This is a genomic window from Candidatus Kapaibacterium sp. (assembly GCA_023957315.1).
GTDB lineage: Bacteria > Bacteroidota > Ignavibacteria > Kapaibacteriales > UBA2268 > PGYU01.
In genome coordinates this window covers 1-54,702 of record JAMLHE010000019.1, presented here as the reverse complement: position 1 = coordinate 54,702, position 54,702 = coordinate 1, and the positions used below count along the sequence as shown (strand labels likewise).

The following is a 54,702-nucleotide window of genomic DNA, read 5'->3' as shown; positions in this document are numbered from 1 at the left end:
TTTCATATAAATATCCTATTAAATTTAAAAAAAAAATAAATTTCATAAATCGGGTATTCTACTGCTCGTCACACCCCGGGTACCGAGAGTTTAAAGGACTTTCATACAACACCTCGCACTCTGTTGTGTAAGAGATACTTTGCGTTTGTATATTGAGAGTTGTGTTTGTGATTTGCTCGGTGAGCTTTCCTCACCGTTGATTGTTGGCAAGAAGAAACATAATAATCAGCATTACGAAAGTCATCACACGTTCGTATGACTCCACTTCTGTGTACTTTTAATAAGTTAATATATCCGGTGTCATTTACCATTGTAAAACAATTTTTCAGATTGCATTTATTTACAATACAATATTAAAAAATTGTTTTGAGATAAGCAAATTATTTTTTAATTTTCTCGTTCAGTCAGTTGTTACAATTGACAACCTGAAAAGCAAAAAAAACCTTCGGAAGGTTAAAAATTGCTATAAACATTCAATCCCTTCAGGATTGTTGAATATGTCGCGATTTCTTTTCCCCGCATTTCATACGGGGCTATTCACATTCAATCCCTTGCGGGATAAACACAGATAAACGTTTCCTCGCACCCACGAATAAATTCGTGGGCTATGTTTGCAAACGTATTTTAGATTTAAAATAATACAACATAACCCCTACCCCAACTCAAAAGATGTAACGCCGAAGATTTTGGGTAAGTCTATGAGTGGTTCTTCGCCGGTGTACATGCGGGCTGTCTCGAAGACTTTTTTCATTTCGTATTTGTGGGCTAAGTCAACGGCAAAGAGGTTTGCTTCGGGCGTATCGAAATAAATTAGCTCATCGGCGGCTTTGTTTGCCAATGCTTTGTAAAGCTGCTCGGCAATGTGGATATCATCGGCAAAAAGAGGACCAATTTTGTATCCTTTGCGGCAGGAACGAATCACACCGTAGCCTTTGACTCTGTTTTCTTCGTAAAAAACGTAAGAATGCGAATTTATCATTTCGAGCCAACCCTTCAGGAATTTTTCGCGTCTGACCGGAAAACATCTCGCGTCGTAATCGGCGATTTCCTGAAAATCAATAATTTTTGTATGCACGACTTCCGGTTCAACAATGAATTTATCGCCGATGCCCTCGAAACGAATATTTTTGTACGCTTCTTTGAATCCCAAGCGTTTGTAGTTCTCAACTCTTGCGACTACTCCGTCTATGCCGATATTCAGGTCTTTGAGGTAGTTAAGCGCTGCCATCCCTAATTGGGTGCCGACAACAGTTCCACGATAATCACTATCCACAATGTAAAAGCCGATAAAGCCGAATCCGTCGCCATAATTGACTGATGAAATTGTCCCGACTACTCTGCCTTTGTATTCCGCCAATAAAAACCCATGCGGGTCGGTATTATAAAAAGCAATTCCGTCGTTCAATCCGGGATTCCAGCCTTCCTTATATGCAAGGTGCATGGCTATTTCGATTTCGGGCAATTCCATTTTGCGAACAATGCAATTCATATTGATACCTTTACTTTTTGTTAAAAATTTCAGTTTTCAGGTTGTCATACTCATCAAAAGCAAACTTTTTCGATAAAGCTAAAGTTGTAAATATCGTGATTACCGACCCTGCAAAGATAGTAATAATTATTATAACTTGGTACTTAATTGCTGTCATAGGGTTGCTTCCGCTTAAAATTTGCCCTGTCATCATGCCCGGCAACCAAATCAAACCAATCACCGCCGTCGAAGCAATTACGGGATTGAATGCCTCGCGATAGGCTCGGGTGTTGAATTTCATCAGGGCTTCGTGGAGTGATGCACCGCAAAGCAAATCATATTTTAGCTTTTCATATTCGGAATTGATTTGATTGAAATATGTCCTGATGCCGATTATTGCCGCATTCAAAGTATTTCCGATTATCATACCCATAATTGGAATCAAATATCGTGCTTCGAAAATATATTCTGTGCCGATTACTATAAAACCATATACACAGCCGTTTATGACAACATTAGTTGCAATAGCGGCTAATATCGGGACGAAAATGAATTTTAGCTTCAGGTCACTTCGTTTGCTGACGGAAAGCGATGCAGCCACAATCATCACAAGTACCCAAGTCAAATTGATTAGTGGCGAATCAATCTCAAAAATCAGCTCTAAATATAGCCCAACAAGCATCAGTTGAACTATCATTCTGCCAAAGGCAATCAGTGTATCTTTAACGAGCCCTGTTTTGAAGTAGTAAAAGACGTAAATTGGCACGAGTAGAATGAGCGAGCCGACAAAAAGTGATGTCCAGGAAATGTCGTAGCCGTTCATTTTTGCTCCAACTCGGTCATACTTGTGCAAATTTCTTTCAATACAAGGTCGTGGGTAGAGATAATGATTATTTTGTCTCTCAGATTGCTTATATATGCGGCTACGATTTCTTTCGAGCGGTCGTCCAGCCCCGAACTTGGCTCATCGAATATCATGATTTGTTTGTCGAGCAAAGTTGCAATTGCGATAGCTATTCTCTGTTTTTCGCCGCCCGAAGTGCTTTTGAATTCGGATTCGAGAATGTTTTCATCAAGTCCGAGATGTTTTATCACCGAAAGTATTTGGTCGTTATTAGGTCGCTTTGATTTGTTCGATTTGAATTCAAAGCTGCTTTGGATTGTCTCTCGGACTTTGCCCGAACCGATTATATTTACATTTTGAGGGACATATGCAGTACAAGTACGGAGCGATTTGAAATCTTGTGCTTCGGCAATTTTCCCGTCTATAAGCACTTTACCGCTATTCGGAAAATCGAAGCCGCAAATCATATTGACAATGGTAGATTTGCCACTGCCGGATTTGCCAATCAGCCCGTGAATTTCGCCAACTTTGAAATTAATATCAAGTCCGGCGAAAAGTTCGCGTTCGGTAAAATTTTTATAAACTTGTTGCAATTCGATTGATTTAAACATCAACAAATTTAACGATAAAATCGCTGAGTATTAATTACGTATTTATATAAATTATGCTTATTTTTAAAGTCATTCTATTTGCAAATTTTTGAATTATATGAATTATAGCCGGGAGGAAAAAAATGAAAAAGATTGGAATCGTTTTCGGAAATGAATTGTCGTTCCCTAAGGAATTAGTGGAACGAATCAATTCCAAAACAGATAAGTTCAAAGCAGAGTCGCTATCTATTGATGCGATTAAAAATACGGAGACGACTGACTACAGCGTAATTTTCGACAGAATATCATACAGAGTTCCATTCTATAATTCATTTTTGAAATTGGCTTTACTAAACGGTACAAGGATTGTAAATAATCCTTTTTGGAATTGTGCGGATAATAATATTTTCCAATCTGCATTGGCTGCAAAAATCGGCATACCAACTCCTAAAACTGTTTTATTGCCAAGCAAAGAATTACCGGACGATACAAATGCTGACACTTTTCATAATTTGAAGTATCCTCTGAATTGGGACGAAGTGTTTTCATTCGTCAAATTCCCTGCATATTTGAAACCCAATTTTGGTCATACATCGGCAAATGCTTACAAAGTTTACAATCGCAAAGAATTTTTCTCGGCATACGAACTGACAGGAAAGAACCCGATGGTTGTCCAAGAATCAATCAATTTTGATGCTTATTACAGATGCTTTGTGATTGCAAGCAAACGCATTTTGATTGTAAAATACGAACCCGGCAAGCCATTGCATATGCGCTATGAAAAAAATAGCGAAAATATTGAGGAATCGGTTGTAAAATTGTTGACCAAGATTTGCAACGATGTTTCAAATCTTTTGGGATTTGAATTTAATTCGATTGATATTGGTTTATTGAACGGAACAGCTTACGCAATTGATTTAGTGAATCCAACGCCTCATGCCGACAAGGAATATCTTGGTGAAAGTCATTTCGAGTGGTTGATTGAAAATACTGCCGATTATTTGATTGAAATAGCATCCTCGCATAAGGAAGCGAAAAAAGATTTTACATTCAAAGAGCTGATTTTCGGTGAATCAGATAATTCAATTGCGGCAAAACCTGCAAGAAAAGCTCGTGCGACTAAAGCAGTCGCTCCAAAACCGGAAACGGGCGATGCTCCCAAAAAGAGAGGACGCCCGCGTAAGGAATCGTAATTGATTTTTAATTTATTCTTTCTATCATACGTCTAACAATTTCATTTGCTGAAACGCTTTCGGATTCGGCATTGAAATTTGTTACTATTCTATGACGCAAAACGGGCAATGCCACAGCCTTTACGTCATCAATGTCAGGAGTGAATTTGCCCAAGATTGCAGCACGTGATTTGGCGCCTAATATTAAATATTGCGACGCTCGCGGACCCGCTCCATAGCTAATATAATCCTTGATGAAATCGAGTGCGGTCTCTTCGGGACGAGTTGCAGTAACAAGTTTTACAGCATATTTGATTACATTATCGGCAACGGGGATTTTCCTGACTAAATTTTGGAATTCGAGAATTTGCTCTCCATTCAAAATTTGATTGACAACCGGTTTATGTTCGGTTGTAGTAGCACGAACGATTTCAATTTCTTCTTCGAAACTCGGATAATCAAGCCAAATATTGAACATGAAACGGTCTAATTGTGCTTCGGGCAATGGGTAAGTTCCCTCTTGTTCGATTGGATTTTGTGTAGCCAACACGAAAAATGGTTCATCTAATTTATAAGTAGTTCCGGCAGCAGTTACAGCGTGCTCTTCCATAGCTTCAAGCAATGCAGCTTGAGTTTTTGGAGGTGTTCTGTTGATTTCATCAGCCAAAACGATATTAGCAAAAATAGGACCTTTGACGAAACGAAAATGCTTGTGACCTGTGCTCAAATCATCTTCGATGATTTCCGTACCGCTTATATCACCGGGCATCAAGTCAGGGGTGAATTGAACGCGACTGAAATTCAAATCCATTGCACGTGATAATGTACGGATAAGTAAAGTTTTTGCAAGACCCGGCACACCGATTAAAAGCACGTGCCCCCGTGCAAACATAGCGATAATTAGTTGCTCTACAATTGCATTTTGACCAATGATAACTTTGCCGATTTCACCCTTTACGTCTATTATCGTTTTCGAAAGTCTTTCGAGCAATTCTTTGTCTGAAATATTAGAAGCCATGTTTCCCTTAGTTGATAATATGCAAAAATACTAAGACGAACGAACTTTATGTTAATTTACAACAATAAGATATTAAAGTTTAACCTTATTTTATTTCTAAAAGTGTTAATTTTGTTGTTTATATAAAAGCAAAAAAGAAAATCATGCTTCAGGTAATTCAGTATCAGAAAAGTGGAAAGATTTCAGTCGAGCAAGTTCCGGCTCCGGAATGCCCTCCAAACGGCATCTTGGTGCGTAATCACTATTCCTTGATTAGTGCCGGAACCGAGAAAACGACTGTTACCAAGGCAAAGAGTTCGCTCTTTCAGCGGGCTCGTCGCCAACCCGAAGATTTAAAATTGGTGCTTGATTTCATTAAAAAAGAGGGAATACTCTCTACATTCAAACGAATTAAAAACACACTCGATTCTTACAAGCCCCTGGGATATAGCTCCGCAGGCGAAGTTATCGTCAGCAAATCCGAAAAATTCCAGCCCGGCGATTTAGTTGCATGTGCCGGCGCCGGAATCGCTAATCATGCTGAAATTATCGCAGTTCCGGAAAATCTTGCAGTGAAAATTCCCGCCGGAGTGAGTGCCAAGCAAGCCTCATTCGCAACTTTGGGTGCTATTGCCATGCAAGGAGTCCGCCAAGCTCAGCCTCGAATCGGTGAATCAGTTGCTGTAATCGGACTTGGGCTTATTGGCAATATTACAGTTCAGCTATTGAAAGCATCGGGTTGCAGAGTCGCAGGCTTGGATATTGATTCCTCATTATTTGAAAATGCTAAACAATGCGGATGCGACGAAACGTTTTTATCGGATTCTGCCGCTGTTCCAAAATTAAACGAATTCACTCGTGGTGCAGGTTTTGATTCCGTAATCCTTACTGCCGGAACATCGTCAAATGTGCCTGTTGAATTGGCTATGGAAATAGTTCGCAAAAAAGGAACCGTAGTCGTGGTGGGCGCTGTTGGGATGAATATTCCGCGTACACATTTTTATCTAAAAGAAGTTGATTTCAAAATTTCCTCGAGTTATGGTCCCGGGCGATACGACCCTGATTACGAATCCAAAGGTATAGATTATCCGATTGCATATGTCCGATGGACTGAAAATCGGAATATGCAATCAATTCTGGATTTGATTGCGATGGGCAAGCTCGATACCGACATCATGACTTCTCACACATTTGATTTGAATGATGCCCATAAGGCATATTCGATGATAACGGGCGAAGTAGATGAAAAATATACCGGAATTATTCTCAAGTATGACAATTCGAAAAATGAAATTTTAAAATCAGTTACAATCGCAAAAGTCGAAAAGAATCCAAATCCGGGAATCGGTTTTATCGGGCTTGGCACTTTTGCTCAAAATTATCTGATTCCGCCGCTAAAATCTGCAAATGCAAATTTGGTAGCAGTGGCATCCAATACGCCAATCAATGCGAAAACAGCAGCCGAACGAAATGGATTTGCTGTTTGCACCACTGACGGTTTGGAAGTCATCAATCATGCTGACGTGAGCGTAGTATTTTGTGCTACTCGACATGACAGCCACGCTCAATTTGTAACTGCATCGCTCAAAGCCGGGAAGCCAATATTTGTCGAAAAGCCTCTTGCTATCAATTACAATGAACTTGACCAAATTATCGAAGCTTACGAGCTAACTAAAACACCGTTCATGGTTGGATTTAACCGAAGATTTTCAAGAGCATTTACAGAAATCAAGAAGCAAATTGCCGGCAGAACATATCCGATTGTAATGACTTATCGCGTAAATGCAGGTTTTATTCCCAAAACTCATTGGGTGCAATCGCCCGAACAAGGCGGCAGAATTATCGGCGAAGTATGCCATTTCATAGATTGCATGGTGTATCTGACCGGTTCATTGCCAAAAACTGTTTTTGCAAATAGTGTTTCGGGCGATAATATTGCAGATACCGACAGCGATAATATATCAATTGCACTTACTTTTGCTGATGGAAGTATCGGGAATATTATCTATACAGCAAAGGGTGGCGCGATGATGCCAAAAGAATATTGCGAAGTCTTTGCATCTAATGTAAGTTATATTATGGATAATTTCAATAAAATGACTATATTCGACAAAAGCAATTCGAAAATTATCGAAACAGGTGCTTTGAAAGGAATAAATGAAGAAGTCGGAAAATTTATGAATGCAATTACTACCGGAACATCTATGCCGATAACTCCGCAGGAGATTTTTGCCGTTACTGAAGCAACTTTCGTTGCTGTCGAATCACTCAAAACCGGGTTGCCGGGCGCTCTAAAATATACATGGAATAAAACTACTGAGGTATCATGAAAAGAATAACACTTGTAATTTTGACATTTTTAATTTTAACAGTCGTTCAAATTTTTGGATATACTCCGTTAAGCCAATCAAATATCGAAGAAATTGTTCCTTCGACAACAAGGTTAGTGACTGATTTGTCGGGCAATTGGGAGCATTCTTACAACGAAGTTGATTGGAGTCCGGTTAGATTACCGTATTCCGAAGAATCCAACCGACAAAGTGTTTACAGGCGTGCAGTGGTTCTTCCGGAAAAACTTTCAGAATCATATTCGTGGCAATTATTTTTCCTTGGGATTGACCACCAAATCGAAGTCTATTGGAATGAGCAATTCATCGGTCGTTATTTTGGCGGCTTGGTTCCATTTGAAGTCAAAATCCCCGATAGAGTAATCAAAGGTGGCACAAACTCAGTCAAACTTGTGATTTCGTCTGCCAAAAGCAGTACAAAGATGATTCGAACTCAGCATCTTTTGGCAAGAAAAATTTATACCGGCGTAATTCGCGAGATACTTTTATGCGGAACGCCTCATGTGTGGATTTCCGATATTGGTCTCAAAACCACTTTCAACGAAAATATGAGCATAGCGAGTATCGCTACAAAGGTCAATGTAAGTGCCGGAAACTTGAAATATCTCGCTATTAAAAAACCCGAAAATGATTCGATTGGCATAATTTCCACAAATAAAGAAGAATATACGGTAGATGTAAAAGTCAATTCTGCCGATGGAACTTTGCTATTGAATTCCGAACAAAAATCTTTCACGATTGAAAGCGAAAGAACAGCAATTGTTCCCGTCTCCTTTTCCATTCCAAATCCTAACCTTTGGAGTCCTGATAATCCATATCTATACGTTGCTGAAATTACTGTTTATAAGGGTGGAATCAAAATTGATGATTATACTCTCAACTTCGGTGTCAAAGAGCTTACTATCATAAAAGATGAGAATAAGCCACAAATTTTGCTGAACCGAAAACCGTTTAAAATTAAAGGTGTGGGCTACATTGAGGATATCTCAAATGGTGGACAAACGCTCTATTTCAAGAGCATGGTGGACGACATCGAAATGATAAAAATTTTGGGAGCGAATTTTATACGAACGAAATACTCTCCGCCACACCCGCTTTTTGTGAATTTATGCGACCGCAATGGTATTTTGCTCGGGATAGATTTGCCAATTTACGACACTCCAATTCCGCTTTTGAATATGGATGAAATCCAAATTTATACTCTAAATATTGCCAAGCAATTCATTAGCGTATATGACAATCATGCGAGTGTCTTTTCTTGGATTATTTCCGATGGTGTCCCCGAATCTGATAATGCTAACGGAACTTTCTACGATAAAATTATCGAAGTTTTCCGCAAAAATTCTAACAAATTGTTAGCTAAAATTATCCCTTTCGGATTTTCGAATGTTCATACAGAAGGATTCGATTTGATTGGTTTGCGAGACGCAAGGATGAACAACAATTTGTTCGATGCGGATGAAGAATTTGCAAAGCTCAAAAAATCTGTTCGCGGTTTGCCGGTGTTCATGAGTTATGGTTCTTTGATTCAACCTTTCAATCATAACGGATACAGCGACCCACTTTCGATTGAATCGCAGTCGTATAAAATTTTGAATACATTCAAAATCGTTAACAACAACAACGGTTCAGGTAGTTTAATTTCAAATTTCAACGACTATCTTCAGCATAATCCGATTTTAACAATTAATGGCGACGACCCCTATCTCAATACTGCCGGTTTGGTTGACAGAGAAAGAAACCAAAGATTGACTTATTCTACTGTTCAGGCAATTTTCAATGATGAAAAAGACCCATTGTTGAACGCCGGAAGCCACCGAGAATCTACTCCGATTTCATTCATTGCAGTAGGGCTTGTGCTCGGAATCTTGTTGATTTTGCTCGTTAATCGCTTCCGACGCTTCCGCGAATATTTGCTCCGTTCTTTGCTTCGCCCGTATAATTTTTATTCGGATATTCGAGACCAACGCATCATCTCCTCTTTGCAAACAATTTTGCTTGGAGTTTTGATATCGCTCACAGTAGGTATATATCTGGCTTCGATATTCTATTTTTACAAAGATAGTTTCGTTTTCCAATACATCTTAATGCTCATTATCCCAAGCAAGGCACTGCAAATAGCCTTTTACAAGTTGATATGGATGCCGGAAGTTACTTTTTTGATAATATCGGTCATCAGTTTAGCGTTAGCATTTTTGACTGCACTTATAATCAAGGGATTTTCGTTGATATTTCGTGCGAGAGTCTATTTCAATGATTGCACAGTATTGTCGTTTTGGGCTGCATTGCCGGCGATATTATTATTGCCTATATCTATTATTTTGATTAGAATACTTGCGATGGCGCCATCAACAATATGGATATTCATTTTGTTGTATCTCTTTACAAGTGCATGGACAATAGCAAGGCTTTTACGCTCAACCTCAGTTTTGTTTGATGTGCCGACTCATAGGGTCTATTTTGCAGGCTTGATGTTATTCCTTTTGTCAATTGGTGTTCCACTTGTATTTTATCAAATTAATAATTCGATATTGGCTTATGCTCAGTATTTTATCCAAATATTCTTAAGTTAATTATATGAAAGCACTATACGAGACTGATTTGCAGGGATTCGACCTTGTTCGCAAAGGCAAAGTTCGCGACGTTTATGACCTCGGGGAAAATCTGCTGTTTGTAGCAACTGATAGGATTTCGGCTTTTGATGTGATTATGCGGCAAGCGATTCCACAAAAAGGTGCGATATTGAACCGTATTTCAGCCTTTTGGTTTGCTCAAACCGGGCATCTAATCAAGAACCATTTCCTAACTATGGATGTGGCTGATTACCCCGAGAAATTAGCAGTTTATCGGAAAATACTCAAAGACCGCTCGATGGTCGTCACAAAAGCGACTCCATTCGCAATTGAATGTGTTGTACGCGGATACTTAGCAGGTTCGGGATGGAAGGAATACCAATCAAATCATTCTGTCTGCGGGATTGATTTGCCCGAAGGATTAGAGCAATACGGTCAATTGCCCGAACCGATTTTCACGCCTGCCACAAAAGCCGAAACGGGGCACGACGAAAATATATCCTACGAGCAAGCAGCTGAAATTGTAGGTGAAAATGATGCCTCATTTTTAAGAGATATCTCTTTAAAAATATATAAATTTGCTCATGAATTTATGTTACAACGCGGAATAATTCTTGCCGATACAAAATTTGAATTCGGTAAAAACGCCGACGGCGAAATAATTTTGATTGATGAAGTTCTAACTCCCGATTCTTCTCGTTTTTGGTTAAAAGAATATTACACACCCGGAGTTGAACAATACAATTTCGACAAACAAATTTTACGAGATTACTTAGAGACGATAGATTGGAACAAACAAGCCCCTGCACCCGAACTCCCGGATGAAATTTTATATTTCACATTGGAAAAATACAAAAAAGCATTCGAACTCATAACCGGTGATACTTGGATATCGGAATAATTTTATGAAGCAAAAGCCTTTGTTCATAGATGACCCAAAAGTTGTAGCATTTGATTGGGTGCTCTTTATTCCCGTTTTACTTTTAATTGCCTTTGGCTTGATTTCAATTTATAGCTCAACCGCCGATGCCAATGCTTCATCTTATTTTTACAGACAATTATCGGCGGTCGGTTTGGGGCTTGTCGTCATGACTGTGATTGTTTTACTCCCCAAAAATTTTGTAAGAAATGCTGCTCCTTATATTTATGGCATCAGCGTGTTGCTTCTCGTGGTTGTACTATTGTTCGGCACTGTAATTTATGGTACTAAAGGATGGTTGCGTATAGGTAGTTTTTCATTGCAACCGGCAGAATTAGCTAAATTCGGATTGCTTCTTGGTTTGGCAAAATATATTTCCTCTAAGGGAGTAGATGTCCGAAATATCAGAGGTAGCGGTGTTTCAATATTAATAAGCATCATTCCGGCGCTTTTGATTTATCTGCAACCCGACCATGGAACCGTTACTGTAATTATAGCCATGCTCGGCGGCGTATTATATTGGGCAGGGTTTAACCCATTTATCATCTTTTTCATAGTCGTAATACCGGTCTTGATTTTACTCGCACTCAAAGGCTTTGTTTTTTATGTCGTTGGTGCTGTAGTTTTTTCAGGATTAGCATTATTGTTCAAACGAAAAATAGTGCTGACATTGATTGCAATCGGTATATTCGTATCAATTGGCTTCATTGCCCCTTTGGTATATGGTAATTTGCAAGACCACCAAAAATCAAGAATCGAGACATTCCTCAATCCGGGAAATGACCCACGCGGCACCGGTTATAATGTGATTCAATCAAAGATGGCAGTCGGCAGCGGTGGTGTGACAGGCAAGGGGTTTATGCAGGGCACTCAAACTCAGCTTAGATATATCCCAATGCAACGAACGGATTTCATTTATTCCGTGCCGACCGAAGAATTTGGCTTTTTGGGTGGTGCAACTGTATTGGTTCTGTTTAGTATTTTATTAATCAGATTAGTGACGCTTGCTTCGATGTTTGATAAATTTTCGAGCGTGGTTGCCGCAGGAACAGCTATGATGTTCTTGTATCACTGCACGATAAATATTGGGATGGTAATAGGTTTGATACCTGTTATGGGGATTCCATTGCCATTTATGAGCTACGGCGGCAGTTCGATGTTGGTAAATTTAGCTGTTATCGGGATTATACTTAACAGCTACCGAAATCACAAAATCAAGCGAAATGTCTAATATTATTATCATAAATTAATTGATTATACGTGTTATCTCAAAGATTTTAAATTACTCTTATTATAGGAAAATTTATGGGAAAAATTAATGTCGAATTTTTTGATAAATTCGCAATTATAAGTCCAAGTGGTCATTTTACTGGCGGAGAAGAAACTGATGAATTGGTTGAAGTAATTGATAAGAACGGTATAGCCGCTAATTCCAATTTGATAATCAACCTCAAAGATGTCCAATACTTAAGTTCGATTGTGATTGGTATTATTGTCAGAATGCACGTTAAGTTCAGCGAATCTCCTTACAAAATTGTATTCTGCAATCTGAACAAAACCCTAATGGATGTGTTGAACATGACCAAGGTATCTTCTTACTTGATGATTACCGAAGACATCGAAACTGCTAAAAGCAAGTTCAATTAAGCTTTTTCCATTACTAATGAAAAAAAATCAGCAACCGATAAAATAAATTATCGGTTTTTGTATTTATTATTTTAGTATTTGATGTTTTTTTTATAAATTACTTAAAGTAATTGTACATTTCATAAACAGGAGTTTATATGTCAGCATTAGAATTGAATATCCACCGCAAGAACCCTGAAGCAAACAAGATTCTTAAAGTCGTTGATGCACTAAGAGACGGAGCGGTCATACTTTATCCGACTGATACTCAGTTTACTCTCGGATGTGCATTATCCAACAAAGAAGCTATATCAAGGCTTCGGGCTATCCGTAAGCTCCCCGAATCGCAATCTCTAACTTTCTTGTGCGATTCGCTATCGAACGTTTCTGAATTTGCTAAAGTATCTGACGACGCATATAAATTAATCAAAAGACTTGTGCCTGGACCATTTACATTTATTTTGCCGGCGTCTAAATTAGTGCCAAAGTTTGCACAAAATCCCAAAAGATTAACCGCCGGAATTAGAGTGCCGGAAAATGTTCTATCACAAGCATTACTCAAATCACTCGAATCGCCTATCATCTCAATATCTGCTAAATTGCCGGATAAGGGGGCTATGACAGACCCTCACGAAATAATCGAGGCATTTTCAAAACTCGTTGATATTGCCGTTAGTTCGGATGAATACGAATTTGCGGGCGAATCAACAATTGTTGATTTGACCGGAGACACCTACGAAATAATTCGCGAAGGTGCCGGAATGCCGAAACTCAAAGATTTCTTACTGTAATTTATCTATGATGTTGAACAATTTGAGATAAAGTTGAGCAAAGATAAAATTCCTGTCACACCTGCTATCAGGTTATTGAGAAACTTCAATGTTGATTTTGAGCCTTTCGAGTACGAGTACGAAGAAAAAGGCGGCACAAAGCACACAGCCGATGAATTGAATGTAGAAGAACACTCAGTAGTCAAAACTTTGATACTTGACGCTGACGGCGAGATTATCTGCATGTTGATGCATGGCGATAAGGAAGTCTCACTAAAAGAACTGGCAAGGCTAATGGGCGTAAAAAAGGTCGAGCCATGCGACGCCAAAATCGCAATGAATGCTACCGGTTATATGTTCGGAGGAACAAGCCCCTTTGGCACAAAAAAGCATTTACCTGTCTATGCACAAGTAACCATTTTTGATTTGGAACGTATTTATATTAATGGCGGAAAACGGGGCTTAATTTTGCAATTAAGCCCCGATATTATTAAAACTATTCTCAGCCCTGAACTTGTTGATGTTGCAATTTAATTATCGGAAAAATATGAAATACATCTTTTTGTTAGTTATTCTGACTTTTTGTATCTCCCATTCGGCTGAAGCCGAGCAAAGCCCCTTAGCCGCATTTCGTGTAGATAGCTTGTGGTACGTGATTGACCATGATGGTAATCAACTATTTTCGCCTTTGAATGTCAATTATATCAATGACTATTCCGAAGGCTTTTACACAATATTTCTCAGATACGAAGGTAAATCTCGGTGGGCATTTATGACTGACGAAGGAAATATTGCTATGCCGGATTGCAATGTGATTCGGAATTTTTCCGATGGCAGAGCAATGTTGATTCATATACTCGATACTTCAAATCAACTGAGCATGTACGGGTTTATTGATAAAAACGGAAAAGAAGTGGTTCCATCAATTTATCTTGATGCACTGAATTTCAGCGAAGGTAAAGCATGGGTAATGAATCGAAATGTTCGCGGCTTCATTGATACAAGCGGAACATTTCTGATAAAATTCGATGACGAAACTTTCGGGTACTCTTTCAGCGAGGGTTATGCTGCAGTTGTGAACGAAAATTCATTATTTGGGTATATTGATTCGACAGGTAAAGTTGTAATTGATTATCAATATGATGATGCCGCTGAATTCAAGGAAGGCTTAGCTCGGGTCAATGTGCTCGGTTTGTGGGGTTTTGTTGACAAACAGGGTGTAATGCGAATTCCAACTCATTACGATTTTGCACATGATTTCAGCTATGGTCATGCTTTTATAGGTAGAGCCGTTGATAGTTATGAACAAGCTGTTTGGGGTGTAGTCAACGCTTCTAACATTATGACAGTTGACTTTCAATATGAAGATGTTCGCAATTTTTCCGAAGGTATGGGAGCTGTTAGATTAAACGGCAAATGGAGCTTCGTCAATTATATTGGTCAAAAGCTAATCGAACGTGAATTTGACTCAGCCGAAAGATTCAAAAATGGTTTAGCATGGGCAGTTGACAGCGAAACCAATGAACAAGGCTGGATTACTCCAGAAGGGAAATTCCTGATTCATATCCCCGAAGAAGCAGATACCGTGATTGATTTACGATTCAACAAAAAAGTTAAATAGTTATTTGCGTTTCTTTCCGCCTTGAGTGGGGCGCTTTTTCTGATTTACATTTTGGTCGCGGCTTTGTGTTTTGGCTCCGGGCAATGTTCTTCCTTGTGATTCTGCCAATTCTTGTGCTTCACGCATTTTCTTTTGCAACCACGAATCTTTCTTAGGTGCTTTTTTCAGCATTTCAAGAGTTGGGCGATTCTTAGCGAATTTGTTCAGGTAAACTTGTTGAGCAATACTCAATAAATTGAACATGAAATAATACAAGTTCAAACCTGCAGGGAAATACGAGAACATGAAAGTAAACATTATAGGCATAATATAAATAATGCTTTTTTGGCGTGGGTCAGTAATTGTGAGCTTTTGTTGGAAAAACATGGTTATACCCATCAACAAAGCTAATCCCGAAATATGCGATAAACCAAGTATAGGATAGCCCCAATCAATGATTTTGTCATATACCGACAAATCTGTAATCCACAAAGCAAAATGCGCTTGACGCAAATCTAATGAAGCTCGTAATAATTGCCATAATGCAAACAAAATCGGCATCTGGAGCAACATTGGTAAACATCCGCCTACGGGATTCACTCCATATTCGGAGTAAAGCTTCATTATCTCCTGCTGCTGCTTTGTGTTGTCATCCTTGTATTTTTCACGGATTCTTGTCATTTCCGGAGCCAACAATTGCATCTTTTGTGCTGACTTCATTTGCGTAATTGACAATGGATGCAGAAGCAATTTCATTATGAAAGCAAATATTATAATCGCGATACCGTAATTAGGTACAAATCTATGTATGAATTTGAAAATCGGTAACATGAAATACTCGCTTATTTGGCGGATACCATATTTCCAACCCAAATTTACCATAGCTTGGAGATTGTACTCACGTAGCGCATCGTAATCTAATGGTCCAATGAAATATTTGAAGCTTGTGCTTGAATTTTTACCATCGAAAGGTACTCTGAGCGAGACTGTATAACGCTCAACTACACCTTCGTCTTTAATTCTGTTCATCCTACCGCTCAAATCCGCAGTACCATCAAAACTTTGCCAAGGTTCGGGAACAATTGCGATTCCAAAATATTTAGTCTTCAATCCAATAAAATCAACTATTCCGGTTTCTTTTGATTCTGCCACTTCATTTTCAGTATCTGCATTGACTTCGGCAACATCTCCATTCATTTGAGCAAAAGCATATGCTTCAGTTGACTCATCAACCGAGTTATACTCTTGATATCTGATGCCGTCTTCCCATACGAGGTTGTAACCTCTGTTGGGTGGAATTATATCGTCCATACCGAGCATTTCAATGTCTTGCTCGATTATATATTTATCACCATAAAATTTATATGTTCTGATAATTTTTTTTGTGCTCGAAATAGCCAATTCGAAGCTAAATTCAACAGAATCGCTACCTGTTACCTTCAGATTGTGGTTTCCGGCATTATTAGCGGTAAAATACAAATCTCGGGAGTCAATTCTAATCCCTTCGAAAGTCACGAATGTCATAAACAGTTCGCCGCGTTCATTCCAAATTAGTTGAGTTGGTACGCCGTCCCATTTTTTGAAATCTTTCAACTTCCAATTTCTGATAGCGCCACCCTTGCTTGATATTTGAGCAACCAACAAATCATTTTCGATAGTTATAAACTGCTCTGTACCTTCGGAAAATGATGCAAAAGCATTGCCGTATTTCTTAACGGATGCAAGTGAATCATCAAGAGGGATTTGTTCAAGAGTATCGAGCTTTGCGATTGGAGGTAGAGCGTCATCTACAATATTTTGCTCAACATGAGTGGTATCAGCTTTGGGTTTTTTGGGGACTTCTTCATAATTTGCTTGTTGCCATAATGTCCATCCAACAACAACAATAAACATCATTACAAAGCCTAATATCGTATTCCTATCCATGATTTCTTTGATTTGAATTTACAACAGAATGATTATGATTACATCTTTCGGGTACAGGGTCAAAACCACCCCGATGCAATGGGTGGCATTTAGAAATGCGTTTGATTGATAGCCAGCTACCGCGTAGTATGCCCCAAGTTTCGACCGATTCAATGGTGTATTGTGAGCAAGTTGGGTAGAATCTGCACGAAGGGGGCAACATTGGCGATATAAATTTTTTGTAAAATTTTATCGGCAATATGATGATATATTTTAAATACTCGCCCAATTAAGTTCCCTTCGGTACATTTTGTATAATTTTATTCAGTAGTTGATGAACTCTTGGTTCAAGGTCTTTAAGTCTAATCATCGAACTCGAATCAGCTTTTTGTCGCCAACTAATCGTCAAATATTTCAGTCCTGTGTGACTATGATTCGAGAAAAAGCTTCTGACACTGACTCGTAATAGTCTTTTGACTCTATTTCGCACCACAGCCTTCTTGCAGATTTTTTTTGAGACGCTCACCCCAACATAACAGTATTCGTTGCTGTCGTCCTCGCGAATTTTGAAATCTTCAAACTTAGATAGACTGTAGATTACAACTGCCATTATATCACGTTCAACAAACTTTTTGCCCTTGCCGAAAACTCTATTAAAGGCATTGAAGCCTTTGAGTGGCTTAATTTTGTAGTCGGACATTTTGGCAAACCGAAATTGTAATCAAAAAATAAGGCTCTACTCAAAATCGCAGCCATTAAGCTACAGCTTTAAGAAAAGCCCACTAAAGTCTGTCGGCTTAATGCTATTCATCGCTGACGGTAAGTCTCAAACGTCCTTTTGCACGACGGCGAGCCAATACCTTTCTGCCATTCTTAGTTGCCATACGCGCTCTGAAGCCGTGCTTATTGGCACGTTTACGTCTGCTCGGTTGATAAGTTCTTTTCATCTTAATACCTGGATAAAATAAAAAATTTTTTCGTTTACAAATTTAGAACTACAAAGATAACAAATATTTCAGAAACCAACACTAAGAATTTGAAATGTTTAGAAAATTCATCGTTTTATGACGATTATCTTTGATTATTACAGTATTTTTTTATATTTTGGAAGTCTGAATTAATAACATCTTTTTCATTTTGTGGGAGATTTAGCATGAAAAAAGTAATTTGCACTTTGACTCTATTGGTAGTTATGACTTCTTTTTCGATGGCTCAACGTTACGGTGACGACGGATATAGCTTAATTCGTAATGACCCGATGGGTGCAGGGCTGTATTTGGGGTACAAATTTGGCGTCAACGCTGCCAAAGTACCAAACGGCATAGAAAACGGTATGGGTTTGGCAAAAATGCTGGACATCGGTGCCGAAGCTTATCTTCCCTTCGACCCGACTTCACGGATGGGAATGTTGTTCCAATTAGCTTACGCCAACTACCCCTATGAAACATCTGATGTTGCCGGGGGCGACCCGCGAGAAAACAATTTTACTTATATCGACCTCGGGGCGAATTTTTTTATGAATGGTTTTACCGTTGGATTTATAGCCGGTTTTCCTGCCGGTGGAACACTTGAAGTCGGTGACCAATCTTATGATATTAATACTGATGGTTTGTCAACTATGTTCTCACTTGCGCTTGGCGGACATTTTAACCTTTTAAAAACTGACATGGGACGTATGGTTCTAAAAATTCAGGCTACTTATGCTATTACAGGGCAATTAGCTTCAGGTTATAATGCTGACAACCGAAGTTTCAACTACCATCCTGCATCGTTGATGTTTGGTTTGGGCTGGATATTTGATTTAGAAGGCAAAAGAGGTCCAAGATAAATGAAGAGAGCTTAATTTGGAAAATTTATTCGAAGGTGCACTTAAATTTAGGAGCGAAGACTTTGAATCTCATCGTTCATTGTTCGAGTCCTTAGGGAAACTGCAAAAACCGCACACCTTGTTCATAGGATGTTCGGATTCGCGTTTAGTGCCAAATATGATTACGAAGTCGCAGCCCGGTGAACTCTTCATCGTGCGGAATATTGCCAACATCGTACCGATGTACAGGCAATCTGAAGAGTATTTAGCTACTACATCGGCTATTGAATTTGCTATTCAAGCATTGGAAATCAAAAAAATTGTAGTTTGCGGGCATTCCAATTGTGGTGGGTGCGCTGCACTTTATTATCCTGCCGAAAAATTAGCTAAAACACCGCATACTGCTAAATGGCTCGAACTTGCTCATCCGGTCAAAACCGAGGTCTTGGCTTTGCTGGGAGAAAGCGTTGATGAATCAGCTCGCGAATGGATGACCGAGCAGCTCAATATAGTGCTTCAACTCAAGCACTTAATGACATACCCATTTGTCGAATCGGGTGTCAAATCAGGCGAAATCACAATACACGGATGGCATTATATCATCCAAACAGGCGAGGTTTTTAATTATAACTTCGACCAGAAAGTTTTCGAACTCATTGCTTGAGTAATCTTCTAAGTTTTCACTGCGTATAAATATTACTATGTTTTTGATGTTTTAATATAATTGAGGTGAATAATGGATACTCCGAACTCTATTGCTGAAACTACATTTTTATTCAGACGTGGAATAATCAAGAAGATGAATACCGACATGCGTTTTGTGGGTATGTTTTACATTATTTATGGCGCCATCATGTGTTTAGGCATTATAACTGCTCTAATTGGTGTGCCATATATAATAATGGGAATTAGACTAAGGGAATCTGCTGATAGTTTTGCCCGATACAATGAGTTAGGCGATGACATGGATTTGAATATGGCTTTAGAAAAGCAACAAAGGTTTTATTTCATCAATAAAATAATAATGATTGTTGCCCTTGCTTTCTTTGCGCTGTATATAATATTGATTATCGTTTTTCTCAGCTTTATGGATTTCTCCAGCCTTTTGGCATAAAAAACGAATTTATAAATACGAAAAAGGCTGACTCGATTAATCAAGTCAGCCTTTTGTATGTTTAAGTAAGTATAATTATTTCAAAATCATCAATGGCATACGAGTTACGTTGCCGTTAATTTTTCCAATCACATAATAAACACCTGAAGCAACTTCATCGCCTTCGAATGAAGTATGGAATTCACCTTCATTCACGAAGCCTTGGAATAATTGCTTAACAATCTTACCTTGCGAATCTATCACCATCAAATCAAGCCAACCTGCTTTGCCAACGTTATAAGTCAAGCGAGTGTTTCCTTCTACCGGATTCGGCGATGCTTTGATGGATAGTGCAGAATTGCCCGAAGCGCCCGGCTCGACTGATGATGCATCAAATCCTACGCCCCTAAATGGGATGGTTGCTACACCGTCAACAGGGTCGTTAGATACTATTTTCAAACTCACGCTATAGCTCTTTTCGCTTTTAGGTGAAAATCGGATTTTCATTTCATGTACATTGCCCGGTTCCAATGTAGGAACCTTTTCTGTACCATCAACAAATTTGAATTGAGCTAAGTTTTCGGGGTCACCTTCCCATTTAGTCTGGAAAATATTCAAATTGTTATGACCTGAATTTGTGATGTACAATGATTCATCTGCATCAGAATCTATTGCAACGGGACCGAAATCGAATTCGTTCGTTGAAAATGTAATACCGGAAGTTGCATCTCTTGGGGCGCCCTTTGCTTTGACAATGATAGTTGCCTTTCCTTGGTTATTCAAACCATTTGAAGTGACTTCTATTCTACCTTCGTAAGACCCACCTAACTCTTCTGACGGTGTGAATCTGACCTTTATATAATGAGTAGTGCCGGCTTGCACTGTTATCGGCACTTTTACTGTTTCCGTCCAGGTAAAGTGTCCGTCACCGTCATCCTCTATTTTAAGGGTTTCTATTACCAAAGCGATATTACCGGTATTTGTAATCGCAATATTTCTCGAAAGTGAAGAGCCGAATGGAATTGTGCCATAGTCAACGGGTAAGTCGGAAACTTGAATTTTCGGACCATGAAAGACTTGGTCGCCACCTTCGCCGTATAGGTCTATAGTAATATTGCCATTGATAGCGTTAGAAAATATATCAAGACTTTCACTATAGGCGCGTGGTTCAGTTGGCGAGAACTTTAAATTAATATAGTGCACATCAAAAGGTTCTAATACAACTTGCCCGGCACCTTCTGTTATAAAAAATGCATCAGGGTCAACAAAATTCGCTATTTCAGATTTGGTAATTGTTAGGTTTTTGCGTCCGTAATTCTGGACTGCCGCTGCCAAAAAACCATGTTGATTTGGTTCGATTTTGCCGAAATCATAGGTTGCGTTTTCTGCCACAATTTTTTGCTCAGGATGTGGTTGGTCTTTTACGCACCAATAGATTGCGTTTATCAAGGCAACGTTGAAGTGCCATGTGTGCCATGTATTGGCAATATCAAAGTTGACCGACCAAAGGGCACAACGTGCTTTTCCATTTTCTACTCTTACACCTGTGAACACGGAGTCAGTTACTTCATTGCCCGCTGCTTCGACGACTCTGTCAAATTGTATCGCCTTTGAACCTTCTTTAATATTAAAAACGTCAACACTTGGGTACAATCTCATTGGTTCTTTGAAACCACCATTGTTATGATTATAGCTCATATTACAAACTTTATCATATCCTGCTGACACCGGGTCGCCTTCGTAGCCATTAATTTTAAATCCATAATACGTGCCGCCTTGAAGTAATTGTAGTCTTCCGAGCCAGTCAATCCCCATATAATCTTCTAAGAATTTGCGTGATTGAATATCACCACCGGATTTGAATGCTTCATAAAGCACAGCATTACCGATGATGAGAACACCCTTCTCAGCGTCGAGCATTTGTTTGATTTTGGTCAATACCTTGATTCCGTCAACCGATGCATCAAGCCCTTTATGTACTCCCATCGGGAAAACTGCAACATCGTATTCTGTGATGTCTTTCTCTGCAAAAGTCGATGCACCGAAGGGACGCTTAATAATATACTTACGCAACCCGACATCTTCGGTCAACTTATCCCAATAGCAAAGGTCAAATAGATTTGTAATCTCAACATCTCCTGCCATTTGGTCTTCGAAATTGGTGAAAACAATGTAGTACTTTTCGTCAGCTGATTGTGAATAGCCGACAGAGACAGAAAAAATCAGCGACAAAAAAACGAAAATTCTAAAAAAACGTGTCATTTTAGATAACTCCTTAAATTAGTTATAGTAAATTTCATATTTATAAAACAGCCGAAAGTTCAACACTTCCGGCTGTAAAAATAAGCAAAAAAGAACAAATATTACTTAACTACAACAACGGGCATTTGTGTTGTAACGCCGTTGATTTCAGCCATAATATAATATGTTCCGGAAGTTAAGTTACCTGCATTAATCTCAGCATTGAAAGTGCCGGGTGCGAGGCTTTCTTTTACTATTTGTTGGATTGTTCTGCCGCTTGCATCAATCATTTTGACATTGATGAATTGAGCTGCAGTACCGTTGATTGTATAGTTAAATGTTGAAATTGTATTTACTGGATTTGGTCCTACACTCATCGAGAAAAGCCCGTCAACTGACACGACTTCGTCAACCGAAGCAGGGTCAACACCAATACCTTCCATAGTAATTGTTGCATTTGGATTATTCGGGTCATTTGATTGAATTACCAAATTCGCTGAGTAATTTGTAGTAGTCTCAACATTGTCGGGAGAAAATTTAACTTCGATTGTGCGTGTTCCGCCTTCACCTAAAGATGCTAAACTGCCACCTTCGGTAATAGTGAAAGTTCCTTCCGCGTTGTCTTGCAATTCAATTTTTGTGAAGGTCAATGGTGCATTACCAACATTTCTTAGTATAAATGATTGCACTTCGTATTCACCTTTGTGTACAGTACCAAAATCAAGCTCTTGTGTACTCAAAGTCATAGCAGGAGCAGTAGTTTGTGGTTCTGCAAATAACCAATCCATGATTTCGCTTGCAAGTTTGGATTTAACTTGGTCATCTGCAGCTTCGAAGTTGAAACTGAGATAAACAATACGCGAGTTGCCCACTTGAGACTTAACACCGGCAATTCCGGCAGGAGAGGTGTAATTTAAGAATGCTGTAGCCGCACCGCTTGCTGTTAAATTTTCTGCAAAAAATAATCTTTTATTTGCAGCAGTTCCGGCATTTTTGTTAATCGAGAAAGTCATACCATTGCCGATTGGGTCGCCACTTACACCTTGGATGTCAGCATAGAAATAACCAGTGATTTGACCTTGTTGGTTTGTTTGAACTAATTGTAGAGGACTTGTAGCAGAGCCAATACCAAGTGTATTGCCAAAAAATGCTTTTGCATCTGCAGAACCATCAGTTGTATTAAAAGTAATATGCATATCAAGTTCAGATGAAAGTAAGATTTTCTTCCCTGCATTTACAGCATCTTTCAAATAGTTACGAATCAATGTTGCTTCTGCCCAATTAGTAGAGAAAAGACCACGAGTATTATAAGAAGAAGAAATATAAATAAAATCAAAATTTCCGGCTTGGTATGCATTCAAAGCTGCTTCAACTTTGCTTCTTGGCAATGGCATATAAACCATATTCATTCCATAATCTAAATTCATTGCTAATGCTGATTTGAATAATTCTGCATTTGGATTCAATCCAAACACAAGATGCTTAGTATTATCAGTTAAAACATTGAATTGGGTATTTGTAGAAGCTACTTCTATGTTGTTCTTAGAAACAGGTGTTGCTTTAACAGTAAATGTAGCAAAATTTGGTCTGCCGTCAGGAGCATTAAGATTTAAAATTACCTCAGTTTCTCCCTTTGCCGGAAGAATAACCTTTGTCTTGCTTAAAGTTGGAGCCCAATTGCTTGGGTAATTTGATTCAGCTGCATCTATAGAAAGGTCAACTTCAAGTTCAAAATCTTGTGGATTGCTTACAACAATATTGTGTGAAAAATCCTGACCTAAAGTCATCATTGTGTATTCAAGATCTGTTTCAAGTTTTGCAAAAGCAGGCATTTTTTTACCGACTTCGATTGCATTTACGATTGAACCGTCAGTCAAAGATTGACCACTTACAACAAACGCTTGAACTAAACCAACAACATATAAATCTTGTGGTTTCCAATCAGCAGCTTTTTTCATAGAGAAAGTTTGAGTGTATTCTTCCCCCGCTTTGACACCTTTTTGAAATTTTTGTGTGTCACCATAAGCACCGCCAAAAGCATTACGAACGACAGACATGTGTTCGTAGCCAACTATAACGGAAGGTTGTTTGTAGTATGGATTGTCTTCAAATCCCGGACGGTTAGATAAATAATTTTGTTGATTCCACTGATTGTTGTTAGGACCGGAGACCTTATCTTCCATTACATATACATTGAAAGCAAATTGACGTGGGTCATTAGTTAAAACTTCAGCTCTAATAGTTGCCGTAATCATTTCTGTAGTTGCATTGTAAGAGTAATCTAATTCTAACTTGAATATTGGAGGAGCGTTAAGTCTTGCTATTGCAGCGCCTCTCCAATCACCACGATTTAAAGCCATTCCGCCGTTATAAACTGTACGGTCAACGATACCTTGCGGGTAACCGGTGATTCCGAAAGATTGAGCTATTGTCTGTTGTTCAGGTATTTGCATTGCATCACCATTGTGCCATTTAACACCGATGACTTGGTCAGGGAATTCTTTCAAAACTTCGGAAACTCTGTATGAACCATCCGGACACCAACCGCACCAAGCGCCTGTATGTTGTTCGATTAGGACTCTTTTTTGTGCCTCGAGAGGTGACGTAGCCGCAAACAATACGACAAAACTGAGAATTGTTAGCATTCTCAATACTTTTGTAAAACTTGTACTCATAATATCTCCTATAAATTTATTTTAATATAACACTTTATTGTGTACTTTTTGTATTCACCATTACTATAACAATTTCAAATAATAAAAAGTTACAAAAACCTTGAAGAAAATCTTAAATAATTAACAATTCTTTAAAACTTCCATTCCTAATTTATAAAATTAAAAAAAAAATCATTATCAACAAAACAAATTCCCAAAAAAACATCAACTATTTTGAAATATTTCTTATATAGACTTCTCCTACTTATAAAACTAACACTTAAGTTCGGAAAAAGTTTCAATTAGTTACTCATTTTTTCTCTCAAATTATTTATCTTGCAAGTTAGAAAAAATTTGCGTATTTTTGTAATTCTATGGCGGCTGTAGCTCAGCAGGTAGAGTGCCAGATTGTGGCTCTGGTTGTCGCGGGTTCGAGCCCCGTCAGTCGCCCTTCACACTGCTTTATGTATTCCTATGTCGGATGCCACTGTAGGTATATTACATAGCGAATCCCTATTTCAAACCCCCAACAGCTTAAATCTTCTCGTTTGAATATACTAAAATATCGAATATACTGAAACGACTTTTGATAAGTTAATTTTCAATTATTGATAATTTTATTCTTATCGGGCAATATGGTAAACTTATGAGACAAAGGATATTCAATGTTTTGGGCTTTTTGGGAATTATAATCATAGCATTTATTGCGTTCAAAGCCATGACCACGAAAAAGCCTAAGACACCTGATGTCAAAGCTTTTTCGACCACAAAATACGCCACAGCTATCAAAGCCGAATACGCTGACCACACACCGGTACTCGAAGCATACGGCAGACTTCGCTCGATGAATTCGATTGAAGTTTTCTCGGAAGTTGGCGGCAAAATGACACTCGCATCTTCAAGATTCAAAGTGGGCAACTCATTTCCGAAGGGAACTGTTATGCTCGAAATCGAATCTGACGAAGCCGAAATAAATCTTCTTTCGTTGCGTAGCGAATTCCTGAATTTGCTTGCCGGCATTATGGCGGATATCAAATCAGATTACCCGAACGAGTACGGCAAATGGTCAGGATATCTCGAGCGATACGACCTGAAAAAAAACATCGAGGAACTGCCGCAATACTCAAGCTCCAAAGAAAAATATTTCTTGGCTTCGCGAAAAGTTTTCCAATCATTTTATAATGTCAAAAATGCTGAATTGCGTATGGAAAAGCATATCTTGCGCGCTCCATTTGATGGCATCGTAACCGAAAGCATGGTAGAAGCCGGTTCATTGGTAAGAATCGGGCAAAAACTCGGCAAATTATCCGGCACAGGGCAATTTGAACTTGAACTTACATTTACGTCGGATAATGCAAAATTGCTAATTGATGGTTCTATCGTCGAAATCAGTTCCCCTGATAATGATATGAAGTGGCAGGGCAAAATTGCCCGAATAGCCCGAAACATTGACCCGGGAACTCAATCGGTAAAGGTATTTGTTTATCTTTCGGGACAGGGTTTGAAAGAGGGAATGTATCTGAAAGCCAATACACAAGGCATAAAAATTGCCGAAAGCATCGAAATCCCTCGTGCCGCTCTGATAAACAACCGCTTTGTTTATGTAGCTGATGAGGGCAAATTAGCAAAAATTGAAGTTGAGGTAATCCAAATTGGTGACGATATAGTTTATATCAAAGGTGTCAATCCCGATACTATCATCATAACCGAACCGCTTGCAAATGCTGAAATTGGGATGAGCATCGAACCATTATTCAACAATGGCACAAAAGGTGACCAATGAGAGGGTTGCTAACGTGGTTTATTAAATATCCGGCTTGGGCAAATGTAATCAAAATTCTGATTATGATTTTTGGGCTTTTGGCTTTGCTCAATATGAAAACATCCTTCTTTACCGAACTCGATTCGAACATGATTTCGATTACGGTTGTCTATCCGGGTGCCTCTCCGGAGGAAATCGAGCAAGGCGTTGTCCAGAAAATCGAAGACAATCTGAAGGGGATTCAAGGAATTGACAGATACACATCTACTTCACAGGAAAATTTCGCAAGCATAATGGTCGAAGTATTTCGCAGTTATGACATGGGCGAAGTGCTGATGGATGTCAAAAATGCAGTTGAGCGAATAAATTCATTTCCGCAAGGAATCGAACCGCCCGTAGTTGCCAAAACTCCGGCTTCGGAATTTGCTATAAGTTTCGGTATTACCGGACCCGATGATTTGAACTCACTCAAAGCTACTGCGAAAATGATTGAATACGATTTGAGGTCAATCTCGGGAATTTCGCAAATTGCAATTAGCGGCTACCCTGAAGAGGAAATTGTAGCATATGTCCGAGATAATGATTTGCGAGCATTCGGCATCACAATTGACGATGTGACGCGAGCTTTGAGAATGTCCAATGTAGAACTCACTGCCGGTACAATCAAAACAGAAAACGAAGAAATCATCATCAGGCTCAACCAAAAGCATTATTTTGCAGTAAGTTTGACCGATATTCCTGTGCTTGCAATGCCTGACGGCAGAGTGGTGAGGCTTCGTGATATAGCCGAAATAAAGAACACTTGGGAAGATAACCCCCAGCGAACATACATTAATGGCAAAAGAGCTGTCGTATTTACAATCAACAAAATTGTTGGCGAAAATATATTAGAAATCACGGAAAATGTCAAGCTCTATGTCGAAGAATTCGATGCTAAAAATCCGAATTTCCAAGCAATGATTTTAAATGATTTCACCGAATCTCTCCGCAAAAGAATTGACACTCTGATGAGAAATGGTACACAAGGTGCCATGTTGGTTTTGCTCGCACTTGCATTATTTTTGAATTTCAGATTAGCATTTTGGGTCTCGCTTGCGATTCCATTGTCATTTTTGGGAATGTTTTTGGTAGGATTTCTATTCGGGATGACAATCAATGCGATATCATTATTTGGTTGCATTGTAGTCGTTGGGATTCTGGTAGATGATGGGATTGTAATTGCCGAGCAGATTTATCAATATTACGAACAAGGCAAAAAGCCCTTTGCGGCTGCTATCGAAGGCACACTCGCAGTATTGCCGTCTATAGTTTTTGCTGTACTAACGACAGTCGTGATGTTCATGCCATTTTTGTTTTTGGATGGTCGTTCGGGTGCAGCAATGCGAGATATGGGATTTGTGGTGATTTTTGCTCTGATATTTTCCCTAATCGAAGCTGCTATTATATTGCCTTCACATTTGGCGCACTCAAAAGCATTGCACAGTGCAAAATCTGCAAATAAAATCAGACTATTCCTTGATAATTTATTGGCATATCCGCGTGATGTTTTTTATCGGAAGTCATTAGATTTTTTTCTCCGTTTCAGACTTATTGCTATCGGAATCCTGATATTAATCACAGTTGTGACTTTCGGCGGCATATCGGGCGGTCATATCAAATTTACCTTCTTTCCATACATTGATACCGACGCTTTCGATATAACTTTGGCACTGCCTTCCGGCACACGAGATAATCTGACAGAAGAGGTCATGAACAGAATAGAAAAAGCCGCTTGGGAGGTTAATGATGAGTTTAAATCCGAACGCGAAGACGGCAAAAATGTCATTAAATATGTAATCAAAAAAGTTGCAGCAGGTGCAAGTTTTTCAGGTGGAATGGGACTTGCTTTTTCTTCAGTAGCCACAGGAAGTGACGGCGTAATCCAGATTGTGCTGATGAATGGCGAAGAACGGAATATCGAAAGTTTCAAAATAGCAAATGCTATCCGCGATAAAGTGGGACCTGTTTACGAGGCTGATAAATTGCTTTTCGCTGGTGGCTCAATATTCGGCAAGCCAATTTCATTTTCGCTCGTTTCACCCAATCTCGAATATATCGAAAAAGCTAAAGAAGAGCTCAAAGCAGCCATGCAAAATATGTCCGAAATTGATGACGTTTCCGATAATGACCCGCAAGGACTTCGTGAGGTAAGAGTAACGCTTAAGGAAAAGGCATTTCTACTTGGCTTGACAAATGCCGACATTGCTCGCAGGATTCGACAAGGCTTTTTTGGCGATGAAGTGCAAAGATTGCAACGTGGCGATGACGAAATCAAAGTCTGGGTGAGGTATTCCGAATCAGACAGGTCGAATCTGGGGAAATTTGAAAATATCAGAATTCGATTACCAAACGGCAACGAATACCCGTTAGGCGAATTGATAGATTATGAGATTGTTCGCGGCAAGACTGTGATTAATCATATTGACGGAAAGCGAGAAGTAACGGTTAGTGCAGATATTGTGGACCAAAATGCTGAAGTTCCGCCAATTTTGGAGCGAATCACAAAAGAAGTCTTAGAGCCAATTTTCGAGAAATATCCCGGCGTCACAACCGTAGAATCCGGGCAGCGCCGCGAAGTACTCAAAATGGCAAACACCGGCAGAACAGGGCTGTCGATAGCATTTGTTATCATGTATTTCCTCGTTGTGCTTAGTTTCCGTTCATTTACTCAAGCCGCTGTAGTTTTTGCATTATTACCCTTTGGTCTTATTGGAGCATTTTGGGGACACTTTGCTCAATCTACTCCTGTGAATATTATGTCTGTATATGGATTGATTGCCTTAGTCGGCATTTTGGTCAATAACTCTATTGTTTACACAAACACTTACAACGGCTTCCTCAAAAACGGAATGAGTGTCCACGATGCACTATTATCTGCCGGAGTCAATAGATTCCGCCCGATTTTACTCACGACAACGACGACTGTTTTGGGCTTATTTCCATTACTCGCAGAACGGAGTTTACAGGCTAAATTTCTCATACCAATGGCTATTTCAGTTGCATACGGCTTACTCGTCGGTTCTGTCTTTGTTTTGATTTATCTGCCTGTGTTCTTGAGCCTCTTGAACGATGCTCGCAGAATAGTCCGCCGAATTGTAACAGGCAATAAAGTTAGCCCCGAAGAAGTCGAACCCTCTATTATCGAGGAAAAGAAAATCAAATTGTACATGAACTAAAGAATATGTTGACATGAAAAGAATCATTTTTGCTATAATATTATTGCTCCCTATCATAGTTCATTCGCAGCAAATTTTCACGCTCGAAGATTTGGTTCGTGAATCACTTTTGAACAATTATTCGATAAAAATCGGGAAAGTGAGCGAACAAATTGCCGAGAAAAACGTAAATATCGGCAATGCCGGAATGCTGCCACGGATTGATATTACTCGTTCATTTCAATATTCAATGACTGACCTCGAGATACAATTGGCAACAGGACAGCGAATCGGAAGCGTGGATAACATCACTAAAACCAATAACGCCGGACTTCAAGTCGGATTGACCTTGTTTGACGGGCTTGCCATGTTTGCAAATTTTGATAAGCTGAAAGATTTACGCGAAAGAAGCAAAATCGAACTAAAGATAATGATTGAAACTATGACTCGCGAGCTTGCTTTGAATTACTTCAATGCTTTGAAGCAAGAATCAAATATGAAGATTTTGTCCTCAAGTCTTGAATTGCACGATAAGCGAATTGAAAGAATCAGGAATCGGATGGAATTCGGTGCGGCACTGAATTTGGAATTGCTGCGCGTACAAGTCGATAAAAACACGGACAGTTCTTCATTTATGCAATCCGAATTGGCATTTACTAATTTCTTGCGTGCCTTGAATTATCTAAGCGGAGCAAATATAATCCGCCAAATCCAACCGGATAGTGTCATAAATTTTGCAAATTTGCAAAATATTGATGCACTGCGAGAATCAATGTATGAAAATAATGCTACGCTAATGCGCGCCGTGATTAACAAAGAGATTTCCGAAAAGGACAGAAAGCTCGTTTTGGCGCAGTTCTATCCGCGCATTACTGCAACAGCCGGCTATAACTATTCTCGTTCGGAAGCTGATGCGGGGTTTTTCCTTGTCAACCAATCCGAAGGTTTGGCAGGTGGAATTAATCTGCAATGGAATGTGATGGATGGCTCGAGACATATTATAAATGCACAAAATTCGAAGTTGATGATTGAAATTCAAGAAATCAATATCGAAATGGTCAGAGCAAATTTGGACATGCTACTCCATAACATGTACGAAAATTATTCGCGGCGTTTGGCTATTTATGAACTCGAACAATCGAATATCGCTATTGCCCAAAGCAATTTCGACCGCACGAGTGAGGAATATGATTTGGGACGAGCGACTTACATTGAGTTCCGCGAAGCACAACTTAATCTTATGCGAAGTCAAGAGCGAATCAACAATGCCAAATACGATGCAAAATTTGCCGAAATTGAATTGCAAATCCTAACTGGCACATTTCAAATAGCCGAATAATAAGATGGCGAATTTTTTAAGCCATAGTATAATATTCATCATTCAATTTATATTTTTATAGCTTTTTTTTATACTTTAACAACATTTAAAAAAACTTTTCCACAACGATAGTTTAGAATCAGTCTTACTAACTCAATTTCCGTAGGATAAACCAAAAATCCTTTGGCATTCATTTTGTTACTTCAGAATTGAAATTTAAAAAAAGTGAGTGCTATGATATTACGATTTCACATGTTCAAAAACAGATTGCCCCTTATGAATTCGGCATTAGATGCGTATTCGGAGCGGCAAAAAGTTCATTCGAAGAACATTGCCAATGTGAATTCACCTCATTATCGTCCGCAACAGGTCAAATTTGAGGAGTTTTTTCATGAGCAACAAATCGCATTAGGTGGCAGCGAAACGCAATCTCGACATATTCCATTGGGCGCGTCGAGTGGCGAATTTGCTACAGCTGAACGAGAGAATGCTCCTGTCCCTTCATCGGAAGTCTATTTTTCCGGCGAAACACATGTGAATATTGATAAAGAAATGTCAGAAATGGCTCAAAACCAAATCAAATTCAGATTTGCATCTCAAATGATAAGCAAATATTTCAGGGGTTTAACTCAAGTGATTTCCGGTAATATCAGCAATCAGTAATTTTACTGTTTGAATTTTTTGGGCAAATGCTTAATTTTGTTTAGGGGAAAAAAATGGCAAGTAATATATTTACTTCTTTCGATACAAGTGGTCAAGGGATGACAGTCCAACGAATGAGACTGTCAGCAGTGGCTAATAACATAGCAAATGCAAATACAACCAAAGGTCCCGACGGCAAACCCTACCAAAGGGAAGTCGTGGTGGTCAGAGCTGTAGCCGATAGCCCCTTCGAGAGAGAATTGGAAGCTCAAATTCAGATTGTGAAAACCAATGATGAGCATGGACCAAATATCAAAGACACTCTTGCTCCCGATGAACCAAAGGTTTTGCAGGCAAAAACTGTCAAGGACAACACACCTCCCCGACTTGTATATGACCCGCATCATCCTGAAGCCGATGAGCAGGGATATGTCCATATGCCAAATATCAATATTGTGACTGAAATGGTAGAGATGATTACTGCTCAAAGAGCCTTTGATGCTAACACCCAGGTAGTGGATGCCGCAAAAAATGTGGCACGATATTCACTTGAAATTTGATGGAAATAGGACAGACAAATGAAAATACCCGTACTAAATTCATACAATACATACACGAACAATAACGCAGACAATGGTCTTGGCATAGCGCATAATAAGACCAATGGTGTTAACGGTTCATCAATGCAATCATCTGTTGATAAAGTCAAAGATGAGATTGTATTATCGAATGAAAGTTTGCTCGGGAACAAAATCAATCCCGAAAAAATTATCACAAAACAAGAAAGAAAATTCTTTATAAAAATGTTTCCCGAAAGTTCTGCAGTTATAGAAAATCATGTTCTGTTCAACAGAAACGGGAAAGTCACTAATCCGCAAATCAGCAAGGGCATGATTGTGGACGGGAAAGTTTAGATTTTAGAGAACAAGGGACGTTCATAAATTGAAGGATTCACAATGATTATAAACGAAATCAAAAAAGATGGCGAATTTTTGCCATTGACGTGGCAGAAAGAATCTGCACAGCCAACTCCTGCATCCGGCACCAAATTCAGTGATACCCTGAAAGAGATGATTACAGACGTAAATCATCTGCAGAAAGAATCAGGCGATATGACGGAAAGATTAATCAAAGGCGAACCGGTTGAAATTCACGACGTTATGATTGCCTCTCAAAAAGCAAGAACTGCTTTCCAATTGTTGCTCGAACTTCGCAACAAAGGGCTGGATTTGTATCGTGAAGTTAACCGTATGCAAGTTTAATTAATCCTGAGAAATCATAATGGCTGATGCAAATTTCTTTCAACAAATGAAAAGTTTCTTCTCTGACCTTGTCTTATGGCAAAAAGTGATGATTATAGCATCGCCGATTGTTATTATTGGGGCATTAGTTTTAATTATTGCAGCCGGCTCCGACAAAGAATACAGCGTGCTATACACAAGTTTGGAGCAACAAGACGCTTCAAAAATTATCGAAAGTCTAAAAACGCAACAAATAAAATATAAAATCGCCGACGGCGGTTCAACAATATTAGTAGAAAAGGACAAGATGCTGGAAGCCAGAATTAATCTGGCAGGCGAAGGATTGCCCGAATCCGGCATCGTTGGTTATGAATTATTCGACAAAACAAATCTCGGCATGTCCGAATTTGTTCAGAAATTGAATTATCGCCGAGCTTTAGAAGGCGAGCTTTCAAAAACGATTTCGTCAATTGATGAAGTCCAAAAAGCAAGAGTGCATTTAGTTATTCCCGAAAAAGCCCTATTTCAAAAAGACCAAAAAAAACCTACTGCTTCGGTCACTTTAAGATTGAAATCGGGAAAAAACCTCAATCAACGTACAGTTACCGGCATCCAAACTATGGTTTCGAGTAGTATCGAAGGTATGAACTCTGACGATGTTACTGTTGTTGACCAAAAAGGGAAATTGATTTCCGAGCCACCACACGATTTGACAAGTGTTGCAGGATTGACTTCACAACAGTTGGAGCAACAACGCAAAGTGGAGGAACATTTGACGGCGAAAGTTCAAAGTATGTTGGATATGGCTATAGGAGTTGATAATTCTAATGTCCGAGTGACGGCAGAGCTTGACTTTACTCAAATTGAACAAACAAAAACAGATTACGACCCCGATAGACAAGTTATCCGAAGCGAACAAACTATCGCCGGAACAAACAAATCATCGGATTCGTTGAGCTATCCTGCGGTCAATATGGACCAGGAAAATTCAAACATTATCTCCAATTATGAAATTGCCCAAACCGTCGAACATATTATTCATAGCACAGGTGGAGTCAAAAGATTGTCAGTTGCGGCTATGATTAACGGAACTTACACTATAGCAGATTCGAGCGGCACAAGATATTATGCCTACATCCCCCGAAGCGATGAAGAAATTAACAAAATGACAGAAATCATCAAAAATGCTATCGGATTTGACCCATCAAGAAATGACCAAATATCAGTTCTTGGTGTCCAATTCGATACCATAGCCGATGAATTGGAGCCGTTGACCGTTCATCAAGCAATGTGGTATGATGACCCCGAGAACAGAAAGCTTATTGTATTGGCTATTGCCATGATTATTGCCTTTTTGATTATGTATAGACTGCTCCAATCCAAACAAGTCAAAGAGCGGATGCGTATAGCAATGGAATTGCCACAAAAATTTGACATGGAATTGGAAGATGAAATAGAAGAAGTGCATGACCGATTGGAAGACCTCGACATTGATGAAAACGATATGTTGTTGCTTCCTGCAGATTTGCCGGAGCAATTCCTTTTAGAAGGCGAACGTGAAGAACAACTACTCGAAAGAGGCGAACCTGCTGCTATGTTGGACGACACTACTTTCGACAAAACTTCTTTAGCAGAACGTGCAAGGGTGCAAATCAACGAAGCATTTGCTCCGAAGCTGACCGAAGATGCTATGATGAAAATTGAATTGAAGAATAAAGTTGAAGAATATCTTGACGAGCAAACCGAAGATGCAATCAGATTAATCAGATTGCTTATCTCGCAAGATAGAAATGCTTAAATTTGCAATAATATGATTTTTGCAATTTAATAATCTCAAGAAAATATAAAATCGAATATATGAAAAAGCAAGTAATTCAAGTGAGTGAACTCTCAGGCAGACAAAAAGCTGCCGTCCTACTCATGTCTATGGATATAGATGTGGCAGCAAAAGTATTCCGAGAGCTTGAGATGAAGGAAGTGGAACAAATTGCTGTAGAAATAAGTCATTTGCGAGATTTGCCACCAAATGTCGTAGAAGACGTAATCGAAGAATTCTATGAATTGATGACTGCCCAAAGCTTTATGGTCGAAGGCGGCATCGAATATGCTCAGATATTACTCGAAAAAACTTATGGAGTCGAACGTGCTCGTGAAATAATCGAAAAAATTCGAGTGTTAACCACTGTACGTGGTTTCAATATACTCAAAAAAGCAGACCCGCAGCAATTGGCAAGTTTCCTCTCCAAAGAGCATCCCCAAACAATCGCACTTATATTATCTCACTTGCCTCCAGACCAATCCGCAGAAGTTTTGGCTGAATTTAAAGATGATATTCGCACCGAGACTATCATGAGAATTGCTACTATTGGCAAAGTATCACCACAACTTGTATCCGAAATTGAATTTGTTGTGGATGAAATCGCCGAAGCTACATTGTCCCAAAATTTAGCACAAGCAGGTGGTGCCCAACTTGTAGCCAATATATTGAACAAAAGCGTTACAGGAATTGCCAAATCTATGCTCGAGAATATCGAAGAAAAGCGTCCGGATATGGCTATCGAAATCAAGCGCCTCATGTTCTTGTTCGAAGATATTATTCTTATTGATGATAAGAGTATTCAGAGGATTTTGCGAGATGTGGACAAAAAGGATTTGGCTCTGTCGCTCAAAGTTGCCGACGAAAAAATCAGAACGAAAATCTTCAAGAATATGTCCGAACGTGCTGCCGCAGTTGTCAAAGAAGAACTCGAATTCATGGGTCCTGTCAAACTGAAAGACGTAGAAGGTGCCCAGATGCGCATCGTGGACGTTATCAAAGAATTGGAAGAAAGTGAAGAAATCACTGTCGGTGGCAGAGGTAAAGAGGATGTGTTTGTTTAATCATTGATTAATAATAAGCAAGGCTATGGGCGAAATAATAATAAAAATACCGCGACACAAAAGTCATGTCAAAATCATTCGCTCAGAGAGGGCATTCGAACAACAAATCAAAGAACATAAGTTCAAGGATTTGTCCTACAATAAAGCAAAAGAAGCCGCTAAAGCGATAGTTGAAAACGAAGAGTTAAATCAACCTAAAGTACCCGATAAACCGGTTTTTATCGAAAAATTTGCATTTTCGGAATCAAATCAGCCAATCAGCATTTCGCTAAATAATATCACACGTGGATTAATTTCGCTCGAAGAAGCAAAAGTTGAAGTGCAAAATGCCTACGACAAAGGTTTTCAAGATGGGCAGGAATCATCCGGTGCTGCTTATGAAAAAGAGCTAAATGACCATCGAACTTGGATTAAAAGCGTTCATACGATTCTCGAGCAAATGCGTTCAGATTTTTCCGATGAAATTCTTCTTCTTGAAAAATCTTCTGTCAAAGTCGCAATTATTATTACCGAGCACTTGATTCAACGCGAAATCGAACGAGACAATAATCTCATTTTCCAATTAGTTCGCAAAGCAATTAATTCGATAGATGAAGAATCTATCATGAAATTGTCTGTCAATCCCGAAGATTACGAAATCATAAACAGCCAACGACCAAAGCTATTCAACGACAAAACTTTGGGTAGAACTGTTGAAATTTCGTCCGATGAAGAGGTGGACCGTGGCGGATGTATTTTGCACACAGATGCAGGAATTGTAGATGCACGTATCTCGACTCAATTGGAGAGCATCCGAATGGTAATCGAAGAGGAAACAGACAAAGAGTCCGGAATTGATGAGTTTTTTGAATAAGATTTTGAAAAAAGAAAAATGAAATGCTAATAGCAGAAAAAATAGAAAACGGATTGATAAAGGCTTTAACTCGTCCGCAGAATTACGTTTTGAAAGGCAAAGTCAATAAGGTTGTCGGTTTGGTTTTGGAAAGCGATGGTCCCAAAGCACCAATTGGCGAAATTTGTATTTTAAAAGACAGAAACGGCAAAGAAGTCACAAAAACTGAAATTGTCGGATTCAAAGATGGCAGAAAAATTTTATCAATGGTACTTGGAGATTTGAGTAGCATTTCTCCTGGTATGGAAATTGAAGCTACCGGCAAAACTTTAAGCATTAGCGTAGGTGACGGTTTATTAGGGCGAATTGTGGACGGACTTTGCAATCCGATTGACGGCAAAGGGCTCATCCGAAGCCGCGAATCACGTTCGATATACGCACAACCGCCAAACCCACTCCAAAGAAGTCGAATCACAGAGCCGATTTATACTCGAATTCGCGCTATTGACGGAATGCTTACAATCGGCAAAGGGCAACGTGTAGGCATATTTTCAGGCTCAGGCGTGGGCAAATCTACTCTGCTCGGTATGATTGCACGTAATACTTCCGCCGATATAAATGTGATAGCATTAATTGGCGAACGCGGCAGAGAAGTCAAAGAATTTATCGAAAGAGACCTTGGCGAAGAAGGGCTGAAACGCTCAATTGTAGTAGTTGCCACAAGTGATGCCCCGGCATTAGTCAGGGTGAAAGCTGCACTCGTAGCAACCACAATCGCCGAATCATTTCGCGATAGAGGCTTAGACGTGATGCTAATGATGGATTCGGTCACCAGATTGGCAATGGCACAACGCGAAGTTGGACTTACCATCGGCGAGCCACCTACAACCAAAGGTTACACGCCATCGGTATTCAGTACTCTGCAAAAAACTATGGAACGTGCCGGTACATCACACATCGGCTCTATTACAGGGCTTTATACCGTGCTTGTAGAAGGTGATGACATGAACGAGCCTATTGCCGATGCCGCAAGAGGCATTTTGGACGGGCATATTGTTTTATCCAGGAAATTGGCTTCATTGGGGCATTATCCGGCGATTGACGTTTTGGAAAGCATCAGTCGGGTCAGAAATGATATTATCACACCAAAGCACAAAGATTCCGCTGCACTGTTGGCGGAATTACTCGCTACGTATAAAATTGCGGAAGATTTAATCAGCGTTGGTGCATACCAAAAAGGAATAAATCTCAAAACAGACAAAGCAGTAGCTTTCCATGATATAATCAACATGTTCCTGATGCAAAAGTCTGATGAAGTAAGCGATTTTGAAGAGACTACGGGTTCTATTTTGAGCATTAAAGAAATGATAGACCAAACTACTCTAAAAAAATAATTTTATATTTGTAAGTATATTTTTTTCATGAAAATCAATTGAGTGATAAATAATGGCTAAAAAATTCAATTTCAGACTCGAATCTGTACTAAAATTACGAAGTGAAAAAGTACTTCAGGCACAAGATTCATTGTATCAAGTCCAAAGAGTACGTCTCGAAAAAGAAAAAATCATTGATAACTATCACCAATTGAAAAAAGAGCTCAACTACGAAGACAAAAAATTCTTGAAAGCGGCAAATTTGCAGGCGATTTCTAACCATAAAGAGCATTTGAACCACGAAATTGAAAGATTGGGGAAGGAAAAACAGCAAATTCTCGAAATCGAAGAATTCCGCAGACATAAATTAAGTAAGGCAATGGTGGACGAAAGAGCCTTGGAGAAACTTAAGGAAAGAAAAATGAATGAACACTCAGAAGCACTTAAAAGCGAAGAATCGAAATTTTTCGACGAAGTTGCCCGAAATCTTATCAAGGAATAGCTGATGAACGCAAGACAGTTAGTCATAGGAATAATGGTATTAGCAGCAAGTTTTCTAATCTTGGTGCTTGTGGCTATTTCTGTGATTAGCTACTATCCTGCCTTGGTCGGTTTGGATAATTTATTCCCTAATGATTCAATAAGTGCTGAAAACGAAAAAATCATTCGGAAACAGAAACCTGTGACCATTACTACCGAGGAATTCGAGAATTTTGAGAAATCGGTTGCCGAGAAAGAAAGAATCAAAAGAGAACGCGATTCCTTGGATAAATCAGTTGCTCATATGATGGATTCAATCAGGCTGGTATATGAAAGTACAGAATATATCAGGGATTCGATTAACAAAGTAACAGGCTTATCGAGCTCGTTAATGAATGAAAATCAATCGCTTCGTGATTCATTGAACAAAGTGGCAAGAAATCTTGAAGATTCCCTGCGAAAATTGAGCGTAACTCGCAATCAGTTGAATGTAACAGAGGAATTTCTAACTTCAAAACTTGATTCCTTGGAGGTGAAAAATTTCCAAGAATTTGCAAAAATTTATAATAATTCAAATCCTGCCGATGTGGCACGGATTTTGGAGCAAATAGACCAAAGAGATGCGGCGCGGATTTTGAAGATGATGCAAGCCAGGAAGGCAGGAAAAGTCATCGAACAAATGAAGCCGGAAAATGCCGCAGTGATGTTGCTCCTCGGGGGCAAGTAAATAACTAAGGAATTCATTATTTGCAGGATGCACAATGATTGCCTTTAATGTCGGGATGCCTGAACAATCCGTTGTTTTGGCTGATGGTAAAATATATGCGACTGATAACTTGCTCGGCTCGGATTTTAGTGCCGAATTTGCAAGTGCTTTGGCAACTAATCAACTCAAAGCGGACTCCGACAAATCCGACAATAGCTTAATTGCTATCGAAGGCGATATTGCAATTGCCGAACTTGCATCAATTCCCGAAAAATCGGAATTGAGCGATGTCAATATTAGCCCCGAAGGTCAAATCTCTTCACCAATTCCAAATGTCATTGGCGAATCTGATATTGCACCCCTAAACCCAAACCCTTTAAATCCAACTTTTACATCTGAACATATCGAATCGGAATCCGAATTAATTTTGAATTCCGATAAAGTTGTAAAAAATAGCGATGTTAATATTGGACAAGTGAAAGACGATATTGCATCTCAGAACGGCGAATTAATTACACCAAATTCATCGGCAATGTCCACAAAGGTTGAGTCCAAAGTCTCATTAAAAGCGACTGAACAGACTTTGGTGATGAATCAACAAGCAATTAAAATTGAGAACGTGGAGATTAATCCCCAATCAAATCCAATTAATCAAAGCGAATCTGCAAACACCCAAAATACAGAAATCGGCAGCATTTTAACCAACGGAACAAAATCGGAAAAAAGCACGCAAGAACCTAAAATAATCCCTGAAATAAATGTAAATCCCGTAAGCAAACTCAATACATCTGAAAGCACCGAAAAAAGTGTTATTCAGCCAAATACCGAGCAAAAGCAATCCAACACTGAATCTAAATCCGAGAAAAATGTAGTTGAGATTATTAGCCAAATAATTCCCAATAAAAATCAAAATCAAATATTTCAGCCAACATCGAAATTATTCACAAATAATGTTGTTGAAATTCCTCAAACAAATGATAATGTTCACCTCAAAATTACGATTGACGGCATAATCAATAATTTGGCGAATTCTAATCAATTGGCTCCAAAAACTGAGCAGAACACTCAAGCTCAACAAAGTTTAGAACATTTGACATTATTATCCAAAGGTATTTTCAGTAAAAATCTTGATTTTGCGACTCAAATACCGAACAAAACGCATACTGCCAATGAGCCAACAATAACCAAGTTACCAAATGCGGAAGCTGCGATAGTTGGTTCAAATCAAGTAAAAAATGACCAACAAGTCGGTATTTTGCATAGAATTGTTCAAAATTCGGAATATATTGCTAGAAATATAGAAACTTCAAACGCGAAATCTGATGATAATTCGCCAAAAGAAGAAAAATCAAACCAACAATCTAACGAAAAAAGCCCTGCAACGAAAGAAAATACTTTTGTAAACCAAGTCAAAGGCGAGAGCCATAAGGCAGATTCGGAGTTGAAGCTCAACGAAAATATTGATGTGACGGTGAAATTGCCAAAGCAAAGTGATAATACGGAAATAAGTGAATTATATAACAAAATTTCGCCATTTGTTCAAAAATCCAACAATATATTGGTTAATAATCATATACTTACGGATTCTGAAACACCGACAAAAGAATTTGCACGGGTCAAACTAAGCGATATTCCACGTCGAATCATGCAGTTAGCCACGAATCAGGCTTCAGATGGGATTTCATCTGCCAAATTAGTGATGCATCCTAAATCGCTCGGCACGATAGTTGTGCATCTTGAGATAGTGAAGAACGTAGTCAAATTACATTTGACCGGTGAAAAAAGGGAAGCTCTGTCGGCGGTAGAATCAACTATAGGAATGTTGAAAGAGAGATTACATAGCAAGGGACTGGTACTCGACAATGTGGAATACAACTTGAATGATTCAAATGAGCAAGCCAATTCGGGCAAACACAATCAAACGGAAAAAGAACAAAAGCAGATTAAACGTACTTACAATAATGAAAAATTATCAGAAAGCAGCGACGGAAACGACAAATTGCATGATAACAAGATTTTAAGACACGATAACGGCACAATAGTTGAAAAATATATCTAAAATAGGCATCAGGAGGATGCGATGATTAATGAAATAACGGGGGCAAGCGCCGCCTCAAACTCGGCAAAACAGCCGAATAGTACAGAGAAGTCTGCATTAGGACGCGATGAGTTTCTGAAGTTGCTCACATTTCAATTGCGGGCGCAAAACCCAATGAAACCATATGACAATCAGGAATTTGCAGCGCAATTGGCGCAATTTTCTCAACTCGAACAATTAATAGACATACGCTCATTACTCGAAGAACAAATGTTAAGCAATGCAATTTTAACACAAACGATGTCTAATTCTGCATTGCCCGGTATGCTCGGTAAAACGGCTAAAGCTTTTACAAATCAAGTTCAAGTGAGTGGTGTTGATGACAACATCCTTGGCTTTGAAACACCTTACAATGTTTCTTCCGGCAAGATGACGATTACTGATTCCAACGGTGGCATCGTTAACGTAATCGAATTGAGCGGAAATATGTTGAACAAAGGCTCACACATAATTAATTGGAACGGCACAAATTTGAACGGTGATAAAGTGCCAGATGCAGACTATAAATTTACAGTAGAACTCTTTGAATCCAACGGTAACGGTTTTTCTGCCGATACTTTCACTAAAGGTAAGATTGACGCCGTAAAATTCAAGAGCGATGGCACGAAACTTGTTATCAATGGAATGGAATTGCCTTTGAATGCAATTTCGGATATCACAACAGACAATTAAATTTGTCAGGGAGTGCTAATGACTGAGATAAACGGTATCAATGTTCCTTTTATTCCTGCCGGAGGAGTCGAAAGACTCAAATCCGAAAGGTCAATGCCTTTAAACGGCATTGAAAAGAACGCTTTTAATGAAGTGCTGACTGAGGAAATCAGTAAACTCAAATTTTCCAATCACGCTACAAAGCGTATTAACGGTCGGGATATTGAGCTTAGTGAAGTTGATATGATGCGATTAGAACACGCTGTAGAAAAAGCTGAATCCAAAAACTCGAAGGACTCGCTTGTTATTTTGGATGAAACAGCTTTTATTGTGAATGTTACAAACAGGACGATTGTGACATTGATTAACAAGAATCAGTTGAATGACAATGTAATTACACAAATTGATTCTGCAGTATTTGCATAATGGGTTGGACTGAGCCGAAAGGTTAGAGACCCACGATATCCCGAACGACTGACGGATATCAAGCAGAATTAAGAATATTGAAAACAAAAGGATTGATTAATAACCAAGGAGGGTTTTTTTAATGGGTCTCACCAGGTCACTTTCTAATGGAGCCACATCGCTTAAGGCTCATCAGCAAAAATTCGATGTAATATCGAATAACCTTGCTAATCTTAATACTATCGGATATAAATCCAATAGAGCAAATTTTCAGGAACAATTTAACCAAGTCATAAATCACGGACGCAACCCCGATGTTGCAGGTGTGGTCGGAAACGGCGGAATAAATCCGCTTCAGTTCGGGCTTGGGGTCAAAATGGGTTCCATTACTCAAGATATGAATCAAGGTAATCTACAAATAACGAATCGCCCATTGGATATGGCTATCCAAGGCGGTGGATTTTTCGCCTATCAGATGAATGGCGAAATGCTTTATTCCCGTGCCGGAAACGTTTCTCGCGATAGAGATGGTTTTCTGGTTGACACAGGAACAGGAGCGTATTTGCAAGGTTATAATGTTGAGAATGACACCAATGGCAATCCTATCAGAGATGTCAACGGCGTAAATCAGCTTACCGGAACAAGAGCTAATTTGCTCATTCCGGAAAATATCCAATCAGCGCCCAAACAAACTCAAGTAATCACAATGACCGGAAATCTTAATTCCGGAAATGCCGAAGGAATTGAAAAGAAAACTTCGATTTCAATTATTGATAATGTTGGTGGCACTCACGAATTAAAATTTACTTTCACCAAAAATGCCAATCCAAACGAATATGATTTGATTGCTGAATTAAACGGCAACGCTTTGCCTATATCGGCAACTCAAGTCCTATTTAATAATGACGGAACGCTCAATAGCCCTCTTTCGATTGATGTTTTGGCGTCAGACCTAAATACTATCATCGGAACTCAGGTTTTCGACGAAACAACGCCAAGAGACATTAGTGTAGTTCTTGCAGACCCTAACCAGTTGACAAATGGATTGACCGGATATGCGGCTGCAAATTCAGTTACTTTCATTGACCAAGACGGACACAAATCAGGTTCGCTCATTGATTTGAGTGTGGACACTCGCGGGCAAATCTGGGGTGCATTTACCAATGGTAAATCTGAAAAATTAGGGCAAGTTCTACTTGCAAAATTTACTAACGACGAAGGATTGATTCGCAAAGGCGGCAATTTTTATTCCGAATCACCAAATAGCGGTAATGCTAATATCGGCACAGCCGGAGATATTTTCCCATCATCGCAAATCGCAGGCAATTCATTAGAAATGTCCAATGTTGACATGACGGAACAATTCACGGATATGATTTCGACGCAACGTGCTTACGAAGCATCTGCAAGAGTCATTACGGTAAGTGACCAATTATTGCAAGAAACAACAATTTTAAAGCGATAAGCTAACGACAACCCAAACAACTCTTTAGCTACGCAAAAAACTGCAACATGAATAATGCTGCGGTTTTTTTTTATAATAGTAAGTTCATTTCGATTTAAAACAAAATCCCCATAAAGCGAGCTTGCGAGCAGGGGGATTTTCATGTAAAGCAGTCCCATACTTTAAAAATATTCATTCAACAAAATTTCTTAAAACAAAATCCCCCTTAATCCCCCTTTGAAAGGGGGAAAGCGAGCTTGCGAGCAGGGGGATTTTCATAAATATTTTTAAATCTCTAAAATTACCAAGCATAGCCCAAAACTACTCCCATACCGAATGGACGATAGCTAAGACCATCAAGATCAAGAGCATTGAAAGTAATACTTACATAAGGCTCGACCACAAAACCACCTTCAAAGACCCACTTGTAAGCAGCTTCTCCACCTATACCTAAAGAGGTGCCGCCTCCCCATGTGGCATTTTCAAAACTCCAAAAACCTATAGATACAGCTGGTCCAAAGCTGAAACCTCTCAAAGCTTTGTCATTTTCTTGGAGCAAATACCATCTGTACGAACCACCCACACCAAAGGCTGACCATCCGGCAAAACCCCAGTAAAGAGCATCAACTGTGAATGAATTGTCAGCCGACACTTGTTGCTCGTATTTTGCATTGAAAAATCCGAAAGCTAAACCAATCGGGTTAACACCAATGGATTGGTTGTAATTTTTCACAACACGCTGCGCGAACAAATCTTGAACGCTTGCCGTCATCAAGATTATCGTAATCGCAAATATTAAAACGTATAATTTCTTCATAGCATCTCCCCAAAATTATTTTAACAACATTCATTCTTTCATTTACAAATTAAAGTTAAACTTTTGAATTATCCAAGTTCTATTTGCATTTTTGTTAAGAATAATTCTAACTTAGTCAAAAGAATTTGTTATTTAAATGTTTATAACAAAGTCCTAAAAAATATTGACAACACAATTTCAGGACTAAAAATACAAATCCCCCTGCTCACAAACTCACTCTTTGGCAAAGGGGGATTAAGGGGGATTTTTTCTTTTGATTTATTCCTCAATCGCCTTTTTCAAATTTACATCCATCTGCGGGAATGGAATTGTCAGCCCTTTCTTGGGGAAAGTATTGTAAACTTTCTCGTGCAAAGTAAAATACACACCCCAATAATTTTCGCTCTTGCACCAAACTCTGACTGTAAAATCAACTGAACTATTATTGAGCTTTGATAATGCAATCATCGGCTCGGGTTCAGGCAGAATTCTTTCATCTTCGGCAATTAGGCTCTGAAGAGTCTCGCGTGCCACTTCGGCACTATCACCGTACGAAATCGAAAAGAGCATATCCACTCTGCGTTCAGTCTGATGAGTGAAATTTATCAGTGATGAATTAGCCAAATTTCCGTTCGGCAGAAAGACTACGCGATTATCGAATGTTTTTAATAATGTGTTGAAAATCTGGATTTCGTAAACTGTACCGATATATCCCTGAGTTTCAATAACATCGCCTACCCTGAATGGTTTGAACATTAGTATCATTACACCACCCGAAAAATTCTGCAATGTGCCGGATAGCGACATACCAATAGCCAATCCCAATGCACCCAGCAAGGCAATGAACGAGGTCATCTCGAATCCGAGCATTGATGCCACTGAAATTAGCAGCAAGACTCTGAGCAAGATACTTAATAAAGTTCGGAGGAATGGACGCAAAGACGGGTCTATATGCTTCGCTTCCAAAATTCTGCCTAATGTTGTGCCTACAAACTTGATGAGCCACAATCCAATAATTAATGTCGGAATAGCGACGAGTAACTTCAATCCATAGATTACTGCAATTTCTGATATATAATTGACTACATTGTTAAAGTTGTCCATTTGCTTCCCATAAAAATTCAAAATATTTTTTATTAAACGATACCTATACAATGTTGCAATATATAGTATGTGAAGCGAAATGCCAAATCAATTTCATAGCTTGAAAATGCTTTGCAGAGCAACGAAAAACTTATCAACATTTGGGTTGATTATTATACATGATAATTGGCTATATGTATTCAAATGTCCAATCGTAACCATGAAAATCACAATAATTATTGCAGATAAATATTGATAATCCAACTATATTATATCCCCCATTTCTTGCTGTCAATGCACCATTTGAAGGGTTAGAAATTTGCGATTATTAGAATATTTTTTGCCCTATGTATAATTGGCTTAGATTTTACATTCTCCTTTATGCATTAATATTTTGAACTTCGGTTCATAGGTATTTGTTTTTAGAATAGAATTGCGATTTAAGATTTTTTTGAAATAGAACAGTTTTTTTAAAGTAAAATTTTGTTATGAAAATTAATAAAACCCCCATTATTTAATATTCACACGGAGGTGAATCATGGCATTTGCAATAGGAGGAAACGCGAGAATCAGGACAAATAGTCCGGCAGAGAATGCCTACAATGCGTTAGATACTTCAAGCAGGAGCATTTCACTAAGACAGTTGCGTCTTTCGACGGGACGTAGAATAAACAATGCAGCCGACGACGTAGCCGGTTACATTACATCGCGTGCCTTACAAGCAAGGAATACCTCCTTGAAAGCCGCTTTGAATGCAGTCGGTGACGCTTCGAACGTATCATATATCATTATGGATGCACTCGAAAACATTGGCGATTTGATGCAAAAAATCAAAGATGCCGCATCGAATGCAGCGTCCGGTGCTTCCGGTACTGATGAAAAAGTTGCACTCGCAAAAGCAGCTTATCGAATGGCACAACAAATCAAGACAGTCGTTGATACAACTGTGTTTGGTGGTCGCCAATTGATAGACGGCACTTTTTCTGCTAATTTCGTAATTGGAACAAACGGCACAAATACATTGCTGACTCTTGATGTCAATCTGACCGCAGGGAATGTTGATTTCAATGTCGAAAGCGGCTATTTTGACCTTAATTCTATGCTTACCGGAGATTTTGCCGGCATCACTGGATTAGACTTGAGATTGCTCAATGAAGTAGGTTCGATAGACCAAGGTATTTTCGATAATGAATATATCGGGCTAACATTGACCAGCTTATCAGACGCACTCAACAACGTCAACAAAGTCGCATCATATGTCGGCGGTATCGTCAACAGATTGACTTCGCAGGAAGATTTGCTCAAAGGGCAAATTGTAAATTACAATGCTGCAATCTCGAGAATAGAAGATGCTGACGTTGCCAAGGAACAACTTGAGTTAATCAAAGCACAGTTCCTACAACAAGCTTCGCTAATATCGTTGGCTCAGGCTAATGCTAATCCGCAAGCGTTCTTACAGTTAATTCAAGGATAATAATAAATAGAGGTATAATATGCCATTTGCAATTGGAGGAAACGGAAGAATCAGGACTAATATTTCTGCAGAGAATGCTTATAATTCTTTAGAAGTCTCAAGTCGCGATATTTCACTAAGGCAATTAAGGTTATCTACAGGATTGAGAATTAATAGTGCAGCCGATGACGTCGCAGGTTATATAACCTCGCGCGCTTTACAAGCAAGAAACGGTGCTTTGAAAGCTGCCATCAATACTGTAGGTGATGCCCAAAACGTTACAAATATTGTTATGGATTCGTTGGATAATATCAACCAACTTGTCACTCAAATGAAAGATGCTACTTCGCAAGCGGCGTCAGGTGCTTTGGGGACAGATGAAAAAGTTGCTTTAGCCAAAGCTGCATACAGACTGGCTCAACAAATCCAAACTGTTGTTGACTCTACTGTATTTAGCGGCTCTCAATTATTGAGCGGTAGCTTTACAGCCAACTTTATTGTCGGCGTAAATGCTAAAAACGAGCTTTTGAACATAGAAATTGATATGAGCACAAACAATATTGATTTCAATGTTGACAGCAATCATTTTGATGTTCAATCATTAAGTTCATCATCATTTGCCGGAATTACCGGGTTGGATATGACTGCATTTAATAATGTCTCGTCTGATGACCTCGGAATATTCTCAATTGAAAATATTTCCAATACTTTGGTTAGTTTGTCCGATGCTTTAAATAATGCAAATAAAGTTGCAGCTTATCTTGGTGGTATTTCAAATCGTTTGACTTCGCAAGAAGAATTATTGAAAAATCAAATTGTTAATTATAATGCTGCAATTTCGAGAATCGAAGATGCCGACGTTGCAAAAGAGCAATTATCATTAATTAAATCTCAGTTCTTGCAACAAACTTCGTTGATTTCGCTCTCGCAAGCAAATCAAAATCCGAGTAGCTTCTTACAATTAATCAGAGGATAAAAGCATTTTTGGATATTAATCACAAAAATGCTCTTCCTCCGAAATTTTAATGCGCTTCGAGCCAATTTGAGCCGATTCCTGTTTCCACGATTACAGGAACTTCGCCCAATGATAGAGCAGAGCTCATTTTATCAATCACAAGTGATTTGATTTCGTCAATTTCACTTTTCTGCACTTCGAAGACAAGTTCATCATGGACTTGGAGCAACATCTTCGAATTGTATTTATTTTTGGCAAATTCATTGTGAATCGTTATCATTGCTATTTTGAGCATATCGCTCGCTGTGCCTTGTATCGGCAAATTAATCGCAGCACGTTCGGCAGCATTACGCAAATTGAAATTCTTGTTGTCAATATCCGGAAAATATCGTCTGCGACCGCACAGAGTCTCCGCGTAGCCGTGTTTGCGAGTAAATTCTACAGTTAAATCCATATACTTTTTTATTCCGGCATATTTAGCGAAATAATTATCAATTATTTCCTTTGCTTCAGAGCGTGATAAGTTCAGTCGTTGGGCTAAACCGAAACTTCCCAACCCGTACATAATTCCGAAATTCACCGTTTTTGCAATTCGACGCATATCCTGATTAACTTCCGATAATGGCTTGCCAAACAGCACTGAAGCCGTTGCGGAATGAATATCATGATTTTGGCGGAAGCTATCAATCATTTGTTCGTCGCCACAGATGTGAGCCATAATCCTCAATTCAATTTGCGAATAATCCGCAGACATGATGACGTAATCATCGTTTTTAGCTATAAATGCTTTGCGGATTTCCTTGCCCTTGTCCGTTCTGATTGGAATATTCTGCAAATTCGGGTCTGTTGACGAAAGCCGCCCCGTGCTCGCCACAGTTTGGTTATATGTAGTGTGGATTCTGCCCGTAGTTTTGTTGATTAACTTTGGGAGTGCATCAACATAAGTGGATTTCAATTTCTGAATTTGCCTATATTCGACGATATACGAGGCAATCGGGTACGATAAGGAAAGTTCGTTCAACACCTGAACATCTGTGCTGTAGCCGGTTTTATTTTTTTTGATAGGCGGAATTTGCATTTTTTCAAATAAAATTTCAGCTAATTGTTTGGGCGAATCAATATTGAATTCGATTCCCGCTTCCGCAAATATCAACCTCTGCAAATCGGCAGCTTCAATTTCGATTTGCTTCGACACTTCAAGCAATGCACTTGTATCAATGCAAATGCCGTTTGCTTCCATTTGTGTCAGCACTTCAATCAGCGGAAATTCGATATTATGTGCCAAATCGAATAGCTTTTTGTCCTTCCCTAATGCTTCGTCCAATTTCGCATAAAGGCGTAATGCCAAATCGGCATCTTCCGAAGCGTAATCCTTGATGATTTCCGGGTCAACATCGCTCATGGAAATCTGCTCAGATTTTTTCTCGCCAATAAGCGAACTGATTGGAATAGGTTCGTAATTCAACCATTTTTTAGACAAATCATTCAAATTATGCTTTTCGTCAGGGTCTAAGACGTAGGATGCCACCATTGAATCGAATGCAATTGGCGATAAGTCAACACCGTGCCGTTTCATGATACTCATGTCAAATTTGATATTTTGACCACATTTTTTAATCTTCGGATTTGTCAAAATAGGAGCGAGTTTGGAAATCACGAGGTTAACCGGAATCTGATTATCGCGTCGTGGTGTCGGCTTTTTCTCGGAAAATAGATTTGAGTTGTATTCCGGCAAATTATCCTCATCATAATATACAGGAATATAGCACCCTGTAAATTCGGCGATGGAAATCGCAATGCCTACGATGTTGCAAGTCGCACGGTCTAATCCTGTGGTTTCTAGGTCGAAAGATAGCGTATGAGCCTTGGATAATTCCACAATCAAAGCATCTAATTTTTCCATTGAATCAATCAAGCGGTAATCTTTTTCAATACTGCCGAAGTTATCATGCTGCTTTTGTTCAATCTCATGAGTGACATTGAGCCAAATTTCGGGATTGCTTTTTCTCCGCCATTTCTCGCGAATAGTATTGAAACCTGCTTCAGCGAATAATTTGTCTAATTCGATGAATTGCGTTTCTCCCATTTTCAAATCTTCCAAACTTGGCTCGAGTTGCATATTTGTATCAATCGTGACAAGCTCTTTGGAAAGCATTGCCATTTCCCTTTCGCCTTCGAGTTTGGTTCGGACGGATAATTTTTCGATTTTATCCAAATTTTCGTAAATTGCTTCAACGCTGCCGAACTCGACTACAAGCGGAATTGCAGTTTTTTCGCCAATTCCCTTCACTCCGGGCACATTATCGGAAGCATCGCCAATCAATGCCAGAACGTCAATCACTTGGTCGGGGCGGACACCGAATTTTTCTTTAACTTCATTAATCCCGACGTATTCAAAGTCTTCGCCTTTGCGTCCGGGTTTCATTAGCGTTACTTTTTCGTCAACAAGCTGGTAATAGTCTTTGTCCGACGTTACGCATACAGCTTGCCACTCATTTGCAGATGCATTTTTGGCGATAGTCCCGATTATATCATCGGCTTCAAATCGTGCGATTTCGATGCACTTGATGCCCACAAATTCTAAGAATTGTTTGATTCGTGGCAATTGTGGAATTAATTCTTCGGGAAATTCTGCACGATTTGCCTTATAAGCCTCGTAACGTTCATGGCGAAATGTTGGTTCTTCGCGGTCGAAAGCTACGGAAATGTATTCGGGATTTTCTCGCTCCAAAAGCGACGAAATCATATTTGTAAAGCCAAAGAGCGCCCCCGTGGGTTCGCCCGATGGTGATTTCAAACCGGATTTTATCATTGCATGATGCGCCCTAAAGACCAAGGACATGCCGTCTATCAAAAATAATTTCTTCAATTTCGTGTTTACTCGCTTTATTCAAAATTCGATAGAAAGAAATTACAAAATATTATTGTAATTTTGGGATATATTAGATTAACAATTTACGCAAATAAAAAAATGAGTTTAAGAATAGCGTTTTTTGCATCTCATGGCGGAAGCAATATGCAAGCAATTATTGATGCCATAAAATCAGGCGAAACTGATGCAGTTGCCGCATTAGTGATTTCGAATAATTCCGAAAGCGGAGCAATCGAAAGAGCAAAAAATGAAGGAATCCCATTCAGTCACATCAGTTCCAAAACGCATCCCGATGAAAAGGAGCGAATTATGGCAATGATTGAAAAATTAGACGAGTGCAAAATTGATTTGATAATTTTAGCCGGATATATGAAAAAAATCCCAAGCCAAATTATCGAGCATGTCGGCGGGCGAGTTTTGAATATTCACCCCGCATTATTGCCCAAATTTGGTGGCGAAGGAATGTACGGAATGAATGTGCACAAGGCTGTCATCGAATCCTGCGAAACTGTATCAGGTGCAACTGTTCATCTCGTTGATTCCGAATATGACAGAGGCAGGATTTTGATGCAAAAAGAAGTTCACGTTCTTGCCGGTGACTCGCCCGAAACTCTTGCCGCAAGGGTGCTTGTAGCAGAGCATTCGCTATATAAAGAGACATTGAAAAAAATAATTTCCGGTGAAATAATTATCTGACAATGATAATTTTCCGCTTGTAAATTTTATCCTTGTTCGTGATTACGAGCAAATATACTCCTGTAGAATACATATTATGGTCAATTCTATGCTCGATATATGAACCATTTGAGTGCATATTCGCTTTCTCGATTGAATTGCCGTTCATATCGAAAAATGCTAATTTCGGGCTAACAAACTGAATTTTTCCGCTTGTCAGAATCATCTTATTATTATCGAATTTTATGGTGAAATCCTCGTTAGCATCTACAGAATAGACACTTGCGGGGTCATAAGCATTGCCCTTAATATAAAAAGTATTATCACCTGCGAGAGTGCTTATGGTTAATTTCGCTGATTTTTCGCCTGATGTTTTAGGCTCGAATCGCACTTCTGCACTTTCCAATTTGTCCGGAGCAAATGAACTTGTGAAATCAACTTTGAGGAAAATCTCCTCATCAGTTGTTCCTTCTGCATATTGTAATAACTGTCCCATCTTTTCCAATCTCATGTTTCCGTCATTTATCAAGAAAATATGCGCAGCTTTGGAGCCCTGAATTGCTGTTGTGTCGAAATCTAAAATATCAGGGCTCGCAAGCGAAAGTGAATATTTGGCATTTATCGGAATTATGTCGAATTCGAGAAAGCCTATATCATATGCTTGATTCCAAAGACGTGATTTGCCCGCACTTGTAAATCCCGCACCTGTGTTGACTTTGCCGAAGCGATAATCTAAAGTTAATTCGTGTCGCCAAGTATAGCCCAAATCTTCCGATGAAGTAACTTCGCCATTGCTATGTAGCACCACGACAGATTTTGAAGAATCCGGACAATATGCAAATACCGGAACCCGTTCGATAGTATTGAAATCAAATACATTTTCAGTCCAAGTTTGACCACCATTGACAGTGTTGTAAACTTTCCCTGTGTTGGCTGCTGTACCGGCGCCCGGTCCGAATGCAACTGCCGAATCTTGATTGAGCAAAGTGATATATTTAATCAAACCGCTCGAAGCCACATCCGAGATTTCCCAAGTTTTGCCTCGGTCGTCGGAATATATGATTCTGCCTGCACTTGTTCCTGCCATGACTTTATCGCCATAATATGCAAATGCACCACGAACCAATGCTTCGCCGCTTTGTAATGTGAATGTATTGGCGATTTCAGCCCATTTTCCTGCTTCTTTGCGTGCTATTCCAAAAGATTGGTTGGCTTTCAGCTTTTCGCCAAATGCGATAATCGTCTCATCTTCATAAACGATTATTCCATGAATTTTCTTCACAAAGCTCGAAACGTCTTCACTCTGCCATGTTTTGCCTGTATCTTTGGTTGAAACCACTCTCGATTTCAAATTGCTGCCCGATATAGCACCAAATGCTCGTGCAACTGAAAAAGCCTGAACAGATTGGACCGTGTCATTCGGGAAAAAGCCTAAGGTTCTGCCCCAATGATAAATCATACCGCCGCCCAAATCATAATTATAGCCGCCCACCCAAAAATCAAAACGTCCGGCTGATGATGCCGAATTCCAAACAATTGCATCGTATTCGGGCGATGTTTCAGCCACTAAGTATGTGTTATATGTTGGCAGTTCAATCGGCACTTTAATAGTTTCGATGTTGAAATATCCTTCGTCATTTCGATATTCGATTATTAAATCAATATTTCCGCTAAACCAAGGATTAAGCTTATTCAGTTGGAAGCCTAATGTTTTTTCAAAACTGGAATTTCCCGCGAAATTATCAATTTTGAATTCAATTATTTGCTGATTTACGTAGTTTCCTCTGGCAATTATTTTCACGTCTAAATTATTGGTTGAGGAGAGAAAATTGCGAAAAGTGAATTTCAAATTAGTAGGATTGTATGATGTAATTGCATCTGAGTTTTCAATCAAAATGTAATCGATCGCAATTCCCGGGGAGCTTTCGCCATCGGGGAAATTCATTGTGAGTGCTTTTCCGGCATTGAGCGAGCCGTAAAAAAAACGTTCATATAAATGAAGCGATGGGTTGAAAAGATTAGCTGCGGCACGGATTCTGTGCTTTATTTCTTGCGTGCTGATTTCGGGCTTAACAGTCTTGAGCAATGCTACGATTCCGCTCACAAAAGGTGCAGCCATCGAAGTGCCCGATTTTGTTTTGTATGTATTTAGAGGCATAGTGGACATGATACCATCACCCGGAGCAAAAATATCCACATTAATTCCATAATGTGTAAAGCCAGATGGAGAGCCGGCTTTAGTAATCGAACCAACTGAAATTATTCCGGGCAAAGATGCCGGATAGAAAGGAAATTCATCATTATTAAGTATGAAATTGCCCGCTGCGGCGACGATTACAATGTTTTGTTCTAAGAGCGAATTTATCACATCATTCATTAGCGGGTCGTGATATTCGCTGCTCCAACTGCAATTAATGATGTCTGCTCCCCGCATCGCAGCATAAAGCATCCCTTCATAAGGACGATATATATTTCGTGAGCCGGTTTGCGAGGATAAATTATCGGTGGCGCATTTGACAGCTATAATCTTTGCTCCCCAACTTGCGGAAGCAATGCCGATTTCGTTATCAGTCGTTGCAGCCGCAATGCCACTTACGTGAGTTCCATGGTCATTATTTGATAGCGTTGGTTTCGGATTATTATTCGCTTTCCACTGACGATTTTTTGCTTCACTTTCGAAAATATCGCCTACAAAATCCCACCCAAAGACGTCGTCAATAAAACCGTTGCCGTCGTCATCAATTCCGTTGTCCGGGATTTCTCCCTTATTTACCAAAATCTGATTTTTCAAATCATTGTGGTCAATATCAATACCCGAGTCAACTATACCGATGAGAATATTTTCAGAGCTTTTTGCTTTGTCCCAAGCTACTGAAGCCATTATTTGGTTCAATCCCGTTTGGTCTTTGAGTAGTGGGTCGTTCGGTGTTTCGTCTAACTGATAATATGCTTCGGGAACGCAATATTCGATATCTTCGTGGGCATTGAGCATCTTAGCAAGTTTGAGCGAATTTTCGTAATCGGAGTGAATTCTGTAAATCATCCCCAAACGATTTTTGCTCAAGAGCATATCGTTTTTGAAAAATTTTGTAAAAGGAGCTTCGATTGCTTCAATATTTATTTCATCGCCTACAACGTCATTGACAATTTTCAATATTTGCTCTTTGCTCAAATATTCATGCGGTTTTATATATATAGAACCATTGACAAATCCGCCGTATTTTGGTGTTTTGAT

Annotated in this window: 46 protein-coding genes and 1 tRNA gene; 33 read left to right on the top strand and 14 right to left on the bottom strand. The window is 39.2% G+C overall.

Features of this window, described 5'->3' with window-relative positions; all coding sequences use genetic code 11:
- Positions 1-652: 652 nt before the first annotated feature.
- Genes M9949_14095 through M9949_14085 form a run of 3 tightly spaced genes read right to left on the bottom strand, consistent with a single transcriptional unit; the run spans position 653 to position 2,923 of the window.
- Positions 653-1,489, bottom strand: a complete 837-nt coding sequence (locus M9949_14095) for a GNAT family N-acetyltransferase (GenBank protein MCO5252534.1) — start codon at positions 1,487-1,489, stop codon at positions 653-655.
- 10 nt (positions 1,490-1,499) lie between these two features.
- The gene (locus M9949_14090; protein ID MCO5252533.1) at positions 1,500-2,291 is read right to left on the bottom strand and encodes an ABC transporter permease; all 792 of its coding nucleotides are present in this window, start codon (positions 2,289-2,291) and stop codon (positions 1,500-1,502) included.
- Positions 2,288-2,923 carry an ATP-binding cassette domain-containing protein gene (locus M9949_14085; protein ID MCO5252532.1) on the bottom strand — a complete coding sequence of 212 codons (636 nt, stop codon included), beginning with the start codon at positions 2,921-2,923 and terminating at the stop codon, positions 2,288-2,290. The genes M9949_14090 and M9949_14085 overlap by 4 nt, the downstream gene beginning before the upstream one ends.
- 122 nt (positions 2,924-3,045) lie before the next feature.
- Here M9949_14085 and M9949_14080 point away from each other — a divergent pair, with 122 nt between their 5' ends.
- Positions 3,046-4,095 carry a hypothetical protein gene (locus tag M9949_14080; GenBank protein ID MCO5252531.1) on the top strand — a complete coding sequence of 350 codons (1,050 nt, stop codon included), beginning with the start codon at positions 3,046-3,048 and terminating at the stop codon, positions 4,093-4,095.
- Positions 4,096-4,102: 7 nt separating this feature from the next.
- Here M9949_14080 and M9949_14075 read toward each other — a convergent pair whose 3' ends face one another.
- Positions 4,103-5,092: an AAA family ATPase gene (locus tag M9949_14075; protein ID MCO5252530.1), complete on the bottom strand. Its 990-nt coding sequence runs from the start codon at positions 5,090-5,092 to the stop codon at positions 4,103-4,105.
- A 143-nt stretch (positions 5,093-5,235) separates the two neighbouring features.
- Between M9949_14075 and M9949_14070 the strand changes: the two genes are divergently transcribed.
- The 8 genes from M9949_14070 (at position 5,236) to M9949_14035 (ending at position 14,928) form a co-directional block, all read left to right on the top strand.
- Positions 5,236-7,401, top strand: a complete 2,166-nt coding sequence (locus M9949_14070; GenBank protein MCO5252529.1) for a bi-domain-containing oxidoreductase — start codon at positions 5,236-5,238, stop codon at positions 7,399-7,401.
- The gene (locus M9949_14065; protein ID MCO5252528.1) at positions 7,398-9,992 is read left to right on the top strand and encodes a hypothetical protein; all 2,595 of its coding nucleotides are present in this window, start codon (positions 7,398-7,400) and stop codon (positions 9,990-9,992) included. The genes M9949_14070 and M9949_14065 overlap by 4 nt, the downstream gene beginning before the upstream one ends.
- 4 nt (positions 9,993-9,996) lie before the next feature.
- On the top strand, positions 9,997-10,893 hold the full coding sequence (locus M9949_14060; GenBank protein MCO5252527.1) for a phosphoribosylaminoimidazolesuccinocarboxamide synthase: 897 nt from the start codon (positions 9,997-9,999) through the stop codon (positions 10,891-10,893).
- Positions 10,894-10,897: 4 nt separating this feature from the next.
- Complete coding sequence (gene rodA / locus M9949_14055) at positions 10,898-12,142, top strand: rod shape-determining protein RodA (GenBank protein MCO5252526.1); 1,245 nt, start codon at positions 10,898-10,900, stop codon at positions 12,140-12,142.
- Positions 12,143-12,216: 74 nt separating this feature from the next.
- Entirely contained in the window at positions 12,217-12,558 is a 342-nt protein-coding gene (locus M9949_14050; protein ID MCO5252525.1) for an STAS domain-containing protein, read from the top strand.
- A 137-nt stretch (positions 12,559-12,695) separates the two neighbouring features.
- Complete coding sequence (locus M9949_14045; GenBank protein ID MCO5252524.1) at positions 12,696-13,328, top strand: L-threonylcarbamoyladenylate synthase; 633 nt, start codon at positions 12,696-12,698, stop codon at positions 13,326-13,328.
- 33 nt (positions 13,329-13,361) lie between these two features.
- Entirely contained in the window at positions 13,362-13,841 is a 480-nt protein-coding gene (locus M9949_14040; protein ID MCO5252523.1) for a Cys-tRNA(Pro) deacylase, read from the top strand.
- A gap of 13 nt (positions 13,842-13,854) precedes the next feature.
- Positions 13,855-14,928 carry a WG repeat-containing protein gene (locus M9949_14035; protein ID MCO5252522.1) on the top strand — a complete coding sequence of 358 codons (1,074 nt, stop codon included), beginning with the start codon at positions 13,855-13,857 and terminating at the stop codon, positions 14,926-14,928.
- Here M9949_14035 and yidC read toward each other — a convergent pair whose 3' ends face one another.
- The 4 genes from yidC to rpmH form a co-directional block, all read right to left on the bottom strand.
- Entirely contained in the window at positions 14,929-16,833 is a 1,905-nt protein-coding gene (gene yidC, locus M9949_14030; GenBank protein MCO5252521.1) for a membrane protein insertase YidC, read from the bottom strand. It abuts the gene before it with no gap.
- On the bottom strand, positions 16,826-17,035 hold the full coding sequence (gene yidD, locus M9949_14025; GenBank protein MCO5252520.1) for a membrane protein insertion efficiency factor YidD: 210 nt from the start codon (positions 17,033-17,035) through the stop codon (positions 16,826-16,828). Before yidD ends, yidC begins: the two co-directional genes overlap by 8 nt.
- Positions 17,036-17,101: 66 nt before the next feature.
- Positions 17,102-17,512 carry a ribonuclease P protein component gene (rnpA, locus tag M9949_14020; protein MCO5252519.1) on the bottom strand — a complete coding sequence of 137 codons (411 nt, stop codon included), beginning with the start codon at positions 17,510-17,512 and terminating at the stop codon, positions 17,102-17,104.
- Positions 17,513-17,615: 103 nt separating this feature from the next.
- Entirely contained in the window at positions 17,616-17,759 is a 144-nt protein-coding gene (gene rpmH / locus M9949_14015; GenBank protein ID MCO5252518.1) for a 50S ribosomal protein L34, read from the bottom strand.
- A gap of 206 nt (positions 17,760-17,965) precedes the next feature.
- Here rpmH and M9949_14010 point away from each other — a divergent pair, with 206 nt between their 5' ends.
- The 3 genes from M9949_14010 to M9949_14000 all read left to right on the top strand — a co-directional run bounded on the left by M9949_14010 (position 17,966) and on the right by M9949_14000 (position 19,733).
- Positions 17,966-18,640: a hypothetical protein gene (locus M9949_14010; protein ID MCO5252517.1), complete on the top strand. Its 675-nt coding sequence runs from the start codon at positions 17,966-17,968 to the stop codon at positions 18,638-18,640.
- A 16-nt stretch (positions 18,641-18,656) separates the two neighbouring features.
- Positions 18,657-19,283 (top strand): carbonic anhydrase, encoded by a 627-nt coding sequence (locus M9949_14005; GenBank protein ID MCO5252516.1) that lies wholly within the window; start codon positions 18,657-18,659, stop codon positions 19,281-19,283.
- A gap of 72 nt (positions 19,284-19,355) precedes the next feature.
- The gene (locus M9949_14000; GenBank protein MCO5252515.1) at positions 19,356-19,733 is read left to right on the top strand and encodes a DUF5362 domain-containing protein; all 378 of its coding nucleotides are present in this window, start codon (positions 19,356-19,358) and stop codon (positions 19,731-19,733) included.
- Positions 19,734-19,808: 75 nt separating this feature from the next.
- Here M9949_14000 and M9949_13995 read toward each other — a convergent pair whose 3' ends face one another.
- Together M9949_13995 and M9949_13990 are read right to left on the bottom strand one after the other, a co-directional pair.
- The gene (locus tag M9949_13995) at positions 19,809-21,974 is read right to left on the bottom strand and encodes a choice-of-anchor D domain-containing protein (GenBank protein ID MCO5252514.1); all 2,166 of its coding nucleotides are present in this window, start codon (positions 21,972-21,974) and stop codon (positions 19,809-19,811) included.
- 101 nt (positions 21,975-22,075) lie between these two features.
- Positions 22,076-24,628, bottom strand: a complete 2,553-nt coding sequence (locus tag M9949_13990; protein MCO5252513.1) for an Omp28-related outer membrane protein — start codon at positions 24,626-24,628, stop codon at positions 22,076-22,078.
- Between the two features lie 356 nt (positions 24,629-24,984).
- Between M9949_13990 and M9949_13985 the strand changes: the two genes are divergently transcribed.
- The 18 genes from M9949_13985 (at position 24,985) to M9949_13900 (ending at position 43,654) form a co-directional block, all read left to right on the top strand.
- A tRNA-His gene (locus tag M9949_13985) sits at positions 24,985-25,057 on the top strand.
- 196 nt (positions 25,058-25,253) lie between these two features.
- Positions 25,254-26,390 (top strand): HlyD family efflux transporter periplasmic adaptor subunit, encoded by a 1,137-nt coding sequence (locus tag M9949_13980; GenBank protein MCO5252512.1) that lies wholly within the window; start codon positions 25,254-25,256, stop codon positions 26,388-26,390.
- On the top strand, positions 26,387-29,584 hold the full coding sequence (locus M9949_13975) for an efflux RND transporter permease subunit (GenBank protein MCO5252511.1): 3,198 nt from the start codon (positions 26,387-26,389) through the stop codon (positions 29,582-29,584). Before M9949_13980 ends, M9949_13975 begins: the two co-directional genes overlap by 4 nt.
- Positions 29,585-29,597: 13 nt before the next feature.
- A complete protein-coding gene (locus tag M9949_13970; GenBank protein ID MCO5252510.1) occupies positions 29,598-30,902 on the top strand; it encodes a TolC family protein in 1,305 nt (434 codons plus the stop codon).
- A 213-nt stretch (positions 30,903-31,115) separates the two neighbouring features.
- On the top strand, positions 31,116-31,544 hold the full coding sequence (gene flgB, locus M9949_13965; GenBank protein MCO5252509.1) for a flagellar basal body rod protein FlgB: 429 nt from the start codon (positions 31,116-31,118) through the stop codon (positions 31,542-31,544).
- 53 nt (positions 31,545-31,597) lie between these two features.
- Positions 31,598-32,083 carry a flagellar basal body rod protein FlgC gene (flgC, locus tag M9949_13960; protein ID MCO5252508.1) on the top strand — a complete coding sequence of 162 codons (486 nt, stop codon included), beginning with the start codon at positions 31,598-31,600 and terminating at the stop codon, positions 32,081-32,083.
- Positions 32,084-32,101: 18 nt separating this feature from the next.
- Positions 32,102-32,437 carry a hypothetical protein gene (locus tag M9949_13955; GenBank protein ID MCO5252507.1) on the top strand — a complete coding sequence of 112 codons (336 nt, stop codon included), beginning with the start codon at positions 32,102-32,104 and terminating at the stop codon, positions 32,435-32,437.
- Between the two features lie 42 nt (positions 32,438-32,479).
- Positions 32,480-32,785, top strand: coding sequence for a flagellar hook-basal body complex protein FliE (fliE, locus tag M9949_13950; protein ID MCO5252506.1), 306 nt, complete (start codon positions 32,480-32,482; stop codon positions 32,783-32,785).
- Between the two features lie 19 nt (positions 32,786-32,804).
- Positions 32,805-34,562, top strand: coding sequence for a flagellar M-ring protein FliF (gene fliF, locus M9949_13945; protein MCO5252505.1), 1,758 nt, complete (start codon positions 32,805-32,807; stop codon positions 34,560-34,562).
- Positions 34,563-34,621: 59 nt separating this feature from the next.
- On the top strand, positions 34,622-35,644 hold the full coding sequence (gene fliG / locus M9949_13940) for a flagellar motor switch protein FliG (protein MCO5252504.1): 1,023 nt from the start codon (positions 34,622-34,624) through the stop codon (positions 35,642-35,644).
- 25 nt (positions 35,645-35,669) lie between these two features.
- The gene (locus tag M9949_13935; GenBank protein ID MCO5252503.1) at positions 35,670-36,497 is read left to right on the top strand and encodes a FliH/SctL family protein; all 828 of its coding nucleotides are present in this window, start codon (positions 35,670-35,672) and stop codon (positions 36,495-36,497) included.
- Between the two features lie 23 nt (positions 36,498-36,520).
- Positions 36,521-37,870, top strand: coding sequence for a FliI/YscN family ATPase (locus M9949_13930; protein ID MCO5252502.1), 1,350 nt, complete (start codon positions 36,521-36,523; stop codon positions 37,868-37,870).
- A 52-nt stretch (positions 37,871-37,922) separates the two neighbouring features.
- Positions 37,923-38,351, top strand: a complete 429-nt coding sequence (locus M9949_13925; GenBank protein MCO5252501.1) for a flagellar FliJ family protein — start codon at positions 37,923-37,925, stop codon at positions 38,349-38,351.
- 3 nt (positions 38,352-38,354) lie between these two features.
- Positions 38,355-39,056: a hypothetical protein gene (locus M9949_13920; protein ID MCO5252500.1), complete on the top strand. Its 702-nt coding sequence runs from the start codon at positions 38,355-38,357 to the stop codon at positions 39,054-39,056.
- Between the two features lie 34 nt (positions 39,057-39,090).
- On the top strand, positions 39,091-41,094 hold the full coding sequence (locus tag M9949_13915) for a flagellar hook-length control protein FliK (GenBank protein MCO5252499.1): 2,004 nt from the start codon (positions 39,091-39,093) through the stop codon (positions 41,092-41,094).
- A 21-nt stretch (positions 41,095-41,115) separates the two neighbouring features.
- Positions 41,116-41,805 (top strand): hypothetical protein, encoded by a 690-nt coding sequence (locus M9949_13910; protein MCO5252498.1) that lies wholly within the window; start codon positions 41,116-41,118, stop codon positions 41,803-41,805.
- A gap of 18 nt (positions 41,806-41,823) precedes the next feature.
- A complete protein-coding gene (locus tag M9949_13905; protein MCO5252497.1) occupies positions 41,824-42,210 on the top strand; it encodes a flagellar protein in 387 nt (128 codons plus the stop codon).
- Between the two features lie 121 nt (positions 42,211-42,331).
- A complete protein-coding gene (locus tag M9949_13900; protein MCO5252496.1) occupies positions 42,332-43,654 on the top strand; it encodes a flagellar hook protein FlgE in 1,323 nt (440 codons plus the stop codon).
- A 280-nt stretch (positions 43,655-43,934) separates the two neighbouring features.
- On the opposite strand, the gene M9949_13895 is transcribed toward M9949_13900, so the two are convergent.
- Positions 43,935-44,450 (bottom strand): hypothetical protein, encoded by a 516-nt coding sequence (locus tag M9949_13895; protein MCO5252495.1) that lies wholly within the window; start codon positions 44,448-44,450, stop codon positions 43,935-43,937.
- Between the two features lie 258 nt (positions 44,451-44,708).
- Entirely contained in the window at positions 44,709-45,533 is an 825-nt protein-coding gene (locus M9949_13890; protein MCO5252494.1) for a mechanosensitive ion channel, read from the bottom strand.
- 517 nt (positions 45,534-46,050) lie between these two features.
- On the opposite strand from M9949_13890, the gene M9949_13885 reads away from it, so the two are divergent.
- Both M9949_13885 and M9949_13880 read left to right on the top strand, forming a co-directional pair.
- The gene (locus M9949_13885) at positions 46,051-46,986 is read left to right on the top strand and encodes a flagellin (GenBank protein MCO5252493.1); all 936 of its coding nucleotides are present in this window, start codon (positions 46,051-46,053) and stop codon (positions 46,984-46,986) included.
- A gap of 19 nt (positions 46,987-47,005) precedes the next feature.
- A complete protein-coding gene (locus M9949_13880) occupies positions 47,006-47,941 on the top strand; it encodes a flagellin (GenBank protein MCO5252492.1) in 936 nt (311 codons plus the stop codon).
- A 46-nt stretch (positions 47,942-47,987) separates the two neighbouring features.
- On the opposite strand, the gene polA is transcribed toward M9949_13880, so the two are convergent.
- Positions 47,988-50,789, bottom strand: a complete 2,802-nt coding sequence (gene polA / locus M9949_13875) for a DNA polymerase I (GenBank protein ID MCO5252491.1) — start codon at positions 50,787-50,789, stop codon at positions 47,988-47,990.
- Between the two features lie 102 nt (positions 50,790-50,891).
- Between polA and purN the strand changes: the two genes are divergently transcribed.
- Complete coding sequence (gene purN, locus M9949_13870) at positions 50,892-51,488, top strand: phosphoribosylglycinamide formyltransferase (GenBank protein MCO5252490.1); 597 nt, start codon at positions 50,892-50,894, stop codon at positions 51,486-51,488.
- On the opposite strand, the gene M9949_13865 is transcribed toward purN, so the two are convergent.
- A partial coding sequence (locus M9949_13865) for a S8 family serine peptidase (protein MCO5252489.1) occupies positions 51,481-54,702 on the bottom strand: 3,222 nt, incomplete at its 5' end. The genes purN and M9949_13865 overlap by 8 nt on opposite strands.

What these genes read in the sequence shown, in the direction of transcription:
- M9949_14080 (MCO5252531.1), top strand. Translation starts at nt 3,046, where the DNA reads ATGAAAAAGATTGGAATCGTTTTCGGAAATGAATTGTCGTTCCCTAAG.
- M9949_13910 (MCO5252498.1), top strand. Translation starts at nt 41,116, where the DNA reads ATGATTAATGAAATAACGGGGGCAAGCGCCGCCTCAAACTCGGCAAAA.
- M9949_13955 (MCO5252507.1), top strand. Translation starts at nt 32,102, where the DNA reads ATGAAAATACCCGTACTAAATTCATACAATACATACACGAACAATAAC.
- M9949_13885 (MCO5252493.1), top strand. Translation starts at nt 46,051, where the DNA reads ATGGCATTTGCAATAGGAGGAAACGCGAGAATCAGGACAAATAGTCCG.
- M9949_13980 (MCO5252512.1), top strand. Translation starts at nt 25,254, where the DNA reads ATGAGACAAAGGATATTCAATGTTTTGGGCTTTTTGGGAATTATAATC.
- M9949_13970 (MCO5252510.1), top strand. Translation starts at nt 29,598, where the DNA reads ATGAAAAGAATCATTTTTGCTATAATATTATTGCTCCCTATCATAGTT.
- M9949_14010 (MCO5252517.1), top strand. Translation starts at nt 17,966, where the DNA reads ATGAAAAAAGTAATTTGCACTTTGACTCTATTGGTAGTTATGACTTCT.
- M9949_13930 (MCO5252502.1), top strand. Translation starts at nt 36,521, where the DNA reads ATGCTAATAGCAGAAAAAATAGAAAACGGATTGATAAAGGCTTTAACT.
- M9949_13935 (MCO5252503.1), top strand. Translation starts at nt 35,670, where the DNA reads ATGGGCGAAATAATAATAAAAATACCGCGACACAAAAGTCATGTCAAA.
- M9949_13900 (MCO5252496.1), top strand. Translation starts at nt 42,332, where the DNA reads ATGGGTCTCACCAGGTCACTTTCTAATGGAGCCACATCGCTTAAGGCT.
- M9949_13990 (MCO5252513.1), bottom strand. Translation starts at nt 24,628, where the DNA reads ATGAGTACAAGTTTTACAAAAGTATTGAGAATGCTAACAATTCTCAGT.
- M9949_14070 (MCO5252529.1), top strand. Translation starts at nt 5,236, where the DNA reads ATGCTTCAGGTAATTCAGTATCAGAAAAGTGGAAAGATTTCAGTCGAG.
- M9949_14035 (MCO5252522.1), top strand. Translation starts at nt 13,855, where the DNA reads ATGAAATACATCTTTTTGTTAGTTATTCTGACTTTTTGTATCTCCCAT.
- M9949_13925 (MCO5252501.1), top strand. Translation starts at nt 37,923, where the DNA reads ATGGCTAAAAAATTCAATTTCAGACTCGAATCTGTACTAAAATTACGA.
- M9949_13890 (MCO5252494.1), bottom strand. Translation starts at nt 45,533, where the DNA reads ATGGACAACTTTAACAATGTAGTCAATTATATATCAGAAATTGCAGTA.
- M9949_14075 (MCO5252530.1), bottom strand. Translation starts at nt 5,092, where the DNA reads ATGGCTTCTAATATTTCAGACAAAGAATTGCTCGAAAGACTTTCGAAA.
- rnpA (MCO5252519.1), bottom strand. Translation starts at nt 17,512, where the DNA reads ATGTCCGACTACAAAATTAAGCCACTCAAAGGCTTCAATGCCTTTAAT.
- M9949_13995 (MCO5252514.1), bottom strand. Translation starts at nt 21,974, where the DNA reads ATGACACGTTTTTTTAGAATTTTCGTTTTTTTGTCGCTGATTTTTTCT.
- M9949_14085 (MCO5252532.1), bottom strand. Translation starts at nt 2,923, where the DNA reads ATGTTTAAATCAATCGAATTGCAACAAGTTTATAAAAATTTTACCGAA.
- M9949_14060 (MCO5252527.1), top strand. Translation starts at nt 9,997, where the DNA reads ATGAAAGCACTATACGAGACTGATTTGCAGGGATTCGACCTTGTTCGC.
- M9949_14090 (MCO5252533.1), bottom strand. Translation starts at nt 2,291, where the DNA reads ATGAACGGCTACGACATTTCCTGGACATCACTTTTTGTCGGCTCGCTC.
- M9949_13895 (MCO5252495.1), bottom strand. Translation starts at nt 44,450, where the DNA reads ATGAAGAAATTATACGTTTTAATATTTGCGATTACGATAATCTTGATG.
- M9949_13915 (MCO5252499.1), top strand. Translation starts at nt 39,091, where the DNA reads ATGATTGCCTTTAATGTCGGGATGCCTGAACAATCCGTTGTTTTGGCT.
- M9949_13880 (MCO5252492.1), top strand. Translation starts at nt 47,006, where the DNA reads ATGCCATTTGCAATTGGAGGAAACGGAAGAATCAGGACTAATATTTCT.
- fliG (MCO5252504.1), top strand. Translation starts at nt 34,622, where the DNA reads ATGAAAAAGCAAGTAATTCAAGTGAGTGAACTCTCAGGCAGACAAAAA.
- M9949_13975 (MCO5252511.1), top strand. Translation starts at nt 26,387, where the DNA reads ATGAGAGGGTTGCTAACGTGGTTTATTAAATATCCGGCTTGGGCAAAT.
- yidC (MCO5252521.1), bottom strand. Translation starts at nt 16,833, where the DNA reads ATGGATAGGAATACGATATTAGGCTTTGTAATGATGTTTATTGTTGTT.
- purN (MCO5252490.1), top strand. Translation starts at nt 50,892, where the DNA reads ATGAGTTTAAGAATAGCGTTTTTTGCATCTCATGGCGGAAGCAATATG.
- M9949_13905 (MCO5252497.1), top strand. Translation starts at nt 41,824, where the DNA reads ATGACTGAGATAAACGGTATCAATGTTCCTTTTATTCCTGCCGGAGGA.
- flgB (MCO5252509.1), top strand. Translation starts at nt 31,116, where the DNA reads ATGATATTACGATTTCACATGTTCAAAAACAGATTGCCCCTTATGAAT.
- M9949_14065 (MCO5252528.1), top strand. Translation starts at nt 7,398, where the DNA reads ATGAAAAGAATAACACTTGTAATTTTGACATTTTTAATTTTAACAGTC.
- fliE (MCO5252506.1), top strand. Translation starts at nt 32,480, where the DNA reads ATGATTATAAACGAAATCAAAAAAGATGGCGAATTTTTGCCATTGACG.
- rpmH (MCO5252518.1), bottom strand. Translation starts at nt 17,759, where the DNA reads ATGAAAAGAACTTATCAACCGAGCAGACGTAAACGTGCCAATAAGCAC.
- M9949_14050 (MCO5252525.1), top strand. Translation starts at nt 12,217, where the DNA reads ATGGGAAAAATTAATGTCGAATTTTTTGATAAATTCGCAATTATAAGT.
- M9949_14000 (MCO5252515.1), top strand. Translation starts at nt 19,356, where the DNA reads ATGGATACTCCGAACTCTATTGCTGAAACTACATTTTTATTCAGACGT.
- yidD (MCO5252520.1), bottom strand. Translation starts at nt 17,035, where the DNA reads ATGTTGCCCCCTTCGTGCAGATTCTACCCAACTTGCTCACAATACACC.
- M9949_14095 (MCO5252534.1), bottom strand. Translation starts at nt 1,489, where the DNA reads ATGAATTGCATTGTTCGCAAAATGGAATTGCCCGAAATCGAAATAGCC.
- M9949_13920 (MCO5252500.1), top strand. Translation starts at nt 38,355, where the DNA reads ATGAACGCAAGACAGTTAGTCATAGGAATAATGGTATTAGCAGCAAGT.
- flgC (MCO5252508.1), top strand. Translation starts at nt 31,598, where the DNA reads ATGGCAAGTAATATATTTACTTCTTTCGATACAAGTGGTCAAGGGATG.
- fliF (MCO5252505.1), top strand. Translation starts at nt 32,805, where the DNA reads ATGGCTGATGCAAATTTCTTTCAACAAATGAAAAGTTTCTTCTCTGAC.
- rodA (MCO5252526.1), top strand. Translation starts at nt 10,898, where the DNA reads ATGAAGCAAAAGCCTTTGTTCATAGATGACCCAAAAGTTGTAGCATTT.
- M9949_14045 (MCO5252524.1), top strand. Translation starts at nt 12,696, where the DNA reads ATGTCAGCATTAGAATTGAATATCCACCGCAAGAACCCTGAAGCAAAC.